Genomic DNA, 54,523 nt, shown 5'->3' on the forward strand with positions numbered 1-54,523 from the left:
CACAATAGTGAGTGCGGCGTCCTGCATCTCCGGCGGCAGCCCGGCCGCCCGCATGGCGATCCGCTCCACCCGTGCGTCGCGCAGCGCCTCGATCTTGCGCAGGTCGCGTTCGACCGCGCAGGCGGTCTCCGAGTCGGAGAAGTAGTCCAGCGGGACGCCGAAGAACTTGGCGATCCGGACGGCGTTCTCCAGGCTCGGCTTCTGGGTGCCCTTGCGCAGGTTGCCGATGTACGTGCCGCTCAGCCCGGTGCCTTCGGCGATCTCGGAGTCCCGCCAGGGCCGGCCGAGGTCCTTCGGGTAGATCACCGCTATCAGGCGCCGGAAGCGACTGGCGAAGTCCGGTGCTTCGGCGCGGGAGGATTCCGTGGGCATGTGCCGGATCATAGATGGTCCGTACCCCTGGGCGTATCCCTCGATCGCCCCGTTCTGCACGATCGTTGGGGAATTCGTGCCGAAATCGTGGGGGAGGGCCACTCCGTGCGCCCGATCGTCACTCTTGAATCCACGATAGTTGACACACCGTGGCCGGGGTCGGCAGGATCGGCATCCTGATGCTCGGGCGCCGTTGCCCCACGGGGGTGGGCAGCGGCGCTCGTTCACTCCCGCCCCGGGGCGGGCGGTGGCGTGCGCGTGCCTCCGCCCGGACGGACCTGGCGGGCCGAGGCGTGTGGTTGCTTCCACGCCGTGCGCCCGGCGCACGAACTCCCCGGGCGCGCTCCCCCCACGAAGCGGACGTCGCCACCGCGCTGCCGGGGCGTCACTTTCCGTTTCCGGAGCGGCCGTTCCGCGTCGGTACGTTTCCCGCGACCTCGCCCGGCGCCCGTCCGCCAGCACCACTCGGGCGCGCCCCGCCCGAAAGGCCGCGCAGCCGATGGCCCCCCGACTCTCCGTCGTCGTCCCGGTGTACAACGTCGAGCGGTACCTCGCCGAATGCCTGGACTCGATCGCCGCCCAGAGCTTCACCGACTTCGAATGCGTCCTGGTGGACGACGGCTCCACCGACACCAGCGCCGACATCGCCGAGCAGTACTGCGCCCGCGACCCGCGCTTCCGCCTGGTCCGCCAGCCCAACCGCGGACTCGGCGCCGCCCGCAACACCGGCGTGCGCCACCTCGCCGACGCCACCGAGTACCTCGCCTTCGTCGACAGCGACGACACCCTCCCCCCGCACGCCTACCGGCTGATGATCTCCACCCTGGACGACACCGGCTCCGACTTCGCCGCCGGCAACGCCCTCCGGCTGCGCACCACCGGCCTCGAACCCTCGCACGCCCACCGCCGGCCGTTCGCCGAGACCCGGCTGCGCACCCACGTCTCCGAACTGCCCGCCCTGGTCACCGACCGCACCGCCTGGAACAAGGTCTACCGCCGCGCCTTCTGGACCGCGGCCGGCCTCGAGTACCCCGAAGGCATGCTCTACGAGGACGCGCCCGTCAGCGTCCCGCACCACTTCCTCGCCGAGCACGTCGACGTGCTCTCCGAACCCGTCTACCACTGGCGGATCCGCGAGGACGGCGAACGGTCCATCACCCAGCGGCGCACCGACCCGCGCGGCCTGGCCGACCGGGTCCGCTCCATCGAACTCGTCCGCGGCTGGCTGCTCGACCAGGCCGACCCGGCCTTCCGCGAACACCTGCGGGCCTACGACCACAACACCCTGGTCGAGGAGATCCCGATGTTCTTCTGGACCGTCCCCGACGGCGACCGCGACTACCGGCACGCCTACCACCGCCACGTCACCCGCCTGCTCAGCGCCATCGGCCCCGACCGCCTCGCCACCCTCCCCCCGGTCCTCCGCCTCAAGTACCGCCTCACCGTCGCCGGCCGCCTCCACACCCTCTCCACCGTCCAACGCGCCCACCGCCGCGTCCGCAACACCCGCAAGGCCCTCCGCCGCACCCCGTGAACACGAGAGAGCCCCCGAGCGCTTCGCGCTCGGGGGCTCTCTCTGTGCGGTGGCCAGGGCCGGGGTCGAACCGGCGACCTTCCGCTTTTCAGGCGGACGCTCGTACCAACTGAGCTACCTGGCCGTACTGCACCGTCTCTTGCGAGACGAGCGATCCCGACGGGACTTGAACCCGCGACCTCCACCTTGACAGGGTGGCGAGCTAACCAACTGCTCCACGGGACCTCATGCGGATTGCTCCGCACAGGACCTTACTACGGTACTGCGTGCCCCCAACGGGATTCGAACCCGTGCTACCGCCTTGAAAGGGCGGCGTCCTGGGCCACTAGACGATGAGGGCTTGCGGCCCTTCCGGCCGGATCATCCGGCGTTCGGGGACGTCGAGAAGCATATGGGATGCCGGGCGGGAACACCAAAACGGTTTCCGGAGGTGGGCGCGGCGGGGGTCAGGACCAGCCGAGCTCGTGGAGTTCGTCGTCGTTGAAGCCGAAGTGGTGGGCGACCTCGTGGATCACCGTGATGCGGACCTCCTCGACGGCTTCCTCGCGGGTGTCGCAGTGCCGGAGGGTCGGGCCCATGTAGATCAGGATGCGGTCCGGCAGGACGCCGGCGTACCACTCGCCGCGCTCGGTGAGCGGAATGCCCTCGTACAGGCCGAAGAGGTCGGGCGTGGCGGGGTCGGGTTCGTCCTCGACGAAGATCGCCACGTTGTCCATCATCGCGGCCAGCTTCGGCGGAATCCGGTCCAGCGCGTCGGACACCAGCACCTCGAACTCGTCCCTGGTCATCTCCACCCGCCCATTGTCGGAGGTCCGCTGACGGGACGCCAGGTCATCCCGGCCGGTTCGCCGGGCGGGAGGCGGCGAGGCTGATGGTGGGCGGGCACCCGTGTCCCGGCGGGGCGGACGCGCGTTGGGCACCCGAGAACGATGTGGCGGTCCTGGCGGGCCGTGCGGGAGGTGGCTCGGTGATGGCGGTTGGGTCGGCGCAGCGGCGGGTGGCGGCGAGGGCGGCATTGGCGGCGATCGCCCTGCTCGGACTGAGCGGCTGCATGTCGGTGGGCGCGCAGTCGCCCGACGGGGCGGACGAGGTGAAGCCGAGCGGCGCCGCCACGGCGACCACCCTCAAGGCCGGGGTCGGCACCGGCGGCCACCAGGGCGGGTCGCGCGGAGAGCACGGCGGCACGCCGGGCGTTGACGGTGCGTCACCCGGCGCCGCGCCCTCCCCGGGCGGGCACGCGCCCGGTCCCACGCCGCCGGCCGCCGTCGTCCCGGGCACCCCGGTGCAGGTGCCGGGGTCGGTGGTCGGCACTCCCACGCCGGCCGGCACGCCTGCCGGCCCGGACACGCCGGCGGCCACCCCGACCGGCGGCGGCCCGCGTCCTCGCCGGCGCCGCAGCCGAGCAGCCCCGCGCCCTCGCACTCGGTGAAGCCCTCGCCGGCGCCCAGCGGGACGTCCGCGGAGCCGCACGAGTCGACGTCCGCGCACTGACGCCGGGAGGAGCCCGGCCCGGAGGGAGCCGGGGAGCCTTGATTCGAGGGCGCTGGCCAGGGGATTTGCCTCTGATCCGCAGGCTCCCCTATGGTGGTAGATCGTTCGTTTGATCCTATTTGGCTGGCGCTCCTCACACCTTTGAGCGCCCTTGGCGCGTTCCGGCGATCCGTGGCTGACCGCATAGAGGCGGTATTTCCAACAGACCCCCGGACTTTGGCGCGTGCCACTTCCGGAAGGTTTTGCATGTCTCTCGTTGACGACGCCCGCTTCGCCATGCCCGCGAACGGGTCCGACGCCGCCGACACCGACTCCCTCGACACCGACACGCTGGACGCGGAGCTCGCCGAGCTCACCGAAGGCGCCACCGACACCGACGCCGACGCGACCGCCGAGGCCGCCGAGGACGCCGAGCCCACCATCACCTTCGGTGACCTGGGCCTGCACGACGAGGTCGTCCGGGCGCTCGCCAAGCGCGGCGTCACCACCCCGTTCCCGATCCAGGCCGCGACCATCCCGGACGCGCTGGCCGGCAAGGACGTCCTCGGCCGCGGCCGCACCGGCTCCGGCAAGACCCTGAGCTTCGGCCTGCCGCTGCTGACCCGCCTGGCGGGCGGCGAGCGCACCAAGGCGAAGCACCCGCGCGGCCTGATCCTGGTCCCGACCCGCGAGCTGGCCATGCAGGTCGCCGACGCCCTGGAGCCGTTCGGCTCGGTGCTCGGCCTGCGCCTGAAGGTGGTCTGCGGCGGCACCTCGATGTCGAACCAGATCTACGCCCTGGAGCGCGGCGTGGATGTGCTGGTGGCCACCCCCGGCCGTCTGCGCGACCTGATCAACCGCGGCTCCGCGAAGATGGACGAGGTCGAGATCGCCGTCCTCGACGAGGCCGACCAGATGGCCGACATGGGCTTCCTGCCCGAGGTCACCGAGATCCTCGACCTGGTGCCGGCCGGCGGCCAGCGCCTGCTGTTCTCCGCCACCCTGGAGAACGAGATCGACACCCTGGTCAAGCGCTACCTGAAGAGCCCGGTCACCCACGAGGTCGACCCGTCGGCCGGCGCGGTGACCACCATGACCCACCACATCCTGGTCGTGAAGCCCAAGGACAAGGCACCGATCACCAACGCGATCGCCGCCCGCAAGGGCCGCACCATCATCTTCGTCCGCACCCAGATGGGCGCGGACCGGGTCGCCCAGCAGCTGCTGGAGGCCGGGGTGAAGGCCGACGCGCTGCACGGCGGCATGACCCAGGGCGCCCGTACCCGCGTCCTCGGCGACTTCAAGGACGGCTACCTGAACGTGGTCGTCGCCACTGACGTCGCCGCCCGCGGCATCCACGTCGACGGCATCGACCTGGTGCTGAACGTCGACCCGGCGGGTGACCACAAGGACTACCTGCACCGCTCCGGCCGCACCGCCCGGGCCGGCCGCTCCGGCACCGTCGTCACCCTGGTGCTGCCGCACCAGCGCCGCGGCGTGTTCCGCCTGATGGAGGACGCGGGCGTGGACGCCTCGCGCCACATCCTCGACCACGCCTTCGACGCCGAGGTGGCCCGGATCACCGGCGCCCGCTCGCTGGTCGAGGTCCAGGCCGAGAGCGCGTCCGGCATCGCCGGCGCCGCCGAGCGCGAGGTCGCCGAGCTCACCCGTGAGCTGGAGCGCGCCCAGCGCCGCGCCAACGAGCTGCGCGAGGAGGCCGACCGCCTGGCCGCCCGCGCCGCCCGCGAGCGTGCCGAGCTGGGAATCGAGGACGAGCCCGAGACGGACGAGGCGACCGCCGAGGCCGGTGCCGAGACCGCCGAGCAGCCGGCCGCCGAGGCCGCGCCGGCGACCGAGGAGCGCACCCCGTCCTACCGCGAGGCGCGTACCGAGCGCCCCGCCTACAACCGGGACCGTGACCGCGACGACCGCGGCGGCCGTGGTGGCTTCAACCGTGACGACCGCGGTGGCCGTTCCTTCGGTGACCGTGAGCGTGGCGGCTTCAACCGCGAGGAGCGGGGCGGCCGTTCGTTCGGTGACCGCGAGCGTGGTGGCTTCAACCGTGACGACCGCGGTGGCCGTTCCTTCGGTGACCGCGAGCGTGGCGGCTTCAACCGCGAGGAGCGGGGCGGCCGTTCGTTCGGTGACCGCGAGCGCGGTGGCTTCAACCGTGACGACCGTGGCGGCCGTTCCTTCGGCAACCGTCCGCAGGGTGGCGGCTTCAACCGTGACGACCGCGGTGGCCGTTCCTTCGGTGACCGCGAGCGTGGCGGCTTCAACCGTGACGACCGTGGCGGCCGTTCCTTCGGTGACCGCGAGCGCGGTGGCTTCAACCGTGACGACCGCGGTGGCCGTTCGTTCGGTGACCGTGACCGCGGCAACCGTCCGCAGGGTGGTGGCTTCAACCGCGACGACCGCGGTGGCCGTTCCTTCGGTGACCGTGACCGCGGTGGCTTCAACCGCGAGGACCGCGGCGGCTACAACGGTGGCGGCGACCGCAAGCCGCGTTGGAAGAACTGACGCTGCGGCAGTGACGCACTGACCGGGCCCGCTCCACTTCGGTGGGGCGGGCCCGTTCGCGCGGGCGGGTAAATCCGTTGGTGGGGGCGGGAGTCGGCGCTAGCGTGCCGGACATGAGCAACAGGCAGCGGGCACTCGCCACGCAGAACGAGGAGATCGCCGACCGGGGCGAGTACCGGTGCACCGACGGGACGGCGGTGCGGATCGCCGAGGACCTGGCCGAGGCCCGCGCCGGGACGGTGTCCTACCCGCCGGAGGCCGAGTTCGGGGCCGGGCCCGGGCCGCTCGGCGTCGCGGCCGAGGTGACCGGCGAGGGCAGCATGGAGGCCGCCCGGCGGCTGGTCGAGGACGGCGGGAAGAGCGTCGCGGTGCTGAACTTCGCATCCGCGCGCAACCCCGGCGGCGGGTACCTGCGCGGCGCCAAGGCCCAGGAGGAGGACGTCTGCCGCACCGCGCTGCTGTACCGCTGCCTGCTGGAGGCCCCCGACTACTACGAGGCGCACCGCGCCTCCACCGACCTGCACTACAGCCACCGGGTGATCTGGTCGCCCGGGGTACCGGTGATCCGGGACGGGCGCGGGGAGCTGCTGGCCCGCCCGCACCGGGTCGGCTTCCTCACCTCGCCGGCCCCCAACGCGGGCCAGCTGGCGCTGCGTTCGCCCGGCACACCGCCGGACCTGCGGCCGGTGCTGGCCGAACGGGCCGCCCGGGTGCTGGCGGTCGCCGCCCGGCACGGGGTGCGCGAACTGGTGCTGGGCGCCTGGGGCTGCGGAGTGTTCCGCAACGACCCGGCGGAGGTCGCGGACGCGTTCGCCGAGGCCCTGGACGGGTGGGGCGCGGCCTTCGACCGGGTGGTGTTCGGGGTCTGGGACCGCAGCGTCCCCTCCGCGAACCGGGCCGCCTTCGAGGCACGGTTCGCCTCCTGACGGGTGCTTACTCGCCGGTGGCCAGCGCCGAGGCGGCGGCCACCACGCCCGTGACGGCGAGGACGGCCGGCCAGGCGCCGATCTTCTTCGCCAGCGGATGCGAGCCGCCGAACGCCGCCAGGTACAGCGCGGTCAGGCCGGCCGCGGCCGGCGCACCCGCGCGGCGGTGCCAGCGCACGGCGGCCGTCGTCCCGGCCGCGGCCAGGACGGCGCCGCCCAGCTCGCGCCGCCCGCTGAACCGGGCGGTGGCGTAACCGCCGATCAGACCGGCGGCGGCGACGGCGGCAGTGGCGGGGAAGCGGGCCATGGGACGGACTCCTCGGGACGGCTGGCGGCCGGTACGGGCCGGCCGGTGGGCACCGCCCACGGTAACCCGCCCGACGGACCGGACCGGCGGCAGGGAACGGCGTCCGGCCCCGGTCACTCCGGGCGCAGCGCGCGGAGCGCGGCGAGCTCCTCCGCGGTCGCGCCGTGGTTGAGCAGGTAGGCGTCGAGAGTGCCGTGGAGCTCCACGATGCGGGCCAGCGCGGTGGTGAGGTGCGCCGCCTCGACCGGGCGGGAGAGGCGCTCCACCCCGGCCTGGTCCAGGTACGGGACGGGCCCCCGGTCCAGGCCGAGGCCCAGGTTGGAGCGGAGGAAGTCGGCGGTGACGGCGGCCTCCGGGAGACCGGCCAGGGTCTGCAGGACGGCGATGGTCAGGCCGGTGCGGTCCTTGCCGACCGCGCAGTGCACCAGCACCGGGGCGCCGGTGGCCAGCGCGCGCACGGCGGCGGCGACGGCGACGCCGCCGGTCTCCGCCATGAACGGGTAGAGGGCCGCCTGGTCCTCCGGCCAGACCCGGTCCGTGGTGGCCGGGTCCGGCAGCATCGGCAGGTGCAGGTACTGGACGTCCGGGCCGGCCGGACGGTCCGGCCAGAACTCGATCTCCGCGTTGCTGCGCAGGTCGAGGACCGTCCGGATGCCGAGTGCCGCGAGCCGCTCCGCGCCCTCGTCGGTGAGCCGGTTGAGGCTCGCCGACCGGTAGAGCAGCCCGGGGCGGTAGACGCCCGCTCCGGCGTCGCGGAGGTTGAGCACGTCGGGGATGTCGAGGAACGGCGCGGCGGCGATTTCGGTCTCGGTCATGCCGCCCACGGTAGGCGCGGCGGACGGCGGCACGCCGGGGCGTTGACCGAACCGGTATCGGCGCACCGCGCGATGTTCACGTCCGCCCGTCCGACCGTCTGTGTGTCCGATCGCCGGGAGCCGATCGCCGGTGGTCGGCAGGTCAGCGTCCGCCGGCCGCCTCCAGGAAGGAGCCGGTGATGTACGAGGCGCCGGGGGAGAGCAGGTACAGGATCGCCTCGGCGACCTCCTCGGGCTGCCCGCCGCGTCCCATCGGGAGGTGCGGGCCGATCCGGTCGACCCGGCCGGGTTCGCCGCCGAGGGCGTGGATGTCGGTGTGGATCAGCCCGGGCCGGACGGCGTTGACCCGGATGCCCTCGGCCGCGACCTCCAGCGCGAGCCCGCGGGTCATCGAGTCCAGCGCGCCCTTGGACGCCGCGTAGTCCACGTACTCGCCCGGCGAGCCGAGCCGGGACGCCGCCGAGCCGACGTTGACGATCGCCCCGCCGCGCCCGCCGTAGCGGGTGGACATCCGGCGGACCGCCGCGGCCGCGCACAGGAACGGGCCGGTGATGTTGGCCGCCCAGATCCGGGTCAGCCGGGCCTCGTCCAGCTCGTCCAGCCGGCACTGCTTCTCCAGCGTGCCGGCGTTGTTCACCAGCGCGGTCAGCGGCCCGAGTTCGCGTTCCGCGGTGTCGAACAGGCGCTCCACCTCGGCGGTGGTGCTGACGTCCGCCCGCACCGCGACGGCGGTGCCGCCCGCCGCCCGGATCCGCTCCACCACGCCGTCGGCCGAGGCCTGGTCGGCCCGGTAGTTGACGCACACCCGGTAGCCGCGCCCGGCCGCGAGCAGGGCGGTGGCCGCCCCGATGCCGCGCCCGCCGCCGGTGACCACCAGCACCTCGTCCTGCGTCATGCCGTCCGTCCCTTCGTCCACGGATCCCCGTGCCGCCGACGGTAGTCCATGGGGTGAAATGCCTTTGCCCGGGGACGAGTCGGCGGCGCAGCATCACCGGCATGGACCCTTCCGTCTCCCCGTACGGCCCGCTCCGGGCCGACCAGCCGGACCTCGACGCGTACCTGGCCGCCGACGAGGTCATCGACCACCTGCACCCCGCCGTGGTGGAGCGCGCCGCCGCGCTGCGGCAGGCCGACCCGGTGGCGACCGCCGAGACGGTGTTCGGCTTCGTCCGCGACCGGATCGACCACTCGGCGGACGTCGGCCACTGGTCCGCCGCCTACCGGGCCTCCGACGTGCTGGCCGCCGGCAACGCGATCTGCCACGGCAAGTCGCACCTGCTGGCCGCCCTGCTGCGCGCCAACGGCATCCCGGCCGGCCTGTGCTACCAGCGGCTGGAGGTGCTGCACGGCCTCAACGGCGTGCTGCTGCCCGGAAGTTCGTGGTGGGTGCGGCTGGACGGCCGGGGCAACCGGAACGGCGCGGACGGGCAGTTCGCCACCACCCCGGCCAGCGAGCAGCCCGCCTGGGCCAACGACCCGGCGCTCGGCGAGCACCACTACCCGACCGTGTACGCGGCCACGCCGCCGGTGCTGCTGGAGGGCCTGCGCCGGGCCCGGCCCGGAGGCGTCGGGTTCGACTACCTGCCGTCGGAACTCCCGGGCGCGGCATAGCGGTTGGCGGTGCGCAGGGCCGCGAGCTTCGGGGCGCGGCTCTTCGGCGAGTCCAGGCCGAAGGCCCGGGCGTCGCCCAGCTCCTCGCGGACGAAGACCTCCGTGGCCTCGATCGCGGCCCGCAGCGCGGCGTTTATCGGCACGAACAACTGGTGCACCAGCTCCCGCTGTTCGGGGTCGTACTCCCAGAGGCCGACGATCCGGCCGCGGTCCACCACCAGGTGGGTCGGCGGGTCGGCCTCGCTGCCGAAGCTCCGACCCGTCCGGGAGGCCGGGACGGAGCGGTCGGCGTCCTGCGGGTCGATCAGCCGGGCCAGGTCCCGGTGCAGCAGGTGCAGGCCGTAGACGGCCGCCACCAGGGCGTACGCGGGCTCCGCCGGAACGGTGAACCGGTCGAATTCCTCGGCCAGTTCGGCGGGCAGCAGCAGGTCGGCGCCGGGAAGCCGCACCAGGTCCAGCGGGGCCAGTGCGGCCTTCGCGGTGGCCGCGTTGAAGCCGGAGAACCAGCGGAAGTGCCGCACCGAGGCGGGCGCCGCCCAGGAGAAGTAGCGCCGGGCCAGGTCGGCGGCCTCCCCGTGCACCGCCCGGTCCCACCGCAGATAGCCGTAACGCTGCTGGTCCAGGCGGCCGTTGACCGGCACCCGGCGGATCAGCCCGCGCGCCTGCAGCAGCCCCAGGGCCAGTGGCAGCGTGGTCGACACGCCCCGCCGGCGGCCCGCCTCGCCCAGCGGACGGGCCGCCGGACCGGCCAGCGCGCGGATCCGCTGCGGCTCCAACGGCTCGGTGGCGGACAGCAGTTCGGAGACCGTCAGGCAGAGCTGCTCGACCTCGTCCCGGGTCACCCCGAGGTGGCGCACCGCCGCCGCGATCTCCGCCTCCGCGACGCCCGCGCCCGCCGCCAGGCCCAGCGCGAAGTCCTCCGCCGGCAGCACGTACGTACAGCCGCGGGCGGCGGGCAGCTCCTGCACCTCCACGGCGGCGACCGCCGCGTCCACCGTCGCCCGGCCCAGCCCCGCCCGCGCGAACAGCCCCAGGTACGGCGCCGCGCCGCCCACCGAACGCGCCCAGCCCGTCGCCGCCAGCACCTGCGCCGGGGACGCGCCCCGGTGCGCACCGCCGTCCAGCCACTGCCGGTGCGCCCACCAGGCCCGGAGCTTCGCCGCCGGGATCTCGCCGTTCGCCATGCCGTCAGTATCGGCGCGGCGGGCGGCCCGGCCGAGCACCGGCGGCGTGGCCGTGTCGGAGGGCCTGTACGCCGGGTTCTGTCACCCGCGCCGACTGCTCCGGACCGCTCGGACCGCTCGGACCGCTCCGGACTGCTCGGAACCGCTCCGGACTGCTCGGAACCGCTCCGGACCGGCCGGAATTCGTTCGCGTGTACGGGTCGTTCGGGGCGAGACTGCGGGGACCGCTCCAAGGAGGTGACCCCACCGTGCACGTCCTGCTCTCCGGCATCGTCGGCTCCACCGCGTACGGCCTGGCGCACGCCGGCTCCGACCTCGACCGGCTCGGGCTGTTCGCCGCGCCGACCGTCGCCTTCCACGGCCTGCACCGGCCCGTCGAGTCGCACGTCACCACCGCGCCGGACCGCACCCTGCACGAGGCGGCGAAGTGGTGCCGGCTGGCCCTCTCCGGCAACCCCACCGCCTCCGAACTGGTCTGGTTGCCCGAGGAGTTGTACGAGGTCCGGACGCCGCTGGGCGAGGAGCTGATCGGTCTCCGGGAGTCCTTCCTGAGCGGGCCCGCGGTGCGCGGCGCGTACCTCGGCTACGCCCGGCAGCAGTTCCGCAAGCTCAGCTCCCGCGACCGCGGCGACACCGCGGGCCTCGCCCGCGCGGCCAAGCAGGCCCGGCACCTGGTCCGGCTGGTCCGCCAGGGCGTCGCCCTGCACGAGACCGGGCGCCTGGAGATCCGGCTCGCCGACCCGGACGAGGTGCGCGCCCTCGGCGAGCGCTACGCCCGGCGGCCCGAGGACGCGATCGCGCTGCTCGCCGACGCCGAGACCCGCTTCGACCGCCCCGGCGTGCTGCCGGCCGAGCCCGACGAACGCCCGGTCGAGAGTTGGCTCCGCCGGGTCCGCGCCGCCCACCTGCCCGCCGCCTGACTGCCCGTCGACTGCCGCCCGCGTCCCCGCGACCCGCCCGGTAATCCGCTGGCCATCTCCCGCCGGGCACCAGGTAGGATCACCCCGGCAGGCGCTGTCCCACGAGGCCCACGCCTGCCGCGGGCCGCTAGCTCAATTGGCAGAGCTGCGGACTTTTAATCCGTAGGTTCAGGGTTCGAGCCCCTGGCGGCCCACCGGAACATGAAAGCCCCTCACCAGCCGCATTCGGTAGGTGAGGGGCTTTCACGCGAGGTGAGAGGGAGGGTCACTGGGGCCTTTGCTGGCCCCCTGCTGGCCCGACGGGTCTCGGAGGCGGGTTTGCGGTCGTGCGTCGCGCTGGTGGAGCGGGGTGTCTCGGACGGCGTCGGGGTGGCAGCCCTTCGGCCGCGTCATCGAACTGGAGTTCGAGCTAGCGGTGGGTTTGGTATACAGACTTTCGACCATCGGCGCGTGAGCGTCAAGGGGTGCAGCCTCAGCCAGATGCCCGTCAACTGCAGGAACGTCGCGAGGTCGCGGAGCGGCTTCGCTACCTGCGACACCAGCGAGGGCTTACTCAGGAGCGTCTGGCTGAGGCGATCGGCCGTGATCGGCAGACGGTGGGCCAGTGGGAGCGTGCGGTCACCCCGCCTACCGTCGATGACCTGTCTGCCCTGGCGCGGGCGTTGAGAGTTGAGACTTGGCGGCTGTTCTACGGCTGAGCGGGCGCGAGCCCGTTGATCTGGTTCAGCTGCGCGGCCGAGTGCTCCGCGTGGTCCCGGCGGACGTGCATCTCTTCGGCCCCCATCTCGGTCCGCCAGGTGCCGTCCGGCCGGCGCACGCCCCAGATCGGTGTGCCGTCCGTAAGCGCACGGAGTAGGTCGACGCGGTAGTAGCCGGTGGCGTCCTGGTTGCTCATGCCCGCCTCCGGGTGGCCGCGTCGAGGTGGGCGGCCCAGCAGTCGGAGGCGGCAGGGTCGACGTCGCGGCCGGTACCGGTGAGGCATCGGTCGCAGCCTCGGCACGGGACGTACGGCCTGCCTTCGCCAGCCTCGTCCGGGCGCCCGCCCGGGGTCGAACGCCTCGCTGAAGTGTTTTGCTCATGTTCGACTCCCTGCCGATCGTTCCGTGCCGGACAGTGCCCCGGCATGACGATGGTCGGCCAGTCGTCGGGACGAACACACCACGTTTCAGGGACGTTTGGGACGTTCGACTGGTACACCTTGACTCGTCCTTGCAGACCAGAGAGGCGAACCCGTGAACGAGGTCCTGCGGCAGGCTATGGCCCGTGCGAATATGACGGAGTCCCAGATCGCGCGCGCGTGCGGAGTGGACCCGAAGACGGTCAGTCGGTGGATCGGCAACGCCTCGCGCGTGCCTCACGCCCGCCACCGTGCTGCGGTGAGCCGGGCCCTCGACGAGGAGGAGACCGTGCTCTGGCCGTCCGTGCAGCAGCTCGTCAAGAGCGGCCCCGACCGTGAACTCGTCCAGCTGTACCCGTACCGGTCCGCGGCGCCCACCTCGCTGTGGCGGCAGTTGATCGCCGGGGCGGAGCGGGAGCTGACGTTCGCCGGCTACACCAACTACTTCCTGTGGCTGGAGCAAGCGCAGTTCGGTGAACTCCTCCGCAGGAAGGCCGAGCGAGGATGCAGGGTCCGTTTCATCATCGGCGACCCGTCCTCTCCCGTGACCCGCCAACGAGAGCTGGAGGAGGACGTGCCGCTCACGCTGTCGACCCGGATCGAGGTGACGTTGTCCGAGCTGGCCAAGCTGCGGGGCACGGACATCGAGGCCCGCTACGAGACCGGACACGTCTCGCTGTCGGTGTTCCGGTTCGACGACGACATGATCGTCACGCCTCTGCTGCCCGGCAGGATCGGCCATGACGCCCCGATGATGCACCTGCGGCGGGCCCAGGACGACGGTGTGTTCGACCGCTTCGCCGGCCACGTTGAAGACCTGTGGGCGAAGGGGCGCGATGTGTGGACGATCCCGACGACGGAGGTGGCCGATGCCCAGGCGTGACTACGAGGACGACCCGAACGCCCCCAAGCCCAACTCGCTGGTGCCGGCCGCCTCGGTGGTGGTCGTCGACGAGCGCGGCCGCGTTCTGCTGCAACGCCGCACCGACAACGGCATGTGGGCCCTGCCCGGCGGCAAGATGGACCTCGGTGAATCCCTGGCCGACTGCGGGATCCGCGAGACCCGCGAGGAGACCGGCCTCGACATCGAGATCGTCGGCATTGTCGGCACCTACACCAACCCCGGCCACGTCTTCGCCTACGACGACGGCGAGGTCCGCCAGGAGTTCAGCATCTGTCTGCTCGGCCGGCCGGTCGGTGGCGGCGACCTCCGCGTTTCCGATGAGTCGTTCGAGGTGGCGTGGTTCGCACCAGAGGAGACCGACGAGTTGCCGATGGTGTCGAGCATCCGCAAGCGGATCACCGACTGGCGGTCCGGCCGGATTCCCGTCGTGCGCTGACTGCCGTCCGCACCGAACGGTCAGCACCCCGACATGACGAAACCGCCCCGCCGGCCGAAGCCGAGCGGGGCTGACAGCCGATCAGGCTTGAGGGGGCGCAGTGCGTTCCAGGGTGGCCGTCAGGTGGTCGGCCGCTGCCAGCAGGCGTTCCGCCTGGGCCTCATCGTCGGCTGCCAGTTGGCCGGCGGCGAAAGCAAGCTCGGGAACGGCGCGCTCCAGCGCGGCCCGCAGCTGGGCGATGTGCTGATCCCGGGGATCCGCAGGCGTGATGTCCATGGCGCCATCCTCGCGGCACCGAGGGCCGCCACGCCGAGAACGACGAAACCGCCCCTGCCCGGCACGAAGCCGGGCGGGGCGGGGATGTTCAGCGGCCGAGGAAGTACGAGGCGAGGTACCCACCGATCGTGCCGAGCACGCTGCCCGCACCGGTGGCGATCCAGGCCTTGCGCTCCAACTGGTCGATCCTGGTTTCGTGGTCGTCGATCTTCCGATCGGTCTGGTCGGTGCGCTGCACCAGGAGCGCGAGCTGCCCCTGCGTGGTCGCGTTGCCGACGTCCACCGACCGGCGAAGTTCCGCGAGTTCCAGGGCCACAGCGACTCCGGGGTCCGGCGGGGCGGTCACTCGCGCACCGCCTGGCGCAGCGCCTTGGCGTCGGGGTCGGCGGCCAGGCGCAGCCAGCTCGGCAGCAGTCGGTTGACGGCGGGGAGCGCCATCACTCTGGTGAGGGCGGCAGCGCCGGTCAGCGCGCCGGCCACCCACGGGAGCGTCGCGGGGATCCGGGCGGCGTCCACGATCAGCGGCAGCAGGGCGGCGACGGTGATCGCGGTCTGGACGGTGGTGCGGATGGTGCGGCGGGTCGAGTCCTGCATCGTCAACTTCCCTTCGATCAGTGGGTGATGGGTGCGTTCCAGGCGGCGTCCCAGGTGCGGGCCGACGATGGCGTCCGCGGCGAGGCCCTTCTCGGCCTGGAATCGGAGCGCGACCGTGGCGCTCGCCGGGCCGTACCAGCCGTCGACGGCGATGCTCCAGCCGCGGTCCCGCATCCGCTGCTGCCACTGGCGAACGTCGTCCCCGTGCAGCATCGGCGAGGTGAGCGGAGCAGGCGGCCGGGGAACGCGGGCCGGACGGTGCCGGCGCGGAGCGCTGTGGCGGGGCGGGGGTTGCGCGGCCGGGTGTAGGCGGGGCGGCCGTAGCCGACGATGACCTCCGGTCCGCGGATCCGGCGGGCGCACACGTCCGCCGTGTTGCCCTCAATCGTCGCGACCTGGCCGCCGGGCAGCACGTCGGTGACGATGCCGACGTGATCGATGTTCCCGATGCGTCCGGACCACGGCGCGCTCATCGACCAGTCGAAGAACACGATGTCGCCGCGTCGGATCCCACCGGTGCTGTATGTCCACTGGCCAGCGTCGGCGAACGCCTGCGCATGCGCCGGGGTGTACGGCCGGTCCTCGCCGAGGCAGACCGCCTGCCACTCGCCGGCGTCCGCCGACCAGCGGGTGATCGCGGCGTCGCACCAGGCGAAGTTGCCGCTGTACTCGGCCCCGTTGCGGTCCCGGTACCAGGACTGGATGGTGTTCGGCTCACCGGTGCCGAGCCAGGCTTCGGCGGACCGGATCATGCTGTCGACGGTCACTGCGTGCTCCCCTCGAAGGTCGGGGCGCCGTACACGCCCTGCGCGTTGGGTGGCCCGAACAGCTCGGCGAGCAGCTGGCCCTCCGCGGGGTTGGTGGGGCCATTGCCGGTGTCTACGAGCAGCATCGGGATGTCGCCCGCGTCGGGCTCCGTCGGTCGGGGGTCGATCATGTAGTCCTCCAATCGGAATGCGAGCGTGCGAATTCGTCGCCAACTCGGGTGGTGTAAGGGAGATGTGTCGGTCGCGGCGGTACCGTGGTGGGCACCAACGGCCAAGGGGGGTCTACGAGATGGCGATCCGGATCAGCAGGCAGACAGCGGCGATCGCGGCGTCGGTGGTGGCGGTGCTCGGCATCGGCGGCGGGGCCTGGGCGCTGGGGACCGGCGGGGACAGCAGCAGCACCCAGCAGGTGCAGACTGCCGACGTCGTGGTCACCGGCAGCCCGAGCCCCGGTGCGAGCGAGAGCCCGAGCAGCAGCCCGTCGGCGTCCGCCAGTTCCGTCCCGAGCGACCCGCCGGCCGCGACCACCGCGCCGGCCACCACCGCGGCCCCGACACCCAGCACGACGAAGAAGGGCAGCACGATGAGCACACCCACGACGCCGACCGAGCCGGACCCGACCACCCCGCCGCCCCCGGCCGCGACCGCCGGCCAGAACAACGGCGGCACGGGCAGCGTCGACAACGGCCCCTACCCGTCGATGGCGCCGCCGCCGTCGAACGGTGCGACCGAGGACCCGTACGCCCAGCACTAGGACTGGATGCCGAAGGTGCTCAGCCCCTTGACGCCGATGTTGCCGGTGCTGCCCGGGGTGACCCGGGCTTGCCAGTGCAGGTTGAACCTGGCCTCGTGCCCGCCGGCCACGGTGCCGGTGACGGCGTCCCAGTAGTACGCGCCGGCCGCCACGTTCACCGGCCCGGCGACGACCACGTTGTTGTCGTCGATCAGCTGGATCTGTCCGGAGGTGGTGGCGTCCGAGCAGCGCACCAGAAAGTTCGCCTCCACCCGCGGGTGCTGCTTGTACCAGACCATGTGCTGGAGCGTGGTGAACGAGGTGCTGCTGGTCGTGAACGCCGGGACCTCGGTCGCGCCGAACCAGGCGTCGGTCGACAAGTACGGCCGGGCGAGGCCCTGTCCGCTGACCCTGTCGTCCGCGATGATCGTGTTCCCGGCGCGGTCCCAGACCGCGATCGGCTGGGGGGACGCTCCCGCGCCGTCCCAGATGGCCAGCGCGGCGGACCCGTCCTCGCGCCGGAACACCACACCGTACTGCGGAGTCCCGTCCGGATGGCTCGGGCCGATCGCGCCGACGTACAGCACCGTCTGGCCGCCGGCGTGATCACGGACAGCGTGCCGCCCTGAGTGATCGTCACCCCGCCGCCCGTCACCGTGTTCAGCGCCGGCCGCGTGTTGACCCGGCCCTGGAGCTCTCGGATCTGGGCCTGCATCGTGCGCAGGACGTCGCCGATGTCCTCGGGGACGTTGGGCATCAGGCGGCCTCCAGGAACAGCTGGGTCATGTCGGGGCGGCCGCGCTCGGCCGGCGTGCACCGCAGGCCGATGACGCGGTAGCGGGCGTTGTAGCCGGTCGGGTACCAGGCGTCCCGGATGCTCACGCGGATGTAGCTGCCCAGCTCGGGCTGGGAGATCGATCCGGTGAGCACGCTGATCTGAGGGATTGCCACGGGGCGGGAGAAGCGGGCCAGGTCGGCCTGGGCGTGGGCGCTGAGCGTGGCGGGGTCGGTGACGGTCGGGTAGTCGGACGAGCCGTCGAGGAGGGGCCAGCCGGCGGCGATGGCCGCGGTGTCGGTGAGGGTGGTCGACAGCAGCGGCACCGTGGCGGCGGCCTGGTTCGAGTTGCTGCTCGACCCGCGGGACTGCCAGCAGGTGGCCATCGCGGTCGCGTCGCGCGGGATCGAGTGCGCCGAGAGCAAGCCGGGCTTCTTCAGCGGTAGGTCGGTGGTGCCGATGCTGATCCTCGGGTACCCGAGGCGGAGCACCCGGTGCCGGGCGCCGGCCGCGTCCTGGTAGCGGGTGATGCGCCACTCGAAGCCGCCGTCGACGGCGGCCAGGTCGTCGAGCATGCGGCCGACGTAGGGCTGGTCGTAGCGGCTGTAGGTCCGGTCGCGCAGGACTCCGGAGGTCTGCGAGGTGTCCATTTCGATGCCGAGGTCGCCGCCGGTGCGGGTCGCGGCGTAGCCGATCAGGGCGCGGGCGATGGCCAGCTGGTCGATGCTGGTGTACGTCAGGTCGGCGTCGCGCAGTTGCAGGTGGTCGCGGTAGTAGGACTCGATCGTGGCGGCCTGGATCGGGCAGGTGTAGGTGTCCCGCTCGTCGGCGGTCGGGGTCGCGGTCCACACGATCCCGGACCAGACGACCTGCCCGCCGCGGAGGAGGTCCACGAGGGTGCGGCCCTCCTGGAGGATGTTCTGGACCGTGGCGGCCATCGTCGCGTTCGGCGCGGGGATGGTGCCGGAGAGCGAGCCGCTCTTGCCGATGTAGTCGTCGTAGGTGACGCCGCTGATCGGCAGGTACCCGAGGAGCTTGTCGGTGCGCAGTTCGTGCAGTCGAAGCGAGTACTGCGTCATGCGACCCGCTCGACCATGATGAAGCTGCCGGCTTTGAGGATGGACGCGGTCGCGTCCGAAGTGCCCTGCCCCACCTGCATCTTGAAGGTTCCGGCTGTCGCCTTGACGAGGAGAGATCCGTTGATGATGGCGGTCATCGTGGTGCCGGTGCCGATGGTGCCGAGCTGTTGGGTCTGCGCGATGGTGGAGCGGTCGGTGATGACTGTTCCGACGGTCGCGGCGCCGCTGCTCGGCTGCATGGTCGGGGTCCAGTCGAAGTCCGCGCCGGTCGGGGCGGACCATCCGATCTTGAGGTCGGCGTTTGTGGTTCCTGCACCGCCGATCAGACCGGTGACGATGTACTCGGCGTTCGCGACGACCGACCACGACATGTTGGTGGCGTCGATCATCGTCGTGCTCGGGACGGACTGGTCGGAGGGAACGCGGCCGCGCCGCCGCTGGCCGACGCCGGCGACGTTGAGGTTGCCGTCGACCGTCAGCTGGTCCGGCGTCCGCATGCTGTTGGGCGCGTCGCGGTACCACTCGGTGTCGCCGCCGATGACGATCCGGCCGGCGGAGTTGAGCACCAGGCGGTCGAGCCAGGAGGAGCCGTCCCAGCGCTGGAGGCCGCCGTTGTCCCGGTACTGCCCGGGGTATGCCCCCGACCCGTTGGCACCGACGCCGATGCCGCCGACGCCGACGGTGTAGGTCCGGCGGTCGGTCAGCAGGCCGAGGCCGGTCCAGTTCGGCGGGCTGCCGGCGCTGGCTCCGGCGGGGACGCTGATGTCCCACAGGCGCAGGTAGGCGGTGCCGGCGGCCGGGGCGGTCGGTGCGCTGCCGGTGCCGGGGGTGCCCTGGGTGTACTCGATCCGGGCGAGGGTGCTGCCGCTGCTGTCGACGAGGGTGTCCAGGGCGATCAGCCACAGGGTGTCGATCCGGGTGAGGCTGGCGTGGCCGGGGGCGATGGTGCCGGTGTCGCCGGCGGTGACGACGATCGGGTAGGCGCCCTGCGCGCTGGTGCCCTGGGCGATGCCGCGGCCGATCCCGATGGTCCAGTTCATGCCGGACATGGTCAGGTTGCACGGGTTGGGGCCGGGGATGAGGCCGCCGATGCTGGTGAGCGGGTCGGCGGCGGCCGGGGTCATGGTGCCGAGCGGGGACAGCCGGGTGTCCTGGCGGTTCTGGCCGGGGGTGGCGACATCGCGGTTGAGGAGCCACGCGGAGCGTACGGTCATGTCGGGTGGCCTCCTACCAGTAGGCGTTGCGCCAGCGCACGGTGCAGCTGGCGGCGGTGGGCGCGGCGTCCGCCGAGCGGAACGAGATGGTGGTGACGTCCTCGGCGGGCAGCACGAACGCGCCCTCGGGGATGGAGCGGGCGGTGGCGGTGCCGAGCCGGTCCTGGCCGGCGAGGGTGACCGTTCCGGCCCAGGTGTCGACGGTCAGGGTGTCGGTGGCGGCGAGGGTGATCGCGTACTCGAGGAGCAGGTCGGTGCCGGGCACGGAGATCCTCGGGTTGGTGACGGGGCCTCGGATCTCGATGATCGGGTGGCTGTCGGCGTCACCTTGGTTGGCGGCGGTGATGTCGCCGGTGCTGCCCGGCGCGCCCCAGGACAGGCCGCCCGCGGCCTCGGGGTTGCCCCAGGACAGGCCGCTCGCGGTCTCGGGGTTGCCCCAGGACAGGCCGGCCTCGCCCGAGGGCAGTGCGGTGGTGGCGGCCTGCTCCGTGACGTCGTACCGGCGCGGGTCGGAGCAGGTCCATTCGAGGCCGAGCTTCGGGTAGCCCCACGTGTACTGCTGGTCGGCGGGGATCTGCCGGGCCGTGATGCGGGCCATCATCAGCCGCCGGACCCCGGCGAGTTGGACGATCAGGGGCTGTTCGTCCTGGCGGATGCCGGTGACGGCGCGCAGGGCCGCGAGGTACTGCGGCCAGTGCGCGTCGTCGTCGGGGGTCTCGGGGATCAGCTGGGCGTCCCAGGTGAGCACGCGGGTGCGGGCGAGGAGCTGCCCGGGCCAGGCGCCGGGCTGCTGGGCTCGCAGCGCGGTGCCGTCGTCCAGGGCCGGAAGGTCGTCCCAGCCGGTCAGGACGCGGCCCGCGTACGGGGATCGCTCCCCGAGGAGCAGGCCGCGCCACTCGATCTGGCCGTCGGTGGTGATGAGTTCACCGGCCACGGCTCACCCCCTGGACTTGTACTCGCGGTACAGGGCCCGGCCGATGGCGTCGGGGGCCTGGTCGTAGGCGTGGAACTCGCCGATGTTCAGGGCGAGTCCGCCGCCGGAGGCGGCCGAGGCCGGGTTCGTTCCGGCCTGGGCGCGGGAGGTGGCGACTGTTCCGGCACCGAGGCCGGACAGGTTGGCCTGCGCGGTCGCGGCGACGGCAGCGGTCGCCGCGTAGACCTGGTCGTGGCCGTCCAGGACGCCTTCGGCGAGGGCGGCGCTGATGGACTGTCCGGAGTGCAGCGTCCAGCCCTTGCCGCTGAAGGGGCCTTCCTTCGCGGGGCTGAACGGCAGCAGGCGGCGGACGTCCGACAGCATCCCCGACATGCTGTTCTTCAGGTCGACGGCCTTGGAGAGGATGCCGTCGATCAGGGACTGGGTGATCGCCCGGCCCGAGTTCCACAGCTGCCGCCCGAAGTCCCCCAGGGCGCTGAACACTTGGCCCGGCAGCTCGACGAACGCCCGGTACACGGTGCTGGCCAGGCCGGAGAAGAGGTCCCCGGCGGCCTGGACGGCACCGGTCAGGTCGCCGTTGAGAAGCCGCACCACGACCTGGAGGGCGGGGACGACGATCTGCTGGATCTGCCGGGCCAGTTCGCCGGCGAGGATCTGCGCGAGCCGGGCCGTCAGGGTGATCAGCGGCGGCAGGAGCGGGGCCATGGCCTGGAGGCCGGAGACGATCAGCTGGGACAGCTGCACGAGCAGCGGGGCCAGCGCGATCGAGATCTCCGCGAACGACTGCCCGAGCTCCTGGAGCGGCAGCTGGGTGATCAGGTCGGCGAGTTGCGGCAGGAGCGTGGCCGCGAGCTGGGTGCTCGCGGCCAGGAACGGCTGCATCAGGCCCGGCAGTTGGGCCAGCGCCGGGGACAGCAGCTGGGACACGCCGACCGCCACGGCCTGGACGACCGGGGCGAGTTGGCCGATGTTCAAGGCCAGGGCCTGGACGATCGGGGTCAGGATCGGGCCGATCTGGGCGGCGAGCTGCCCGGCGACGACCAGCAGGGGGCTGGCCGCGATGGCGAGCTGGGACACCGCCTGCCCGGCGGCGACCAGCAGCGGACCGAGCGCGGTGATCACGGGCCGAAGCCCGTCCCCCAAGGCTGTGACCAGGGCCTCTGCCCCAGGGGCGAGCGCGGACAGGACGGGGAACACCTCGCGGAGCGCCTGGCCAAGCAGCGGCGCCGCCGTCCTGCCGATCAGGGCGAAGGTGTCGAACAGGTCCCGCAGTCCCTGCTGGACCTCCGCTGTGGCGGTGACCCTGGCAATCTCGCCGGTGACCTGCTGGAGGACACCGATGAAGTTGCCGCCGGTCGCCACCGCCGGCGCGAAGATGTTGACGAGGGTCTTGCTGACGTTGCCGAGGACTCCGGCAAGCTGGCCCGCCAGGTCCAGCGCCGTGTCGATCGCCTTCTCGAGACCGCCGGAGGCGAATCCCTTCTGCAGCCGGTCCGACCAGCGCGTGGCCGCGTCGGCAAGAGCGGAGGTGACCCGGTCGAGGGCCGGAGCCGCGGCGGCACCGATCGTGGTCAGCGCGGTGACGACCTGCCCGGGCAGGCCTCGCAGGTTGGCCAGACCCTGGGACGCGCCGGCCATCGCGCGGCCGAGGATCCCGTTCGCGGCCAGGTCGCGGGCCGCCTCGGCGACGCCGACGGCCATGCCGTTCAACGTCCCCGCGGTGGCGACCAGTTCGCGCCGGAAGATCGGCAGGACCGCGCTGGAGGTGGCGGTCAGCTCGGTGTCGAGGCCGGCGAACAGCCGGTCCTGGACGGCCTGCTGGACCTCCCGCCACGCCGGAGCCAGTTCCTGGACGGCACGGACGAACGAGCGCGCGTTCGGCGACAGCTTCGCCATCGCCTCGGCGTAGGCGTCGACACCCCCCGCACCGGCCCCGGCCTGCCTGCCGGCGTCGGCAAGCGCCACGGTGGCGTCCGTGACGGCCCGCTGGGCGTCCGCGACCTGCTTGGCCGCGTCCCGGGCGGTCTTCGCCGCCTCCTGCCGGGCGTCGGCCACGTCCCGCTCCGCGTCGGAGACGTCACGGGTCGCGGACGCCAGGTTCTCCTGCGCGGCAACGACCCGCGCGGAGCCCTCGACGCCGACCTGCGCGGCCTTGGCCTGCTCGACAGCGAGCCGACCGTTCTCCTTCCGCTGCTCCCGCAGCGCCTGGACGGCCTCGTCGTAGGCGAGTTGGGCCTTCTCCAGGTTCCGGACCGCCCCCGGGTTGGCCTGGGCGGCCGCGAGCGCGTCGGTGGCGTCGGCGACCCGCAGGACCGCGTCGCGCTCGGCAAGGCGGCCGGACGTCACCCGGTCGGCCAGGTCCTCGGCGTCGAGGGCCGCCTGCCGGCGGGCGTCGTCCAGGGCCTGCTGGGCGCGCAGGGCCTTGCCCTGCGCGTCGGAGAGCGCCCGCTCGGCGTCGGAGACGTCCCGGTCGGCGCGGACGATGCGCGCCGCGGAGTCCTCCGTGGTGCGCGCCAGGGCGTCCTTGGCGTCCGCGACGGCCCGCTGTGCGGCGGCGACCTGCTTGGCGGTGTCGACCGCCGCCCCGCCGCCCCCGGACTTGGCGGGGGCGAAGGCGGCCTTGAAGGCATCGCCGATCCCGGTGACGCCCACGCCGATCGTGGCGAACGCCTGCCCCAGCGCCATCACCGCGGGGACCGCGACCAGAGCCGCGGGGGCGATCTGGGCGAGGCCGACGGTCAGCGACGCGATCTGCGGCAGCGAGCTGACGCCGAGCGACACCAGCGCACTGCGCAGGGTCAGGACCCGGCCCAGGCCCGCGCCGAGGGTGGCGCCCAGGCGGCTGGCCGCGGAGTTGGCGCGCCGCAGCTGCTCGTCGTCGGTCCGGACGTCGATCCGCGCGGTGCGGTTCTGCGCGAGCCGGTCGAGCCGCCCCTCCAGGCGCAGGAGGGTGTCCGGGTCGACGACGGGCCGTACGTCGACGTCAATGCCGTCGGCCAGCCAGTCGTCCAGTTCGGCCCGGACCTCGGCCGCCGCGCCCGTCGCGACGTACGGCTCGATCCGGACCTTCCACGGATCGGTCAGGATCCGCAGCTGCTCCTCGGCGGTGCGGAACGCCAGCCGGTCGATCTGCGGCTTGAGGGTGACGTCCCGGGTCCGGACGGACCGGGACAGGGCCCGGTTGATCTGCCCGTCGACGCCGGCCGCGTCCAGCTTGAGCTTGACCGTCAGGTCGGCGCGGACCCGCTCCAGCTGGGCGCGGACCTCCTCCGGGAAGCCGGTGGTGTCGATCTTCGCCTGGACGGGCAGGTCCGGGCGGATCCGGGCCACTGCGGTGCGGGCCTGGGCGGCGAGACGGCTCGTGTCCAGGACCGCCCGTACCTGGGCCTCGGGTCGTGTCCGGGCGATCTCGGTGCGGATCGCCTGCGCGAACCCGGTGGTGTCCGGGGTGAGCCGGATCTTGAGCTGGGCGCGGGCCTCGATGCGGTCGAGGTAGCGCTGCAGCGCGGTCGCGAAACCCGAGGTGTCCGGCAGCACCCTGATGGCGAGCCGGTCGACCTCGCGTCCGCCGGGGGATCCACCGGCCACGGCTCACCCCCGGGTGTTCAGTTGTCGGGTGCCGCCCGGTACTTGGCGGGCAGCGGGCGGGCGTCCGGGTGCCGGGACAGGTCCAGCGGCCGGCGCGCCGGGGCGGCGGCCGCCGCTCTGGTCCCGGGGCGCGGGAGCGGCTCCGGCTCGGGCACCCGCCGGTGGGAGGCGAGCTGCACGGCGGTCCAGGTGCCCGCCTGCACCGCGTCGACGATCGACGCGAGCAGGTGGGTGCGGGTGTCCCACTGGCGGTGCACGGGCCCGCCACGCAGGGCAGCCATCAGCGCGCAGTCGTAGGGGAGGTGCTCGACCAGCTGGAGGATCCGGCGGGGGGCGAGCGTGCCGCGCGGCAGGTCGGCCAGGTCGAGGCCGTAGTACTGCTGGAGGTCCGCCCGCAGCTCCCCGCCCAGACCGCTGACCTGGATCAGCTGGACGAGCTGGAGGCTTCCCCCAGCTGGCACGCCTTGGTGTAGTGCTCGAAGACGAGCAGCAGGGCGGGGGCCGGCCAGTCGGCGATTTCGGCGGCGACCGCGTCCCGGTCGTCGGCGACGGAGGTCAGCGCGTCCCGGACGGCGGCGAGCTGCTCGGCCACCGGCATGCCGTCGGCGAGGTCCAGGGCGGCCATCTTCTCGACGGCCTCGTCGCGGTGCTCGTCGTCGAGCATGACCGGGTTGAGGAGGGTCGCGGTGCCGCCGGCGCGGAGTTCGATCGGCAGGCCGGTGTAGACGGTGGTGGCCTCGGCCATGAGGCCTGCGAGGCTGACGGGGGCAGCAGCCATGGTGTCGGTCCCTTCGGTGTCCGGTCCCGGGATGGTCCTGTGCCGCCGGACGGGACCGGTGGCCGGCGGCACAGGAGTTGAGGGCAGGTCAGGACGCGGTGCCGAGGAGCGCGGCCCACTCGCCGATCGCGCCGTCGATCAGCGTCGAGGCCAGGAACGTGCCCTTGATCGGCAGCTCGAACCAGTTCTCGGCGTCGAGCTTGACGGCGTCGGATCCGAGCAGGGACACCCGCGGGTGCCACAGCGGCACGAAGTTCGAGCCGTCGACGAGGATCACCAGCAGGGCCTTGATCTGCGGCACGGGCGCGGCGGGGATGCGGATCGACCCGTCGGACTGCATCGCGGACGGGCCCGCACCGAAGTACAGCTGCAGCGCCGTCTTGTCGGCCTGGATGCTGCTGAAGGTGATGCCGTAGGTGATGTCCGGGCTGGTCTGGCGGAGCTTGGAGTTCTGCCAGCTGCCGAGCGTGGTCGGGTCGGAGCCGTCGCGGGTGAGGCTCGGCATGCTGTCGCGGCTGGTGTGGCCGAGGTTCGACCAGCCGGCGCCGGGAGCGAGCGGGTCGGTGATGAGAGCGGGCTTCGCGGTGTCGGGGTTGCCGAGGTAGATGTACCCCGTGCCGGGGACGATCGCGGTCGTCGCGTCGAGCGACATGTGTGCCTCCTGGTCAGGGGGTAGGTGTGGGGCGGGCGGTGAGCCGGACCGTCGCCTGGAATCTGAAGGACTGCGCGTCCGGGCCCGGGGTGCCGGTGCGGAGCTCGGCCGGCGAACTGCCGCCGGCGCCGAAGTGCGACAGGTAGCCGCCGGCGTCCGACTCGGCGTGCTGGCGGACGCACGCGTCGTACAGGCCCCGCCAGGCGCGGCGGGCCAGCGCGGAGGCCTCGGTGCGGTCGGCGGCGAGCGCCTGGAGGTCGACCACGGCGGCGATCACACCGCGCGGGTCGACGGCCGCAGCGGGCAGGGCCCGGGCGACGACCAGCGGCAGGCGCGCCGCCCAGTCGTCGGGCATCAGGGTCATCACCGTGACGCCGGGCCCGAGTTCGGCAGCGAGGGCACCGCGTACGAGGGCGTCGACGTCGGGCGGGAGCGCGGTCACAGGCCTGCCTCGATGGCGTGGATGCCCTCCACCCACCGGCCGTCCGGCGCGCGGTGGCCGTAGTTGATGGCGAGGATCGCCGGGTCGGAGATGGAGACGGTGGAGTCGACGCGGTCGACGACGACCTGAAGGGAGGAGGCGAGCGCGCCGGTGCGGGTGTGCGCGGCGACGACGGCCTCCACCCGTTGGGCGCGAGTGCGGAGTTCGGCGGCGACCGCGGCGCGGACCGACGGCAGGTGCGCGAGGCGGGCGGCGAGGTTCGGGTCGAGGCTGGCCATCGTCACCTCCTGCGGATCATGGCGGTGTCGTGCCGGGTCCGGGCGGATCCGCCGTGCCGTTTGGGCTCGCCCACCACCGTCCAGTCGCGGCCCCGCCACACCGCCCGCGACCACGGCCCGGCCGGGAGCTGACGGGCGATCACCCGGTAGAGGGTCACGTCGACATAGCCCAGCTGCCCGGCCTCCTCCGACGACGACGGCTGCACCCTGCACCGGACGGTGACGGGCGGCCCCTCGGGGCCGCGGGTGCCGTCCGGCTGCACCGGGCCGGCCGGGTAGACGGTGACGGTGTCGGGCCCGCCGTCGAGCAGCGACACCGCTCACCACCAACTCGGGTCGCCGCCCACTACCGTGGTGGCGCGCGGATTGTACGGGGTGATGGTGAACGCGCCCTTGCCGCGGGTCAGCATCCGCTCCTCGTCGGGCAACAGGGTCAGGTAGCCGGACGCGGCCGCGGCGGCAAGTTGGTACTGGTAGTCGCCGTCCATCTCCATCCGCAGGCCCTCGGGGTTGCGGGCGATCCGGGCCACCATGCTGGCCTCGACGTAGTCGACGGTCTCCTGCGCGAGCGTCCCCGCCGCGACCCGGGCCAGCACGTCCGGATGGAGGCCGAACAGGTAGGCCTCGGCCTGGACGATCAGGGCCTCGATCTGCTCGTCGGTCAGCGGAGTCCCCTGCGGGCACAGCGCCTTGACCTGTGCGACGGTCGCGGTCACCGGGTCACTCCTTCCGGTCGGCGAGGGCCTCGACGGCGTCGCACCAGGCCGCCAGGTCGGCGGCCGGGTCCAGCTCGGCGGAACGATTCAGCGCCTTCTTCGACGCCGCCGCCCACGCCTTCGGGGCGAGCAGGCGGCGGATCTCCGCCTCCCACGCGTCCACGTCGCCGCGGTCGACGAACACGCCGGCCGGGCCGAGGGACTCGGTCAGGCCCGGCGTGGGGTGCGCGACCACGGGGATCCCGGACGCCATGGCCTCCACCCCGACCCGGCCCCACGACTCGTACGAGCTGGGCATCAGCACGACCCGGGTCCGGGCGTACACCCGGTCCCGCATCAGCGCCCCGGGCACCGACGGCAGCACCTCGACGTTGTCGGGCACGACCGCGGGCACCACCTGCTCGCCGTACGAGCCCTGCACCGCGAGGAAGCCGACGTCGGGCATCCGCTCGGCGAGCTCCCACAGCAGCGGGCCGCCCTTCGCCTCGCACAGGTTCACCAGGGTGACCCGGTCGCCGGCGGGAGTGGTCGCGTAGTCCTCGGCGACCACGGGCGGCCGGACCGTCAGGTCCGCGGGCGGGACCAGGCGGTGGGCGCCGTAGAAGTCGGCTGCCGCCTCGGCTGTCCAGGCGGCGTTGTACACCGCCAGGTCGCACGCGGCGGCGCCCGCGAAGGAGGGCGCGTGGGTGTTGTGGACGAGCGCGACGGTCGGGACATCCCAGGCGCGGCCGTAGGCGGCGAGCGCCGGCACGCCGTCCAGGTGCCCGACCAGGACGTCCGCGCCCTGGCCGGCGAGCGGGAAGTACGACGCCTGGAGCGGGAACACCTGGACGCCGTCGATCTCGTACCGGCCGGGCAGGCCGGCGCCGTACCGGTGGAGGTGGACCTGGACGTCGTGGCCGCGCGCGGCGAGCGCGCGGAGCATGGTGTGCAGCATCCACTCGGCGCCCGCGTTGTGGTCCGGCGGGTAGCCGTGCACCCGCGCGACGACCCGCAGCGGGCGGCCCATCAGCTGCCGCCGCCGGCGGCGACGTACTTGACGAACGCGTTCTCGTCGCCGATGACGAACCCGAAGTGGGCCTCGCACAGCAGCAGGACCAGGTTCTCCTGGAACGCGCTGTGCCAGTTGCCGTCGGCGTCCTTGTAGTTGGCCTCGGTGGACAGCTTCATGGTGATGTCCATGCCGACGCCGTAGGCGCACTGCGACCAGTCGCCGCCGATCATCCGCAGGCCGGTGTCGGAGGTGCCCGAGGCGCGGACCAGCTTGCCGGAGATGCCCCGGGAGTAGTCCAGCGGCAGGCCGAGCAGGGAGCCCGCGCCGGCCGCGCCGGGGCCGAGGGCCGAGGTCGTGTCGACGAACAGCGGGCGGCCGTTGTTGTCGACGGCGTTCAGCAGCTGCGGGCGCAGGCGCGGGTCGGCGACCCAGCCGGTGACGTCGTAGTTGTCGTCGATGACGAGCGCCTCGCCGTCGACGATGTCCTTCCAGATGCCGCCGTTGGTCTTGGTGGCGGTGCCGAGGGTGATGGAGTTCGTGGTCTCGGCGAGGTGGTCGTCGAACGGGCCGGCCGCACCGGACGGCGTCTTGCCGTGGATCGCGGCGAGGTCGAACGCCCGGGACAGGGCGACGGGCAGGTCCTGCTGGATCTGCGAGTACAGGCCGGCGGCGTTGGACCGCGCGACCTCCTCCGAGACCGGGACCAACACTGCGACCTTCTTGCCGGCCATGGTCTTGACGGTCATGGACTCGGTTCCGGTCGGCTTCGAGCCGCCCTCGTTGACCCATCCCGCGTTCGGGATGTCCATGCTGACCGGGATCGCGGTCGACGCGGTCATCGACAGCGGGATGCGGCGGGCGCGCTGCATCACCGCGCTGGTCTCCGCGACCCGGTTGAAGATGGGTGCGGTGATGGTCGGCGGCAGCAGCGTGGAGTTGACGTTGCTCAGCTTGACGGGTGCGTCAGCCATGGTGCCCTCCTCGGGCGTTGGGCCCTAGGAGAGGGCGGAGTTGATGAGCTGGGCGAACTGCTGGGCGGGGTCGCCCGGGGCAGGGGTTCCGCCGCCCTGGAGCGGGTCGGGGGAGGGCATGCGCGGGCCCGGTGCGGGCAGCAGCGCGGCGAGCGCCTTCGCGTCGGTCTCCATCGCGGCCTGGTCGGCTCCCTGGAGGCGGGCGACCAGTGCGTCCGGCAGGCCGTACTGGCGGCCCAGGCGCTCCCGCGTGGCGGCGAGCTCCGCGGCGGCGGCCCGGTCGGCTGCGGCCTGGAGGGCCTGCTGGGCGGCGGCCGGGTCCGGAGCGGCGGCAAGCTTCGCGGCCGCGGCGGCGAGTTCGGCGGCGCTGGTGCTCGCCGCCTGCTGGGCGGCCGTCAGCTGGCCGGTCAGCCCGTCGAGGTGGGCCCGCGCCCAGTCGGGCAGCTCGGCGAGCTGCTCGGCCGTCGGCGGCCCGGACGGTGTGGCGGGCGGCGGCGGGGTGTTCGGGTCGGGCGTGGGCGGGGTGGACACAGGGGCCTCCTCAGGAGCGGCGGTTGGTGGGCAGGCCGCGGCGGCGCACGGTGCGGCGGCGGGCGGCGACCGCGCGGTTGAACGCCCGGGTGGCCTCGGCGCCGCTCAGCCCGTCGGTGGCCTCGGCCCACAGGTCGCGCCAGACCTGCGACCCGTCGGGCATGTGGTCGGCGCGGGAGTACACGGGCACGATCTGGCAGTGGCACAGGTCGTGGTACTTCGTCAGGTCGTCGAGCGAGACCGGCGGGCCGCCGGCCAGGCCCGCGCTGTCGCGGCTCTTGTAGACCGCGCCGCGGCTGGCGAGCATCGCGCAGAAGGCGCACGGGCTGCTGTCGGTGACGCGGGCCCAGCCGATCACCCGGGTGTCGCGGCGGCCGGACTGCTCGGCCATGTCCCGGCCGGCGCGCAGCACCTCGCGGTCGGCGGCGCCGGCGGCGGTGACGGACGAGTCCAGCATCAGGTCGTCGAGCTCGGCGAGGAACTCCGCGTCGTCCAGGCGGCCGCGGGCGTGGTCCTCCTCGGCGGTGTTCAGGCGCCGCTCGGCGTGGACCGGGCCGGTCACCCACAGGCTGGTGCGCGCGGCCTCGTCCATGGACTCCTCGTCCAGGTCCGGCCACTCGAAGTCGTCCACCGGCACCGGCCGTTGGTCGGCCGGGGTGGCGCGGTAGCGGTCGCCGGACATGTGCGCCCAGTCGCGTCGCAGGGCGCCGACCGTGGTGCGGCGCGGGTGCGGGCCCGGGCCGATCGGCGGCAGGGTGTGCCCGGTCTCCAGCGCGCGGTGCAGGCGGGTGTAGGAGACGGCGAGTTGCTCGGACGCGCCGCGGGCCGGACGGATCCGGCCCAGCGACGCGTCCACCCACCGCCCGGCGGACGCGGCCGGCGCGCCGGGGCGCACCATCTTCTGCCAGTCCGCCATCACCCCGGCGGCCACCCGCGCGCCGAGGCGAGCCTGTGCGGTGCGGTGGGAGTCGGTCAGCGCGGCAGCCTCATCCGCCGGCACCGATGCCCACCTCCCCCGGTCCGGGGCGGTCTGGAGGCGGTCGAGCGAGGCAGCCAGGCGCGCGGACGGGTCCGTCTCCTGCCACAGCTCGGCGATGCGCTCCTGCTCGGATACCGGCAGGCCGAGCGCCTCCGGCCCGTACGCGGGCGGGAATACCTTGCTCGCGACCATCTTCTGCACGTAGTCCGCTTTCGCGGCCATCGTCGGCGTCGCCGGATCCCGCCACACGGTGGCCAGGCGCTCCAGGCCGGCCGGCAGGCGGCCCTTGGTGGCGATCCACAGCGCCAGGCGCATCACCTGCTCCCACGCCCCGCTGAAACTCCGCTGGCGGCGCTCGCAGTTCTTCACCAGCCGGGCCTCCTCCGCCCGGATCGCGTCCGCGCTGGAGGGGTTGTCCGCGCCGGCCGCGAAGTAGGAGAGCGGCACGCCCTGGAGGGAGGCGGCCAGCTTGCCGTAGGTGAGGATCGCCGTCTCGAAGTTCCGCAGCTCGGCGGCCTGGAACTGCCCGGCCTTGGCCTGCTCGTTGGCGAGCGCCCACACCTTGCCGAGGTAGGACTCCCATGCCGGGACCTGGTTGCCGTTGGCGTCCTGGAAGTCCTCCTGGCTCGCGCCGAGGACGTAGCGCTGCGGGACGGCCTGGAACTCGCTGGCGACCTGCATGTTCGTCAGGGCCCGGCAGCAGGCGTCCGCGACCGGGATCACCCGCAGCATCTCGGAGCGGCCGGCCCGGTACGAGGTCCGCGGCCGGTTGATCAGCGGGACCACCGGAATCTCCGGCATGTCCGAGTAGCTGCGGTCCACGACGGTCCAGCGGCCGTCCTGCATGCGGACCAGCTGGATCGTCAGCCCGGGCCTCGGCCAGAGCGTCGCGGCAGAGGCCTGGCTGAAGCGCTGGAACTCCGGCCGGTCGACCTGCCGCGGGTCCTGGACGAACCGGGCCGCGGCCGTCACCCGGCGGGTGGCGGGCGAGCGTTCGTGGATCATCCACTGCGGGCCCTCGACGGTGATCACCGGATCCCCGAGCGCGTCGGCGCCGACGACCACGTAGGAGCGGCCCAGGGCCAGCGCATCCAGGTGGCCCATCTGGGACTCCTCGTCCAGGCCGTTGGCCTGCCAGAAGTTCCACAGGTCGTCCGACGGCGCGTCGGAGGTGGACGCCCGGAACCCCTCGACGTCCAACCTCTCCTCGACCGTGTCGACGGCCTGCGCGGGCCAGGCGATCACCGTGGTCAGCGGCTCCCACCCGGGCGGGACGTTCAGGCCGATCGAGCGCATGTACCGGTCGGCGTCGTAGTAGCGCTGCAGCACGTCCAGGCCGCCCTGGCTGGCGGGCGCGTTGCGGTCCTGCTGGAGCCGCATCCACAGCCGGTCCAGCAACTGCTGCTCGTCCGCGGTCAGCTGGTCCGGCAGCAGGAGAGGAGTCGCCACGACGGCCTCCTCTCGGTCTCAGCGGAGCACCAGCACGGTGCGGCGGGTGACGTTCTTCGACAGGGCGTCCAGGCGGCACTGCCAGGCCAGGGTCGCGGCCACGGCGGCGTCGATCTTCCGGGCGCTGTCCGGGTGTTCCTTGCGGATCTGCAGGCCGCTGCGGGACTCGGAGCGGCGCGCGTTGAGGACGTGCCGGGTCAGCGCCGGCCCGGTGTGCGTCAGCTCCCGGTCGACCACGGCGTCGTGGAACGCGCGCAGGGCCCGGACGATCAGCGACGCCCGGCCGCCGGTCATCCACCACTCGATCGGATGGCTGCCGGTGGACTTGACCTTCAACTGGCGGCCGTACTTGGCCTCCCAGCCCCGCACGTGCGACTCCCACTTCGCCGGGTCGGCGTACATGCCGATCACCTTCCAGCGGGCGAACGCGGCGTCGACCTCGGCCAGCACCTCCGGGACCGGGACCTCCCAGTTCTTCCCGGCCGGACCCGACGGCTGTTCCCACACGCGGATCTCGAAAAGGTGCCCGTCGCTCACGCGGCAGCCAATCAGGGCGGTCGCGTCGGTGATACCTCGGTTGCGGCGGCGGGAGCCGTCGAAGCCCAGGACGATCTGCTCGCCCGGGCCGACCACGGTGTCCGGCGCCGCGCACCCGGCCCACTCGGGCTGGCTGATCCAGCTGTCGGTGGCGTGGGTGATCTGGTTCAGGAAGTCCGAGCGGAGCGTCTGCGGGTCGTTGCTGGTGTCCCAGAAGTCGCCGACCAGGCGGTTGATCGGCGACCAGCCCGGGGCGCACGGCGGGTCGTGCAGCACGCACCCGTCCTCGTGGTCCGAGGAGTCGCCGTAAGCCACCCGCAGGCCGGCCACGAGGGACTCGCGGTCGGTCGGGTCGGTCTCCGGCGGAGCTTCGCGGTGGTCGACCAGCAGGCCGTCGCCGCGAGTGCGGCCCTCCTGGATCGCCTTCCAGAACGCGAACGACTCCTCGGCCACGCTGCCCATGCCGGGGATGTAAGCGTTCGGGGACTCCAGGGTGGAGCCGCCGATCTTCGCGGCGTTCGATCGCAGGACCTGGGCCAGGCGGATGCCGCCGTTGGCGCGCATCCACTCCTCGGTCTGGTCCATGACGACGAACACCCCCGGGTTGCCCTTGCGGCTGGTGGCCGAGCTGGTCACCTGCTCGACCCGGCCCCGGGGCAGGTTCACGAACGAATCGAGCGGCTCCAGGCCCGGGTACTCGTCGCACGCCGGTCCTTCGCGGAGCATCTCCAGCAGCGGAACCCAGGTGTTACGGGTCTGGTCCTCGGACACCGCAGCGACCTGCACCAGCGGGGTGCGGACCCGTTCCCAGCCCATGCCGACCGGCTCGCCGGCCGCGTCCCAGCCGTCCGGCACGACCGGGCCCAGGGCCTCGGCGCAGGCGATCGCCGCCAGGAACGGGGACTTGCCCCAGCCTCTCGGTCGGGACAGCACCCCGCGCCGAACCGCGCGCTTGCCGGTGCCCGGGTGCAGCTCGTAGTAGCGCAGGACGAACTCGGCCTGCTCGCGGGTCGGGATGAACGGCTCGTACTCCGGCCGGTCCGGCGCCGCCAGGTAGGCCATCATCCAGTCGAGGACCTGCCAGCCCAGGGTCGGCAGTTCGCCCGGGTAGGACGGCCCCCGCCACGGCATCAGGGCCCCCCGGCTGCAGGCCCCTTGCCGTCACCGGAAGATGGCAGCACCCGCAGGTTGCCGTACCGCTCGCGCGCGGCCTGGGCCCCGGAGGAGCCGCGGCCGGCGTCGGCCTGGTCGGCCTGGGCGAACTGCATCCGCAAGCGGGCCCGGTCCTCCATCGTGGCGCCGAACTTGGCTACGCGGAGCCGGAGTTCGGGTGCCGCCGAGGCGTCGCCGGACCACACCTTCGCGTGGATCAGCGCGGTGTCGAGGAGGAACTCCCAGTCGGTCGAGCTGAAGTGCTCGGCCTGCGGCGACGCGCGCCAGGTGTCCCACCACTCGCGGGTGCGCTCCGGCCAGACGAACTCGACCAGGCCGTCCTCGCCGGCGTTGATCCGGAAGTCGGGCAGCTCGGGCGCCTCGGCCTGCTCGAAGCGCAGGATGGTCTGGGCGGCCTGGTCCTTGTTGCGGCGGGCGCGGCGGGACGGGTCCTTCGGGGCGGGGCCGGTGCCGGCCATCGGCGCTCACCTCCTCGCGGGCCAGGGGGTCGAGATCCCCAGACCCGTACACAGGGCCAGCGCCTATACGCGTAGCGAGGCGGGGGCCCGGGGGAGGGGCCTCCCCCACCCTCGGGAGGGTCAGGTCAGCCCGGGATGGCGCTCAGGGGGCCGCCGGCGGGTGGGCCGGTAGGCCCGGCGGGTGGCCGAGCCGCCCTCGCTGGACGACTTGACGCGGTGGCAGGGGGTGCAGATGGCGCGGAGGTTGCTGTCGCGGTGGTCGTCGCCGCGCTGGACGTGGTCGACCTCGCGTGCGCGGCCGCCGCAGCGGTAGCAGGTGTGCCGGTCCCGGCGGAGGATGCGCTGCCGGATGGCCGGCCAGTCGACCGGGAGCCGGTCCCGGCGGGTGCTCGTCGACCAGGCCATCGGGCGCCTCCTCGGGGTCAGGGCCGGAAGGTGGAGCGGCCCGCCGCGGGGGACGTTTGGCGGGCCGCGGTCTATGCGGCGGTGGGGAGTTGGCGGCCGGCGCGCTGCCGGGCAAGACGAGAGCCCCGCAGCTGCTCGCTTGCGGGGCTCTCGTGTGGTCTGACGATCCGCCTGTTTTCGGGCATGCGGATCTCCCAAGATCGTGCGCCCTGGTCAGGGCCTGTGTCAAGCGGCCTTGTTGGCGGCCGCGATGTCGCGGGCGGCGATGACGTCGGCGACGCGGTAGATCGGGTGGTGGGGGCTGCCGCCGCACCGGGCGAGGTGGCCTCGGCGGACCCAGCCGCGGATGACGGCCGGGGTGACGTCGGCGGCCTGGGCGGCCTGGGCGGTGGTGAGGTAGCCGGGGGGCAGGGATATGTACTGCATGGGGCCAGTCTGCACGTGCTGCTGCCGCTCACGCTGGCGAGCGTGAGCGGCAGCAGTTGACGGTCGATCAGCGGTCTCGGTTAACGGGCGGTGGCGGCCGGGGGTTCGGTGATCGGGCCCGTCCAGACGCGGACGTCCGGGGTGCGCCCGCCGGCGCGCCAGTCGCGGGCGAGTTCGGCGGCGAACTCCTCGGGGGTGCCGCGGAACGTGGCGGCGTGGATCCGCTCGCCGGGGGCCTGCTGGTATCGGTACCGGGGCATGGGGTGGTACTCCTCTGGTCGGTAGGTCGGGCGGCGGCGGTCAGTACTTGAGCTTCGGGTTGCCACCGGGGTGCCACCAGCTGTTGGCGTGGATGCCGTTGTCGAAGTAGCCGAAGCCGCGCGCGGCGATGTGGATCGCGGGAGCGGGCTGCGCCGTGGTCCAGCCGGGGGTGGCGCTCTGGGGCCAGAGCCACAGCCAGTAGCCGTACGGGGTGGTGATGCGGTGCTTGCGCAGCTCGGGGATGACCATCTTGTGGACGACGTGGTCGGCGATGTCGCCGAGCTGCCGCCAGGTGATCGTGTCGGGCGTGACGGTCCCGGAGCAGATGGGCCCGCCTCGGTGGAACGCTTCGACACTGCGGGTGACGACGAAGATCAGGGGGTCCAACAGTCCCTTGGGCATGACGTGTCTCCTCAGTGGATTGGTGTGCGACGGGAAGGGGGCGGCCGGGGCCGCGCTCCTTGATCGAGATCCCCTCTCGGGAGGGGCGGGCGAAGCGGTAAACGGGTAAACGGTGAACGGTTGACCTGCCCGTTTACCCGTTTACCGGCGGGGCCCGGTCGGTGGGGGAGGGGAGGTCCGGGGCTACTCCCCCGACGCCTGCTCCTGCTCCGGGCGTTCGGTGTAGTCCTTGGCCCGGGCCAGTCTGGGGAGTCTGCCGAGGGCCTTGGTGAGGTGGTCGTAGTGGACGCCGAGCTGTCCGTCGCCCTTGATCTTGACGACCTTCAGGGGCACGCCGGCGCTGCGGAGCACGGCGGGGAACGTCTCGGTGGTGTAGTCAAGGAACCGGCCTTCGGCCTGGAGGCGGCCCAGCAGATCGCGGGCGTGGACGCCGTTGGTCGCGTTCTGGCGGGCGTGGGAGACCGCGTACTCGACGTAGCGGAGGAGCTGCTCGCGCCACTCGCCGGACGGCGTCTCGACGGCCGGCTCGGGGGCGGGGGCGGCCGGTTCGGCGGCCGGGACGAGTGGGGTGGCGGCGATGAGGTCGGCCGGCACCGGACGGACGGTCAGGTGGATCGGGTGGTCGCCGCGGATCAGGGCGGCGGCGGCGGCCGCGACGGCGACGACCAGGACCACGCTGCCGTCCCACAGCCAGGCGGCGGCCAGCATGCCGAAGGCGGGGAGGGAGAGGAGGCCGTAGCGGGCGGCGGCGATGAGGTGGCGGCGGTGCAGCACTTGGCCGGGGTCGAGCGCGGTGACGTCGAAGTCAGCGAGCGCGGCGAGCGCGGCGTCGTGCCGGGCGCCGGTGTGCTCGGCGGCGGCGAGCGCGGTCTGGTCGGCGGGGACCAGGCCGCCGTTCTGCTCGGCGCGCCGGCGGAGCTTGGTCGCGCGGTTGTGTGCCTGCTGGGCGAGGCGGGCGTGTTCCGCGAGGGTGCGGCCGTGGGCGTCGGTGCGGGCCTTGACGATGCGTCGGGTGAGTTCCTCGGCGCTGATGGTGTGGCCGCCGGCCCAGTGGCCGATGGCGGTGGTGAGGTGTCGGGCTCCGGCGATGATCCTGGTCTGGGTGGGCGGGAGCTGGCTCTGCGGCCGGGGGCTCGCGGTGGGCTTGGGGGTGGGGGCGGTGGTGGCCATCAGCCGATCACCAGCTCGGCGAGCCAGGAGACCAGCGGGACGCCGACGGCGGCGGCCCAGCCGCCGACCGAGGAGGCGATGCCCCAGGTTGCGCCGGTGACCGCGCCGGACAGGCCGAGCAGTCGCTCGCCCCAGCCCTTGGAGTGGTACAGGAACAGGCCGACGCCGATGATCATCACGAGGACAAGCCAGCAGCCGGGGTAGGACAGGACCTCCCCGGTGGAGATCTTCACCGCTCCGGCGCCGTCCTGGCCGACGGCGGCGTGTCCGATCTGCTGGCCGGCGGAGTTGCCAGCGCCGGTGACGGTGCCGGAGAGCTGGCCGATGAAGCCGCCGGTCACCGCGGAGGCCAGGATCATCGTCACCGCGCACATCGTCCACGGCAGCCACACCGCACGGTCCTTGAGCACAGACAGGCTCCGGCCCCTGGAGAAGTACAGGATCATCGCGGTGACGGCGGCGACGGAGAACCCGAACGCAGCTCCGGCGCGGGTGACGGCGTGGGTGAGTTCGAAGTACGTCATGGCTGGTCAGATCCCCATCAGGTGGTGGGCGAGGGTGGCGGGGGCGAGCAGGAGCGTTCCGAGGCCGGCGGCGACCAGGACGACGACGACGATCCAGCGGCCGATCTGGCCGCCGACAGCGGCGTAGATGGTGAGGATGAAGGCGAGTCCGCCGAGGGCGTAGGGGCCGTGCTGAACAGCGAGCGGCAGCGCCCAGTGCGCGTAGAAGGGCGACAGGGCCGCGCCAGTCACGGTGGACGGGCGGACGACCGCCTTGACGGTGCGCCGGACCTTGGCCCAGTCGACGGTGTGGTGGTGGTCCGGGGGCAGGACCGGGATCACGGGCTGCGGCAGCTGGTGGTGGTAGGCCGGCTGAACCGGGACCGGGGCCGGGGCCTGGGTGTGCGGGAGGTAGGGCCAGGTGCCGGTGGTGGCGGTGTTCGGCGGGTAACTCGGCGGCGCGGGCGGGGTGTTCACCGGGCGTTCCTCCGGCTCCGGCTGCGGCGGGTGCCGACGACGAACGCGGCGGAGAGGCCGAAGAAGAGCGCGGCGTCCCCCAGCCACAGCAGCAGGCTGAGCAGGTCCATGTGCGTGTCTCCAGGTCAGGGGAGGTGCGCACCCCAGGTGTGCAGGGGTGCGCACCTGGGTGTTCAGGAGGAGGTGGGGCGGCCGAACGGGTAGCCGACGGCGGGGCCGGAGTCACGGTCGTGGACCGCGCCGGTGCGGGCGTCGCTGGTCGGCTCGGCGGCCGCGGTGGCCTGGCGGTGGGCGTTGGCGTAGAAGCCGTCGGCGTCGCCGGCGCCCTGGCGGTGGGCGTTGCGCTCCCACCAGCTCGTCGTGTCGCTCATCAGATCCCCTTCAACCGGCGGAGCGGGAGAGGAGACGGCGGACGGTCTCGCGCTTGATGCTGGTGCCGTGGACGCGGCGGACGGCTGCGAGGACGGCGTCGAGGTCGTTTCCGACTGTCCGGACAGCGGATCGGACGGTGTCGGTGATGGTGTCGTTCGGGGCATGCGGGGCGAGGGCGAGCACCTGCGCTGACCTGCTGTCCGGGCTGTCCGGCTGCTGTCCGGACAGGGATCGGACAGTGTCCGCGTCGGTGTCGATGCCGATCCGGGCCAGCGCCTCGACGAGCTCCTCGGCGTCGGCGTCAGGGGTCGTTGCGAGGGCGGCGCGGACAGCGGACCGGACAGTGGCGGACGCCCGGCCCGGCTGTCCGGACGGCTTGTCCGGGTCGGGCAGGGGGCGGTCGACGGTCACGGTCTCCGGGGCCGTGGTGCCGTAGGCCTCCCGGTACGCGGCGAGGTGGCCGCGCGAGCGCTCCAGCTGCCGCTCGACGACCGCGAGGGCGAGTTCGGCGCCGGCCGCGGCCTGGCGGCGGGCGACGTACTGCTGCGCGACCGGGGAGAGTTCACGGGCGGTCGCCCTGATGGCGAGCGTCCACACGCCCTTGGCGATCAGGGACACCAGGGCCCCGATCACGCCGACGGCGAGGCCGGTCTTGCCGCCGGCCCGGAAGCCGTTCGCGGCGATGGCCGCCATGGAGATGCCGAGAGCGAGGAACCCGCCGATCCGGGGGGCCGTGGCCCGTCGGGGGTCGTGGCGGGCGAGCCACTCCAGGGCCATGCAGATGATCCAGGCGGCGTCGAAGGTGGCGGCGACGCCGTACGCGACGGGCGGCAGGACGCCGCTGAGGGCGAGCAGCGAACCGATGCTGTCGGTGGACCAGGTGACGGCGAGCGCGAGGAGGACGCCGGTGCCGGCGGCGACGCCGCCGAGGACGGCGCGATCCCAGTCGCGGGGGACCGCGACGGTGTACTCCTCCTCCACCAGTTCGACCGGCGCGCCGGGGAAGGGGGCAAAGGGGGTGAGGCGGGTGCGCGTGACGTTGCGCGTGAGCAGGCTCATGGGTCGTGGGCTCCGGGGAGTGAAGCCCGGGTCGAGGAAGGGTGCCGCCTCGGCCCGGGCTGGGCGGTGGGCGGGTCAGGCGCAGATGACGCAGCGGTGGTCGGCGATCTCGCTGTCGTGGCAGCGGTCGACGCAGTTCCGGCAGTAGTCGGTCTGCTTGTAGCGGTCGTGGCCGTCCCAGCGGGTGTCGGAGGCGTCGAACGGCCGCTTGCAGCGGGCGCAGGTGCCGGTGGTGATCCGCAGCCCGTTCTTGGCCGCCCAGTCGCGGGCGTTCTTCTCTTCGAGGGCGGCGCGGTGCTCCTCGAAGTCGACGTAGCCGTAGGCCTCGTAGCTCAGGGGCCCGAAGGTGAGGACGGCGGACAGGTTGCCCTCCGCGTCGGAGGTGGTGGTGAGACTGTGCTCGGCAGCGAAGACGGCGACCGCCGAGTTGGTGCTGAGCGGCAGAAGGAAGCGGGGGTTCGACGGGGCGGCCACGTCGGGGTTGGCCTCCAGCCAGTCGGCGAACTGGCGGATGCCGTTGATCAGTTGGGCGCGGTCGGACATGGGTGTCCCCTTGAAGGTGGTGTGGTGGCCCGGGCCGAGGGCTTGGTCACTTCGGCCCGGGCGGTTGATGCAGCGGTGACCGCGGCGCGGTGCGGTGCGCTGGCACTTCCGCTGGGGAGGTGGGGCCTACTGACCGGGGGTGGGCTCGCCCTTGACGACGTAAAGGCCGGTGGGCGGCTCGTACGCGGTCTCGACGCTGGTGTAGCCGCGGCTGAGGGCCTCGTCGGCGATCGCGGCGATGCAGGCGGCGGCGCCGGGGACGTCCTTGTGCATGACGGTGATGGTGTCCATCAGGCGGCCTGCTGTGCCGGCGGGGGGACGGGCTTCGGCCGGCCGACGGTGGCGGGCGGCTTGCGGAACGTCTCGCCCGGGTTGCGCTGCGGCAGCGGGTCGGGGTCGCTGTGGAGCGACACCGCCCCGTCGTTCCACGCGGCGCGGGCCAGCGCGACCTGCTCTCCGGCCACCCGGAAGTCGTTCAGGGCGGCATCGCGCAGGATGCCGAGTCGGCCTGCGCGGAGCTGGGTGCGGCGGACGGAGTCCGGGCGGGTGGAATTGCGGACGGCCAGCAGGGCGATTCGGTGGCGGCGGTCCATCGTCCGGTAGTCGTCGGCGGCCTGCGCGAGGCGCTCCTTCGCGACCTCCAGGTCGGCCAGCAGGCTGGCGAGGTGGGGGGTGTCGGTGGCGGCGCTGGGGATCTCTGTGTGGTTGCCGAACGCGAAGTCGGTGGGCTGCTCGTGGCTGCTGGCGAGCCGGAAGTGATCGGTGATCACGTGGCTGGCGATGGCGTTGAGGATGCCCCGGGGGCGCTCGACGACCAGGCCGCCGACCAGGGAGCGCCAGAGGCGCAGGAAGGTCTCGCTGGTGAGGTCCTCGGCGAGGTGGCGGTCGGTGCGGTGCAGGTGCGCGGCGATGTACAGGGTGATCTGCCGGGAGTGGTCACGGTAGATCGCCTCGAACTGGGCGCGGGCGGGAGCGGGCCCGGTGGGCACGCTAAGGTTCTGGTGGCTCATGACGGAGGTCCGATCTCCTGAGTGGGCAAGTGGTCCCCGGTCGGCGTTGCAGTCGCCTCACCGGGGGCCCTCTTGCGCGTGTGGGCCTATTCAGTTGTCGGGGCCGGGTTGGGTTCGGGCGTTGCAGTCGCCCGGTTCTCCCGGATTGCCTTGCGTACCGCGGTCGGTGTGATTCCGAGTTCGCGGGCTACAGCACTCTTGCTGCCGAGCTGTGCGACGCCGTCAACCAGGGCCTGGGCCCTCCTCGCGGCGCTCGCCGACATCTCTGCCAGCAGATCGCGCTGTAGCCGATCTTCGGCTTCAACCCGATCGCGCCATGTGGTTTCTGGCACGACGTCAGATTACTAGAACGCTAGGGTTCTGGTCAAGCCGCCTTGGCCACCTCGGCCGCCAGGTCGAGCCAGGACGAAGCCGGGTAGGACGCCCGGCACCACCGGCAGACCACCGGCCGACCGGGCGTCGCGAGCAGCACCGCGCCGCACACTTCCCCAGCCTCGTCCGTCCAGGTGCAGGTGCCCGCCCGCAGTGGCCGCTCCTGCGGGGCGATGATCGAGCGGGCCGAGGCGTGCAAGTCGCGGATCTCCTCGGCGAAGGTGCCGGCCTGCTGCCACTCCCTGGTGATGTACGGAAGCAGGCCGCGCAGCCCGGCGGACGCCCGGCGAACCCGGCCCCGGTAGTCCCCGAACGGGGACGGCCAGTGCTGCCCGGCGTCCTCGTGCACAGCCTGGCGCCACGTCTCCAACACGGTCACCATGCCCCCCGGGCCGCGCATGTCGAGCGCCGGCTCGGCCACCGGCAGCGGCGCATCCGGGCGGGGGCAGCCCGACCCGACGGCAGTGGACACCTGCGACGACGGCCGGAGGTGAGCCTCCAACGCGTCGTACAGCGCCGGCATCAGGCTCAACTGCCCGTCCAGCCGGGTGGTGCAGCGCGCGCACAGGTACTTGCCGGTGGTCTGCTGCTCGCAGGCCAGGCAGATCGTCATGCCTCCTCCTCGTGGTCGTGGTGCTGGGCGACGTCGGCCGGCAGAGCGCCGGTCGCGATGGCGAGCGCAACAGCGTGCGGGCCGGACACTGCACCGAGTTTGAGGAAGGTGCGGTGAAGCGAGGTCTTGACGGAGTTGAGACCGCCGTAGACGTCGAGGGCGATGTCGGCGTACCGGTGGCCGCGGGCGAGGCGGGCGAGGATCTCGACCTCGCGCGGCTCCAGCGGCTGACCGTACAGCGGGATCGTCATGAGGCTCTCCAGGTGCAGGTGGTCAGGCAGCGGTCGATACGGGGGAGCTAGCCATCCAGGGGTCCAGCAAGGCCGAAGCCTCGGCGACATCGAGCGCATCGGACACCTCGCCGGCCGTAGAGCCGGGAGCGACACGGAGTCCACGATGGCGCGCCATGCCCAGCTGGCGGGCGGACGCCGGTCGACTGCGCCAGGCAGAGCCCTTCATGGTCAGGGCGCGGCCGTCGATGCGCGTCGCGCCGATCTCTGCCCACCGCATCGCTTCGTGCTGCGGTACTTCGATGTCCCGGGCCGGAGGCGTTGGGCCGGTGCCCGTCGCCCAACGGCGGATGCGGAAGCGCCCCGGCACCGCGCCGGGGATCAGGAAGTAGTAGGCGGTGCCGGCCGGGATGAACCAGGCGCCGCCGACGGTGCGCAGCCACCGGATCCGGGAGGTGTGGAACAGGTCGATGTCCTCCCAGCGAACGGCCAGGGCCCGGCCGGCCGCGGCGGGCGCCTCGGTCTCAGCGTCGACGGCCTCGATGAGGCTCTGGTCAGGGCGCATCTCGGTGACGGCGTGGCCGGTCAGGTCGACGATCGAGGCCAGCTTGTGGCGAGTGCTGGAGCCGACGACGTCGAGGACCAGGGCGTCGCCCTTGCCCGGGGCGGGGCGCAGTACGCGGCCGACCATCTGCACGTACAGCCCGGCCGACTTGGTGGGTCGGGCGATGACCGCGCACGACGCCCAGGGCGCGTCCCAGCCCTCGGTCAGGACCATGCAGTTCGTCAGCACCTGGAGGGTGCCGTCCTTGTACTGCTGCAGAACGGTCTGCCGGTCCTCGGCGGCCATGTCGCCCCACACCGCAGCGGCCGGGATGCCGCGGCCAGTGAGGACGTCGGCCATGCTGCGGGCGGTGGCCACGGTGGGGGTGAAGACGACGCCGGATCGGTCGGCGGCGTGCTCGGCGTAGGCGTCCGCGACGACCAGGGCCGCGCCGGCGTCCTCCATCGCCTGGCCGAGCTGGCCGTCCTGGAGGTCGCCCCCGCGGGTCTTCACCGCGTCGAGGTCGAGGCCGTCGACGATGACGCGCTTGCCGCGGACGTCGACCAGGTGGCCGGTCCTCATGAGGTCCAGGACGTCGAGCTGGAACGCGACCGCCTGCCAGACGTCGCCGAGGCCGCCCTCGGTGCGGGTCATCGTGGCGGTGAAGCCGGCCACCGGCACTCCATCCCAGGCACCGAAGTGGTCGAGCACGGTGAGGTAGGTGTCGGCGGCGGCGTGGTGGCACTCGTCCACGACGATCAGGCCGATGCCGGTGATCGGGGCGCGGCGCCGGAGGCTGGCCAGGGTCTGGATGCTGGCGACCACGACGTCCACGCCGCGGTGCTCGTTCTGGCCGGCCTTGACGATGCCGACCTTGAGGTGTGGGGCGACGGCCCGGATCTTCGCGGCGGCCTGCTGGATCAGCTCCTCGCGGTGGGCGATGACGAGAGCGCGGCGGCCGAAGCGGGCGATGAGGTGGGAGAGCACCACGGTCTTGCCAGCGCCGGTGGGCAGCACGACGGCGAGGCGGTTGTCCGTGCTGTTGCGCCAGCCGCTGATCAGGCGGTCGATGGCCTCGCTCTGGTACGGGCGGAGGGTCAGGGTGCCGGTCACGGGGTCGCCTTCCTGGCTCGGTGCGGGGATGTGAGGGTGGGCTGCGGGTATCTCTGCGGGAATCTACGGCGGTGGCCGGAGTGCTTCTGAGCTGCTGCTTTGCGGGCTTTGCGGGTATCTGCGGAATGTTCTTCAGGCCGTGGCGTGAAGAGCAGAGGTGGATCTGAATCACCCTGGCTACGTGCCGGGAGAAGAGGGGATGTAGTACGCGGGTGCCTGTAGAAGCGGGCCCCGGAGTTCCCCGCAGATCCCCGCATCCCCGCATCAGTGCTGGTGGGAGCAGTAATCGAGCGCTGCGGGAATCCCGCCGTCTGCGGGGATGTGATCCCCGCAGATCCCCGCAGGTACAGCTGCCGGGCCCTCATCGGGCACCGTGCACGTCGACGCGCCAGAGGTTCTGCTTGCGGTGGGTGTCGGGCACCATCGTCAGCTTGTGGGTGCCGTAGTAGCGGCCCTGACGGCTCTTCAGCCAGTGGCCGAGCTGCTTCGCGGTCGGCGGGTCGTCCCTGGTCGTCGGGACGTACTCCTTGAGCGCGCCGAGCGCTTCCCCGGTTGCGATCGCGCGGTCGCCGAACGCGTCGCGCCACGCTTCCAGGAACATCCTCCAGTCCTCGGACTCGTCGTCGAGCGCCCTGGCGTCGTCCTGGTCGGCCATCCAGCCGAGCACTCCGAGGTGGTCGAGGATGCCGGCGATGAGGCTGGCCCATTCCGAGTAGTCGCCCTTGCGGACCCGGACGGTCGGCGCGCCGGCGGCGGCCCAGGAGCGCACCAACGTAACCAGCGCGGCCACCACCGTGGACGCGTTCGCCCGGAGCCATGGCCTGAGGTCGCCGACCTTGTAGCCGTCGCGCTGGTCCGGGTCGGGGCAGTTCGGATCGAGCCGGACCCACCAGATGCGGCGCCCGTTGTCTCCGCCGGCCCGGAGGCTGTTGCCGGTGGCGACCCACAGGCGGTCGTTCGGCATGCTGACCGTCGCGGTGACGCCGAGTACCCGGTCCCGCCAGATCTCCTCGGTCAGCAGGGCGGACAGGATCGGCGACTTGATGACGTGCCCGTTGGGGAGGTTGTCGAGGGCGACGACGGGCTGGCCGGTGGTGTAGAGCTGGGCCGTGATCGCCTTGCGCAGCTCGGCGTCGTTCTCCGGCCAGGGGGTCGACGCGGTGCCGTAGCAGTACTGGAAGATGTCTTTCAGCAGGCTCTTGCCGCTGCCGGCTGCGGTCGCCGTGATGACGAACATCGGCGTGGTGCCGTCGAAGTAGGGACGGATGATCGGGGTGAGCAGTGCGCCGAGGAAGTTCGCGCGGTCGGCTGGGGTCTGCCACGGGAAGTCGGCGAGCATCTGGCCGAGGACGATGTCCTTGGCCCGGGCCAGGCTCTCCGGTGTGAGTTCGGAGGCCAGGCGGCGAACCTTCACCCGCGGGTGGAGAAACAGGCCGGTGGCCGGGTCGTAGCCCGGTGCGGTGATCAGCGAACCGTCGCGGCGGAGCACCGGGGAGGTGACCACCCCCGTGATCTTCCGCAGCGGCCAGTCGCGCCGACCGAGGATGGTGGAGCAGGTCCGCGGGTTGACGAGCGCCCGGACCGCCTTGGTGCCGCCAGTCTCTTTGTCGTCGGTGACGGTGTAGGTCTGGACGTGGTCGGCGAGGTACGCCCGGAGGTTGTCGGCACCGAGCTGCACTAGTTGCGGGTCGCCCTGGTCGTCGGTGGTCACCCAGCACGGACCGCCGGACCGCTTGTAGAGGTCGGGAAGCTGGTTGGCGGCCATCACCGCGAGCAGCCCGTCGAGGCCGTCCGCTTCGTTGGTGATGTCGACCTCGGGCAGCGCTGCGGGTCCCGGGTCCTCGGGGAGGTCGGGCTCCTGCGCCGGGTCGTACTGGATGGCGAGCGCGCCGTCGGTCGGCGGGGACGCGCGCTGGACGGGCAGGTGGGAGACCGGGGCGAGGCCGCGGTGGGGTGTGGGATCGCCGTACCCCTGGGCGCGCAGGGCCCGGGCGGCGGCCTGGTAGTCGCCGCCGTGGTTGAGCAGCGCCCAGGCGCCGAACTTCGTGTAGGGCACCTCGGGGATGAAGTCGCTGCTGGTCGTGAAGACGTACAGGCGGTCGGCGGCCGGGTCGCGGCCGGTCGTCGCCTTCGCCCCGCGGGTCCCGTCGGCCCACCCCCAGTAGGTGGTGCTGCCGGCGGTCCGGATCGGCCGGAAGATGCCGGAGAGGATCTCCTCCCAGGACGCGCGGTGCTCGAAGTCCTCGCCAGGGCGCAGCCCTCCGCCGGGGAGTGGCTTGCTGTTCTTCGGTGCGGAGGCTGCCGTCTCGGGCCGCGGCACAGCGTCGACCATCCGGCAGACCTCGCGGACAGCCTCCATGTACTCGGCGGCGATGGTGGGGATGCTGTCCGGTCCCCCGGCGATCCGCACATACGGCCGACCGGAGGGGTGTACGGTGCCGCCGGACGGCTCCACGAGTCCGTACCCCCCCTCGCCCCGCGTCTCGATGAGCACGCGCACGATCCGGCAGGCCGGCTTCTCGGCGACGCGCTGGCGCTCCTCCGGGGTGTATTCGTCCTCGCGCGCCAGGCGGACGGCGAGCTTGGTGTTCGGCGGGACCGGAGCACCGTCGAGGCGGACGCGGTAGTGGACTCCGCCGGACGGTGTCTCGGTGGCCCATCCGGTCTGGATCGCTGCCCAGACGTCGCCGAGGCCGGAGGCTTGCATGATCTCGGTGACCTCGTCGAGGACGCCTTCGCGGACGGCGAGACCCTCGAACTCGATCATCTCGACCGCGCCGGAGACCTCGCCGTAGACGACGGCGATCCCGGCGTCACGTCCGGCGCGGAACCAGGCGTCGTGTTCCTCGGGGGTGGAGCGGTTGACCTTGTACGGGGTCCACTTGAGGGCGGGGGCCTTCTCGCCGTTCGCCCGGATGGGGATGACGCACAGGCGGGCGTCGTGGAGTTCACGCGCGGCATCGCGCAAGGTGGTGGTGGGCACGGGGGAAGCTCTCTTCGTTGGAGCTGGTGAAGGTGAGCGCGGCAGCCGGGGAGGGCGCGGGCTGGTTGCCCTCGCCCCGGCGCGGGACGGCGCTACTGCTGCAGGGCGTCGGCCTGCTGAAGGATGGTCTCGGCGAGCGCCGTGACCTGCGCGGCGATACGGCCGGCGGCCGCGCGCACCTCGGCCGGGGTGGAGAGCACTGCCAGGTGCGCGGCGGCCCGGCGAGGACCGCCGCTGTCCACGCCTCCTCGGCGGCGCGGAGCTGGGCCTGCCGGATCAACTCCCGTGTAGGGGAGGTGCGCAGGGCCTCTGGCCACTGCCCGGGGATGTGCGAGGTCACGAGGTCGCGCCGGGCTCGCCCTTGAGGGCGGCGAGCCCGGTCCGGGCCTCGGTCACCTGGTGCTGCAGCAGCGCGAGCTCGGCCAGCACGTTGCTGAGGGACGACGCGGTGATGGTCATCGCGGACCCGCCAGCATCTCGTGCAACTGGGCGCGGATGCCGTCGATCATGGCGGCGGCGGCACGCAGCTCGTGGGCGAGGCGGTCGAGGCCAGCCTCGTCGTACTCCTCGCAGTCGCCGCTGGCGAAGCAGACGGACGCACACGGCGATCGGTCGGCCGGGTCCTTCAGGAACGGCGACTCCGACAGCCACGCGGAGATCAGGTCCTCCCGATCCCCGTTCGCCCTGCTGACGGTGGCGAAGCGCTCCTCGGTGGAGTGGTAGACGTCCTGGGGGTGCTCGCCGACACCGTCCTGGGCGACGTGGGGCCGGGTGCACCAGCGGGGCTCGCGGATCGTGAGGATGCCGTCGCCCCAGACCGGGGCCTCGACCACCGCGCAGCCGGGGTGTGCGGCGATCTCCGCGTCGGCGAGCACCTGGGCGGCCGCGGTCGCGTCGGAGTAGACGGCCGAGATCGGTCGCGCCGGCGGGATGCCGAGTGCGTGCATGATCTCGTTGATCTCGTCCGGGCCGAATCGGCGCTTGTCGTATTCGACGGTGTAGCCGCCGTCGGGCCGCCGGCGCGGTGCGATCGGAGGCTGGCCCTGCCGGATCGTCGGGATCAGCTTGGTGGCCGGAACTGCCGCGTCCGATTCGGGAGTCGGCGTGTACACGGCCGTCCCTCGATGCGACGTACTGGGTGCTGTGGGAGCATCGCTCATGAGATGTGCCTTCTCTTGCTAGTTCGCGCTGGTGGAGCGGGGTGTCTCGGACGGCGTCGGGGTGGCAGCCCCGGCGCCGTCGCTGCTGTCCGAACTGATTTCGAGGACTCGGAGCAGGTCGGCGGTGATGACGCGGTAGGTCCGCCCTGCCCGGATCACGCGGCAGGGAAACTGCCCGGCGCGGGCGAGGGCGTATGAGGTGCTGCGACCGAGTCCGAAGGCACGGCCGCCGCTCTCGACATCAACGGTCGGCGGCCATCTGCGCAGGTCGCGGACACTGAGGGTCTTCTGTGTCACTGGATGTCAATCTCCCTGGATGCAGTGCTGCTGGAGCGTCCCCTGAGTCTGATCTCGGCCACCTTCGCTGTCAAGCCGTGCTGTCTTGTACAAGCACAGGATGCGTGGGAACGTTGCTCCCATGACAACTGGTGCTGAACCGTCCGACTGGGCGTCCCGACTGGCAGGCATGATCGCCGATGAGGTTAAGCGACTGAGGAAGCGCAGGGGAGTGAGTGCACAGCAGCTTTCCGAGAAGTGTGAAGATTTGGGCCTGGCAATTCCCCGTTCGGTGATTGCAAATTTTGAAAGCAAGAGGCGACTGACAATTTCGGTGCCAGAATTGATTATTCTCGCCAGGGCCCTTGAAGTTCCTCCGGTTTCTCTAATCTTCCCTGTCGGTCATTCTGGTGCGATTGAAATGCTCCCTGGCGTAAATGTCGAACCTATGAGTGCGATCAGATATCTAACGGGATCGGCTGCCCCTCTCGGCGTCGATGCCGAAGAATATAAAGACCACCAGATGTTCCTTTATCGCGAACATGAAGCTAAAGTCGACCATATCCAGGTGTTGGCGCGTAGGGTCGAGGAGGCTCGTCGGCAGCTGGCAAGACTCCTTGCCGAGGCCAATGATTCTCGGGCTACCGAGAGTCGAGAGCGTGACCTTAGGGGGCAGCTGGAGAACCTTGAGAACCGAAGTTCATCCCTCGTGATCGGCTTGAGCCAAGCTGAACTCAAGGGCTACAGCGATGATGCTCCTGCTGTAATCTCGATGATTGAGGAATTTCGGGAAGCGACCAAGAAGATTTCTGAAATTCGACAGTCGATCAAATATATCGAAGAGACTAGGAGGGATGTTGACTATCCGCGATGGATTTTGGAGTCAAATCTTCTAGCCATGAGGGACCAGCGCTTCGCGCTGAACTCCATCAGGAGGCGCATCGAATTGCTCGGTGTCGATCTTCCCAATTTGCCGGATGCTGTCCTGGCGGCATTTTCGGATCTCGACTCCATGTTGCAAGATGAGGAATTCATTCGCGGCAAATTTGTCGAACCTGTCAATATTGTCGATCGGGAGGAGTGATTCATGGCTGGGGTGCGTCGCGGTGGTGGCGTGTACAAGCGCTGCGAGTGCCGGGGGGAGAGTGGAAAGCTCCTCGGCTCGGCATGTCCGCAGCTGCCTCGGAAGAACCACGGCTCGCCAGCTGTCAGGCAGGAGCTTCCGGCATCTTCCGAGGGGAAGCGGCGTACATTCCGGCGCACAGGATTCGAGAGTGTGAAAGACGCACAGACAACGCTCGATGCCGTCCGAGCCGTCCTCGCCCTGGCTGACGAGGACGATGCCGACGCACAGCGCCGCGTCGGCGATCTCCTGGCGGACGTGGCGAAGCGCCGCGCGCCGATCCCGAAGCCCGAAGAGGTTAAGCTCCGCCTGGGCGTCGGTGTCCCCCTCGACGGCGCGATGACCGTGGCCGACTGGCTCGACACCTGGTTTGCCAGCAAGAAGACTCGCACGACCACCAACAACGGCTACGAGACCCACATCCGCGTCCACCTAAAGCCGCACCTCGGACACCTGCGCCTCGACCGCCTCAACTCCGGCCACGTGCAGGCGATGTTCGACGCCATCACCGACCAGAACGAGGTCATCGCAGCGGAGAACCAAGCCCGCCGCGAACAGGTTCTCCGGACCCGGGCCAGCCGGCCGGGAGCGCCGACGGCAGAGGAGGCCGCGCAGCTCGCGGCCGAGCGCGCCAGGCTCGCCGAGATGAAGCCGTTCCGCCGGATCACCGGCCCGGCCACCCGGCAGCGAATCCGCTCCACCCTCCGAGCCGCGCTGAACGCGGCGATCGTCCGCCGGCTCATCACCCACAACCCGGCCAAGCACCTGGAGATGGCCTCTGGAAAGAGGCCGAAGGCTGTGCTGTGGACCGCCCAGCACGTCGAGCACTGGCGCAAGACGGGCGAGACGCCCTCGGCGGTGATGGTCTGGACCCTCCCGCAGTTCGGCGAGTTCCTCGACGCCGCCGAAGACCACAGGCTGTACGCCCTCTACCACCTGATGGGATTCCGCGGCCTGCGGCGCGGCGAGGCCGTCGGACAGAACGAGCGCGACGTCGACCTGGACCTCGCCGAGCTCACGGTGGCCAAGGAGATCGTGCAGGACGGCTGGACCCCGATCGAGACCGAGCCTAAGACGGACGGCAGCGCCGCGACGATCGGCCTCGACAGCGTCACCGTGCAGGTGCTGCGCGAGCACCGGGCGCGGAAGGCGGCGGAGCGCGCCGCCGTGCTGCAGGCCCGGGCCGAGTACCTGGAGGCCGGCGGCGACCCTGCAACGGCCCCGGTCTGGATCGACAGTGGGAAGGAGTTCGTCGCGCCGGACGGCGGCTGGCTACACCCCCAGCAGGTCAGCGACGAGTTCGAGAAGATCCGGGAGGCAGCGGGCTTGCCGCCGATCAACCTGCGGGACATCCGCCACGTCGCCGCCACGGTGATCCACGGCGGCGGCGGCGACGTCCACGTCATCAAGGAAGTGCTCCGCCACAGCACGATCAAGTTGGCCTCGGACACCTACACCTCGCTCCTCAAGGAGGTCGACCTGGAGGTGGCCGAGCGCGCCGCGGCGGCGGTGCCCCGGGCTCGGCGCCGGCCGCCTGCCGAGACCTCGGGCCCGGACGCCGAGGACAGCGGCGAGCGGTTCCCGGAGGCTCCAGAGGGGTAGCCTGGAGGTAGCACGGAGAGCTTCACCGGAGCCCTGACGACCAGGTCGAAACCCCAGGTCGGCAGGGCTCTTCTGCTGGCCCGCTGCTGGCCCGAACGCTCTGGAACTCGCCGACATTTGGCGACACTGGGCGGATCGGGCAGCATGTCAATACGGCTGCTGCCAGCACAGATTCACACAAATTGACACAGAGCGATATGGGACAACACGCGCGCTTGCGGACTTTTAATCCGTAGGTTCAGGGTTCGAACCCCTGGCGGCCCACCGCACGAAGGCCAGGTCGGACACCGTCCGACCTGGCCTTGCGCGTTTCTGGCCCGGACCGGCACGGTGGCGACGAGGCTCCAGCACCGGAACTGAAGCCTCGTCGCGACGAGCGCCGTTGCAGGATCAGTCCGCGGAGCCCGGGAGCCACCGGGCCGTCTGGCGGAGGGCGGTGGTCACGGCCCAGCACCACAGCAGGATGCCCAGGACGCCGACTGCGACGCCGGATGCGGTGACGAGGGTGCCGGAGACGGAACTGTGGTGCTGGGCCGTGACGGGAGTGGCGAGCCACACGCCGATCAGAATGCCCAGGCCGTTGGCGACAACGACCGGGAGCAGGACGCTCCAGGCGGCGCTGCCGACGAGAACGCGATGATTCCCGGTCAGGCTGCCGATGGGCGCCATCGTGCGGCTCCACCGGACGAATTCCGTCAGTCCGCTGACGCCGAAGGAGAGCGCAAGCACGGCGACGCCCGCGATTCCCAGCAGGACGATCCAACGGCCCTGGTCGGCAGTGAGGTTGGCGCCGACCAGCCAGCCGCCGCCGAGGGGTTCGACGCTGATGCTGCCCGGGAGGGTCCGGTAGGCGACGGCCTTGATCTCCGCGGCGGACAGGCCCTGTCCCGGGTCCGGGGCGAGGACGAGGAGTTGGGACATCTGGTCCTCGGGCGTGGCGGCCAGTGGGCCGACGCTGCTCGCCTTCGTGCTCTGCGGCTCCGCACCCATCCACGCGGCGATGGCAGCGAGACGAGGATCGGCGCCACTGCCGACGGCGGTCGGGCCGCCGTCGCCGCACTGGACCTTGAGGGCCTCCAACGCGGGGCAGTCGGCGTTGAGTTGCATGTGCGCGGGGCGGGTCCCGACGACGGCCCGGACGAGAAGCGTGTGCGCGGGCAGGGCGCCGGCGAAGCGGTCCATGGCCGCGCGGTCGGTGGTGGAGAACTGAACTTCCAGCACGCTGCTGCCGACCGACTGGTTGATCGATTTCGCGTTGTAGACCGTCGCGTTGAGGGTGGAGAACCAGACCTGCAGCTGGATCATGAGGATGATGCCGGCGACCAGTCCGGTGACGACCCGGGCGATGACTCCGGGGTGGGCGGCCATCCACCGGCCGGAGATGACGGGAGCCGGCCGGCGGAGGGCTCGGCCGATCCGGGCGAGGCCGGTACCGGCCGCAGCGGTGACCATGCCGATCGCCGCCGGCAGCGTGGCCAGGGTGCCGAGGACGCCGACGTAGTTGACGAGGGTGTGTCCGGCGCTTTCGAGGGTGAAGAAGTCGGGGCCGCGGACTGCGACGAGGATCATGACCGGGCAGGCCACGGCCGTGCGGAGCGGCGAGCGACGCTGCCCCAACGGCCGGGGACGACGGTGGCGGGCGGTCTCCGCACGATCCAGGGCCACCAGTCCGGTGAGCGAGAGGACGACACCGACACCCCAGGCGAGGAGCAGGGCGACGACATGGGTGCGCAGGTCGGCCGCGGACACGGCGTAGTCGACGACCGGGAGGGTCAGGTCCGTACTGAGCAGGGCTGCGAGCGCGCCGAGGCCGGCCAGTGAACCCAGAGTGACCGGGACGGCGGCCTCACCCAGGTTGATCAGGGCCCGGTCGCGTGGTTCGGCCCCCAGCACGGAGGTGAGCGCGGTGCGACGGTCGCGCCCCCGGGACCCGGTGCGGACCGCGGTGAACATCAGGACGAGGGCGGGCAGTAGGAGCAGACCCACGATCAGGGACTGAAACTGCCACTCCGGCTTGGCCATGAGCTTGTCGCCGGTCGGGGTGGCGATGCCGACCGGGGCGCCGTAGCCGGCGATCGGCAGCACCCCCTCGTCGTCGGGGCCGAGCGGGACGGCCGGTCGCACGTAGACCAGCTTCTCGCCCACGGTCTCCAGCCCGGTGCGCTCGATGGTGCCGGCCACGGCGCCGTAGCGATCGGTGATCCCCTCGTCCCGGCCCGCGCGGAGCAGCGCCGGAGACAGGACGGCCTGTCCGGGGGCCGGCCAGGCCGTCACGCCGGGCGGCAGAGGGGCGTCGTCGACCAGCGGCGAGATTTCGATGACCATGAACTGGCGGCCGCCGACCGAGTCGAAGCCGGCGTGCCACAGGGCTGTGGCCTGCTCCCCCGGGGCGAGGCGGAAGTGGGGTGCGCGGGCGGCGTTCCGTGTCTCGCGCTGGTCGTAGGTCACATGACCGATGGTCAGCGTGAGGCAGGCGACGATCGCGGCGAAGGCCGCGAGCAGCAGCGCGGTGAATCGGACGCGCCCCGATTCGGCGTTCAGCCCGGCGCGGTGCCCCACCCGCAGGAGTTGGACCGCAAGGCGTCGGTCAGTCACGGACCACCGCCGCGGCGGGGTGGAGGGAGCCGCCGACCAGACGGAGGACACGGTCCGCGCGGGCGGCGATGTCGTGATCGTGGGTGACCACCAGGAGGCCGCACCTGTGCTGTTCGGGCAGCGCGAACAGGATGTCGGCCACGTGATCACGGGTGTCCTCGTCGAGGGCGCCGGTGGGCTCGTCGGCCAGCAGCAGGCGAGGCGTGTTGATCAGTGCGCGGGCGACCGCGGTGCGCTGGCGCTCGCCGCCGGAGAGCCGGTCGGTCCGGACGTCCTGCGGCACACCGAGCTCGTCCAGGAGGGCCGAGGCGCGCTGGTAGGCGGTGGAACGCTCCTGCCGGCCCAGCAGGGCCGCCAGCGCCACGTTGTCCCGCGGAGTCAGCTCCGGCAGCAGTTCCCCGAACTGGAAGACCATGCCGATGGAGCGCTGCCGGTGCCGGGCCATGGCGCGGCCACGGAGCGTCCGGAGGTCCACCCCGTCGACGACGACCGTGCCGGAGGAGGGGCGCAGCAGCCCCAGAAGGCACGAGAGCAGGGTGCTCTTGCCGGAGCCGCTGGGTCCGACGACGGCGACGGACTCTCCGGCGTCGACCCTCAGGTCGAGGTCCTGCAGGAGGTGGCGATCGCCCAGGGAATAGTGCAGGCCACTCACATCGATGGCCGCGCGCTGGTCGGGATTACGTGTTGCGTGCGGGACGGACAATTCGCCACCTCTGCTCGGGGACTCGCTGCACGTGAGTGATGGACTGGATGTTCGGCAAATTTACTGGAAACTCCGGTGTCAACGTGCCGTGATGGGCGAAGATTTTCGGCCACTGGGGGGCGATATTCGGCCGGATGGTTTCCGATTCCGCAGGAATTGCATTTTTGAATCCATTTCCGGCCGGTCGGTGAAAATGGACTGTCGGTCCGCGGATCGAATGGCATGTGTCCGGTGTCGGGAAAAGCGCCGGAGCGGCGAAACGCCGGGCGGCGCGGCAGGGGATTCCTGCCGCGCCGCCCGGGTTGCATCAGTACCAGCCGCTGCAGTCGTCGGTGCCCCACTGGATGTTCACGCACGCGCGAACGGAGATGATGTCGCCGTTGACGTCCTTGGAGACCGTGGTGTTGTAGCCGCTGGAGTTGTCGAGGCGGCCGTCGTTTCCGCTGCCGCCCGAAACGGCCCAGTTGCCGTAGACGGAGTGGCTGTCGGCGTCGGTGTCCTTGACGTAGAAGGTCCGTCCGCTGTTCCAGGAGCTGGCTCCGCCCTG

Annotated in this window: 63 protein-coding genes, 5 tRNA genes and 2 pseudogenes (2 of these 70 cut by a window edge); 13 read left to right on the forward strand and 57 right to left on the reverse strand. The window is 72.3% G+C overall.

Translation table 11 applies throughout. The features are described from left to right. Positions 1–372, reverse strand: the 5' portion of a protein-coding gene (locus KCH_RS19475; protein ID WP_063750292.1) for a helix-turn-helix domain-containing protein. Its footprint begins 66 nt before the window's first position; the window shows 372 of its 438 coding nt (coding positions 1–372); the start codon lies at positions 370–372; the stop codon falls past the left edge of the window. A gap of 499 nt (positions 373–871) precedes the next feature. On the opposite strand from KCH_RS19475, the gene KCH_RS19480 reads away from it, so the two are divergent. Then, complete coding sequence (locus KCH_RS19480) at positions 872–1,906, forward strand: glycosyltransferase family 2 protein (protein WP_035864654.1); 1,035 nt, start codon at positions 872–874, stop codon at positions 1,904–1,906. 50 nt (positions 1,907–1,956) lie between these two features. Here the strand turns inward: KCH_RS19480 and KCH_RS19485 are convergent. From KCH_RS19485 to KCH_RS19500, 4 genes are all read right to left on the reverse strand, one after another. Beyond that, a tRNA-Phe gene (locus tag KCH_RS19485) sits at positions 1,957–2,030 on the reverse strand. A 27-nt stretch (positions 2,031–2,057) separates the two neighbouring features. Continuing rightward, positions 2,058–2,131, reverse strand: a tRNA-Asp gene (locus tag KCH_RS19490). 42 nt (positions 2,132–2,173) lie between these two features. Then, a tRNA-Glu gene (locus KCH_RS19495) sits at positions 2,174–2,246 on the reverse strand. A 106-nt stretch (positions 2,247–2,352) separates the two neighbouring features. Further along, positions 2,353–2,694: a metallopeptidase family protein gene (locus KCH_RS19500; protein ID WP_035872809.1), complete on the reverse strand. Its 342-nt coding sequence runs from the start codon at positions 2,692–2,694 to the stop codon at positions 2,353–2,355. Between the two features lie 949 nt (positions 2,695–3,643). On the opposite strand from KCH_RS19500, the gene KCH_RS19510 reads away from it, so the two are divergent. Continuing rightward, positions 3,644–5,896 carry a DEAD/DEAH box helicase gene (locus tag KCH_RS19510; RefSeq protein ID WP_051653231.1) on the forward strand — a complete coding sequence of 751 codons (2,253 nt, stop codon included), beginning with the start codon at positions 3,644–3,646 and terminating at the stop codon, positions 5,894–5,896. A 113-nt stretch (positions 5,897–6,009) separates the two neighbouring features. Further along, positions 6,010–6,822, forward strand: coding sequence for a TIGR02452 family protein (locus tag KCH_RS19515; protein WP_035864659.1), 813 nt, complete (start codon positions 6,010–6,012; stop codon positions 6,820–6,822). 7 nt (positions 6,823–6,829) lie between these two features. Here the strand turns inward: KCH_RS19515 and KCH_RS19520 are convergent, their stop codons facing one another. The 3 genes from KCH_RS19520 to KCH_RS19530 form a co-directional block, all read right to left on the reverse strand. Next, a complete protein-coding gene (locus KCH_RS19520) occupies positions 6,830–7,129 on the reverse strand; it encodes a hypothetical protein (protein ID WP_035864660.1) in 300 nt (99 codons plus the stop codon). Positions 7,130–7,242: 113 nt separating this feature from the next. Further along, entirely contained in the window at positions 7,243–7,944 is a 702-nt protein-coding gene (locus tag KCH_RS19525) for a tyrosine-protein phosphatase (RefSeq protein ID WP_051653232.1), read from the reverse strand. A gap of 142 nt (positions 7,945–8,086) precedes the next feature. Beyond that, positions 8,087–8,839 carry an SDR family oxidoreductase gene (locus KCH_RS19530; RefSeq protein ID WP_035864662.1) on the reverse strand — a complete coding sequence of 251 codons (753 nt, stop codon included), beginning with the start codon at positions 8,837–8,839 and terminating at the stop codon, positions 8,087–8,089. Between the two features lie 101 nt (positions 8,840–8,940). Between KCH_RS19530 and KCH_RS19535 the strand changes: the two genes are divergently transcribed. Further along, entirely contained in the window at positions 8,941–9,555 is a 615-nt protein-coding gene (locus KCH_RS19535; RefSeq protein ID WP_035864663.1) for a transglutaminase-like domain-containing protein, read from the forward strand. Here KCH_RS19535 and KCH_RS19540 read toward each other — a convergent pair. Beyond that, positions 9,522–10,739 carry a DNA glycosylase AlkZ-like family protein gene (locus KCH_RS19540; RefSeq protein WP_051653233.1) on the reverse strand — a complete coding sequence of 406 codons (1,218 nt, stop codon included), beginning with the start codon at positions 10,737–10,739 and terminating at the stop codon, positions 9,522–9,524. The two genes, KCH_RS19535 and KCH_RS19540, sit on opposite strands and share 34 nt — an antisense overlap. Positions 10,740–10,987: 248 nt before the next feature. On the opposite strand from KCH_RS19540, the gene KCH_RS19545 reads away from it, so the two are divergent. The 3 genes from KCH_RS19545 to KCH_RS46645 all read left to right on the forward strand — a co-directional run bounded on the left by KCH_RS19545 (position 10,988) and on the right by KCH_RS46645 (position 12,357). Further along, positions 10,988–11,659 carry a nucleotidyltransferase domain-containing protein gene (locus KCH_RS19545; RefSeq protein WP_035864666.1) on the forward strand — a complete coding sequence of 224 codons (672 nt, stop codon included), beginning with the start codon at positions 10,988–10,990 and terminating at the stop codon, positions 11,657–11,659. A 121-nt stretch (positions 11,660–11,780) separates the two neighbouring features. Continuing rightward, positions 11,781–11,853, forward strand: a tRNA-Lys gene (locus KCH_RS19550). 270 nt (positions 11,854–12,123) lie between these two features. Further along, positions 12,124–12,357: a helix-turn-helix domain-containing protein gene (locus KCH_RS46645; RefSeq protein ID WP_084223760.1), complete on the forward strand. Its 234-nt coding sequence runs from the start codon at positions 12,124–12,126 to the stop codon at positions 12,355–12,357. On the opposite strand, the gene KCH_RS19560 is transcribed toward KCH_RS46645, so the two are convergent. Further along, the gene (locus KCH_RS19560) at positions 12,348–12,554 is read right to left on the reverse strand and encodes a hypothetical protein (RefSeq protein WP_035864668.1); all 207 of its coding nucleotides are present in this window, start codon (positions 12,552–12,554) and stop codon (positions 12,348–12,350) included. The two genes, KCH_RS46645 and KCH_RS19560, sit on opposite strands and share 10 nt — an antisense overlap. Positions 12,555–12,891: 337 nt before the next feature. Here KCH_RS19560 and KCH_RS19565 point away from each other — a divergent pair, with 337 nt between their 5' ends. Both KCH_RS19565 and KCH_RS19570 read left to right on the forward strand, forming a co-directional pair. Next, positions 12,892–13,659 (forward strand): transcriptional regulator, encoded by a 768-nt coding sequence (locus tag KCH_RS19565; RefSeq protein ID WP_035864672.1) that lies wholly within the window; start codon positions 12,892–12,894, stop codon positions 13,657–13,659. Continuing rightward, complete coding sequence (locus KCH_RS19570) at positions 13,646–14,116, forward strand: NUDIX domain-containing protein (protein ID WP_035864674.1); 471 nt, start codon at positions 13,646–13,648, stop codon at positions 14,114–14,116. Before KCH_RS19565 ends, KCH_RS19570 begins: the two co-directional genes overlap by 14 nt. Before the next feature lie 81 nt (positions 14,117–14,197). On the opposite strand, the gene KCH_RS19575 is transcribed toward KCH_RS19570, so the two are convergent. From KCH_RS19575 to KCH_RS19600, 7 genes and pseudogenes are all read right to left on the reverse strand, one after another. Then, entirely contained in the window at positions 14,198–14,392 is a 195-nt protein-coding gene (locus tag KCH_RS19575) for a hypothetical protein (RefSeq protein ID WP_035864676.1), read from the reverse strand. Between the two features lie 88 nt (positions 14,393–14,480). Then, positions 14,481–14,708 (reverse strand): hypothetical protein, encoded by a 228-nt coding sequence (locus KCH_RS42610; RefSeq protein WP_167573916.1) that lies wholly within the window; start codon positions 14,706–14,708, stop codon positions 14,481–14,483. 26 nt (positions 14,709–14,734) lie between these two features. Further along, positions 14,735–14,986 (reverse strand): hypothetical protein, encoded by a 252-nt coding sequence (locus KCH_RS44655; RefSeq protein WP_035864678.1) that lies wholly within the window; start codon positions 14,984–14,986, stop codon positions 14,735–14,737. A 117-nt stretch (positions 14,987–15,103) separates the two neighbouring features. Continuing rightward, positions 15,104–15,199: pseudogene (locus KCH_RS47235) on the reverse strand (peptidoglycan-binding domain-containing protein); the annotation flags it as partial. 173 nt (positions 15,200–15,372) lie between these two features. After that, a pseudogene (locus KCH_RS47240) lies at positions 15,373–15,738 on the reverse strand (CHAP domain-containing protein); the annotation flags it as partial. Between the two features lie 11 nt (positions 15,739–15,749). Then, entirely contained in the window at positions 15,750–15,923 is a 174-nt protein-coding gene (locus tag KCH_RS19595; protein ID WP_157032111.1) for a hypothetical protein, read from the reverse strand. Positions 15,924–16,035: 112 nt separating this feature from the next. After that, positions 16,036–16,350 carry a hypothetical protein gene (locus KCH_RS19600; protein WP_157032112.1) on the reverse strand — a complete coding sequence of 105 codons (315 nt, stop codon included), beginning with the start codon at positions 16,348–16,350 and terminating at the stop codon, positions 16,036–16,038. On the opposite strand from KCH_RS19600, the gene KCH_RS41485 reads away from it, so the two are divergent. Next, a complete protein-coding gene (locus KCH_RS41485) occupies positions 16,337–16,507 on the forward strand; it encodes a hypothetical protein (RefSeq protein ID WP_157032113.1) in 171 nt (56 codons plus the stop codon). The genes KCH_RS19600 and KCH_RS41485 overlap by 14 nt on opposite strands. Here the strand turns inward: KCH_RS41485 and KCH_RS37530 are convergent. From KCH_RS37530 to KCH_RS19780, 37 genes are all read right to left on the reverse strand, one after another. Further along, positions 16,504–17,073 (reverse strand): hypothetical protein, encoded by a 570-nt coding sequence (locus KCH_RS37530; RefSeq protein WP_051653235.1) that lies wholly within the window; start codon positions 17,071–17,073, stop codon positions 16,504–16,506. The genes KCH_RS41485 and KCH_RS37530 overlap by 4 nt on opposite strands. Positions 17,074–17,242: 169 nt before the next feature. After that, positions 17,243–18,340, reverse strand: coding sequence for a hypothetical protein (locus KCH_RS19610; protein WP_035864683.1), 1,098 nt, complete (start codon positions 18,338–18,340; stop codon positions 17,243–17,245). Then, positions 18,337–19,554 (reverse strand): hypothetical protein, encoded by a 1,218-nt coding sequence (locus KCH_RS37535; RefSeq protein WP_051653236.1) that lies wholly within the window; start codon positions 19,552–19,554, stop codon positions 18,337–18,339. The genes KCH_RS19610 and KCH_RS37535 overlap by 4 nt, the downstream gene beginning before the upstream one ends. 13 nt (positions 19,555–19,567) lie before the next feature. Next, positions 19,568–20,488, reverse strand: a complete 921-nt coding sequence (locus KCH_RS19620) for a phage tail family protein (RefSeq protein ID WP_035864684.1) — start codon at positions 20,486–20,488, stop codon at positions 19,568–19,570. A gap of 3 nt (positions 20,489–20,491) precedes the next feature. Beyond that, the gene (locus KCH_RS19625; protein WP_035864694.1) at positions 20,492–24,076 is read right to left on the reverse strand and encodes a phage tail protein; all 3,585 of its coding nucleotides are present in this window, start codon (positions 24,074–24,076) and stop codon (positions 20,492–20,494) included. A gap of 17 nt (positions 24,077–24,093) precedes the next feature. Beyond that, on the reverse strand, positions 24,094–24,537 hold the full coding sequence (locus KCH_RS41490) for a hypothetical protein (protein ID WP_051653237.1): 444 nt from the start codon (positions 24,535–24,537) through the stop codon (positions 24,094–24,096). After that, positions 24,501–24,854: a phage tail assembly protein gene (locus tag KCH_RS37545; protein WP_157032114.1), complete on the reverse strand. Its 354-nt coding sequence runs from the start codon at positions 24,852–24,854 to the stop codon at positions 24,501–24,503. Before KCH_RS37545 ends, KCH_RS41490 begins: the two co-directional genes overlap by 37 nt. Before the next feature lie 88 nt (positions 24,855–24,942). Continuing rightward, entirely contained in the window at positions 24,943–25,506 is a 564-nt protein-coding gene (locus KCH_RS19640) for a phage tail tube protein (protein WP_035864697.1), read from the reverse strand. Positions 25,507–25,519: 13 nt separating this feature from the next. Next, positions 25,520–25,948, reverse strand: a complete 429-nt coding sequence (locus KCH_RS19645; protein WP_035864698.1) for a hypothetical protein — start codon at positions 25,946–25,948, stop codon at positions 25,520–25,522. Next, positions 25,945–26,226, reverse strand: a complete 282-nt coding sequence (locus KCH_RS19650) for a DUF5403 family protein (RefSeq protein ID WP_035864699.1) — start codon at positions 26,224–26,226, stop codon at positions 25,945–25,947. The genes KCH_RS19645 and KCH_RS19650 overlap by 4 nt, the downstream gene beginning before the upstream one ends. 2 nt (positions 26,227–26,228) lie before the next feature. Next, positions 26,229–26,543, reverse strand: coding sequence for a hypothetical protein (locus tag KCH_RS19655; RefSeq protein WP_035864700.1), 315 nt, complete (start codon positions 26,541–26,543; stop codon positions 26,229–26,231). 3 nt (positions 26,544–26,546) lie between these two features. Continuing rightward, the gene (locus tag KCH_RS19660) at positions 26,547–26,942 is read right to left on the reverse strand and encodes a Gp19/Gp15/Gp42 family protein (protein ID WP_051653239.1); all 396 of its coding nucleotides are present in this window, start codon (positions 26,940–26,942) and stop codon (positions 26,547–26,549) included. A 4-nt stretch (positions 26,943–26,946) separates the two neighbouring features. Continuing rightward, a complete protein-coding gene (locus KCH_RS19665; RefSeq protein WP_035864701.1) occupies positions 26,947–27,951 on the reverse strand; it encodes a glycosyltransferase family 4 protein in 1,005 nt (334 codons plus the stop codon). Beyond that, on the reverse strand, positions 27,951–28,907 hold the full coding sequence (locus tag KCH_RS19670; protein ID WP_035864703.1) for a phage major capsid protein: 957 nt from the start codon (positions 28,905–28,907) through the stop codon (positions 27,951–27,953). Before KCH_RS19670 ends, KCH_RS19665 begins: the two co-directional genes overlap by 1 nt. 24 nt (positions 28,908–28,931) lie before the next feature. Continuing rightward, positions 28,932–29,438, reverse strand: a complete 507-nt coding sequence (locus KCH_RS37550; RefSeq protein ID WP_051653240.1) for a hypothetical protein — start codon at positions 29,436–29,438, stop codon at positions 28,932–28,934. A gap of 10 nt (positions 29,439–29,448) precedes the next feature. After that, positions 29,449–31,866, reverse strand: coding sequence for a VG15 protein (locus tag KCH_RS39850; RefSeq protein ID WP_051653241.1), 2,418 nt, complete (start codon positions 31,864–31,866; stop codon positions 29,449–29,451). An 18-nt stretch (positions 31,867–31,884) separates the two neighbouring features. Further along, positions 31,885–33,534 (reverse strand): hypothetical protein, encoded by a 1,650-nt coding sequence (locus tag KCH_RS19690; protein WP_035864706.1) that lies wholly within the window; start codon positions 33,532–33,534, stop codon positions 31,885–31,887. Next, positions 33,534–34,034 carry a phage terminase small subunit gene (locus KCH_RS19695; RefSeq protein WP_035864708.1) on the reverse strand — a complete coding sequence of 167 codons (501 nt, stop codon included), beginning with the start codon at positions 34,032–34,034 and terminating at the stop codon, positions 33,534–33,536. Before KCH_RS19695 ends, KCH_RS19690 begins: the two co-directional genes overlap by 1 nt. Before the next feature lie 120 nt (positions 34,035–34,154). Beyond that, positions 34,155–34,439 (reverse strand): HNH endonuclease, encoded by a 285-nt coding sequence (locus KCH_RS19700; protein ID WP_035864711.1) that lies wholly within the window; start codon positions 34,437–34,439, stop codon positions 34,155–34,157. Positions 34,440–34,664: 225 nt separating this feature from the next. Next, entirely contained in the window at positions 34,665–34,865 is a 201-nt protein-coding gene (locus tag KCH_RS19705) for a hypothetical protein (RefSeq protein ID WP_035864713.1), read from the reverse strand. A gap of 80 nt (positions 34,866–34,945) precedes the next feature. Beyond that, positions 34,946–35,125 (reverse strand): hypothetical protein, encoded by a 180-nt coding sequence (locus KCH_RS19710; protein ID WP_035864715.1) that lies wholly within the window; start codon positions 35,123–35,125, stop codon positions 34,946–34,948. A 40-nt stretch (positions 35,126–35,165) separates the two neighbouring features. Further along, the gene (locus tag KCH_RS19715; RefSeq protein WP_035864718.1) at positions 35,166–35,528 is read right to left on the reverse strand and encodes a hypothetical protein; all 363 of its coding nucleotides are present in this window, start codon (positions 35,526–35,528) and stop codon (positions 35,166–35,168) included. A gap of 183 nt (positions 35,529–35,711) precedes the next feature. Beyond that, the gene (locus KCH_RS19720) at positions 35,712–36,698 is read right to left on the reverse strand and encodes a hypothetical protein (RefSeq protein ID WP_035864724.1); all 987 of its coding nucleotides are present in this window, start codon (positions 36,696–36,698) and stop codon (positions 35,712–35,714) included. After that, positions 36,698–37,222, reverse strand: a complete 525-nt coding sequence (locus tag KCH_RS19725) for a hypothetical protein (RefSeq protein WP_035864725.1) — start codon at positions 37,220–37,222, stop codon at positions 36,698–36,700. The genes KCH_RS19720 and KCH_RS19725 overlap by 1 nt, the downstream gene beginning before the upstream one ends. 6 nt (positions 37,223–37,228) lie before the next feature. Then, positions 37,229–37,678, reverse strand: coding sequence for a hypothetical protein (locus tag KCH_RS19730; RefSeq protein WP_035864726.1), 450 nt, complete (start codon positions 37,676–37,678; stop codon positions 37,229–37,231). A gap of 173 nt (positions 37,679–37,851) precedes the next feature. Next, entirely contained in the window at positions 37,852–38,049 is a 198-nt protein-coding gene (locus KCH_RS19735) for a hypothetical protein (RefSeq protein ID WP_035864729.1), read from the reverse strand. Between the two features lie 10 nt (positions 38,050–38,059). Further along, positions 38,060–39,109: a hypothetical protein gene (locus KCH_RS19740; RefSeq protein ID WP_035864731.1), complete on the reverse strand. Its 1,050-nt coding sequence runs from the start codon at positions 39,107–39,109 to the stop codon at positions 38,060–38,062. Between the two features lie 75 nt (positions 39,110–39,184). After that, positions 39,185–39,652 (reverse strand): hypothetical protein, encoded by a 468-nt coding sequence (locus KCH_RS19745; protein WP_035864733.1) that lies wholly within the window; start codon positions 39,650–39,652, stop codon positions 39,185–39,187. Between the two features lie 126 nt (positions 39,653–39,778). Continuing rightward, positions 39,779–39,943: a hypothetical protein gene (locus KCH_RS41495; RefSeq protein WP_157032115.1), complete on the reverse strand. Its 165-nt coding sequence runs from the start codon at positions 39,941–39,943 to the stop codon at positions 39,779–39,781. After that, complete coding sequence (locus tag KCH_RS19750; RefSeq protein ID WP_035864734.1) at positions 39,943–40,641, reverse strand: RNA polymerase sigma factor; 699 nt, start codon at positions 40,639–40,641, stop codon at positions 39,943–39,945. The genes KCH_RS41495 and KCH_RS19750 overlap by 1 nt, the downstream gene beginning before the upstream one ends. A 385-nt stretch (positions 40,642–41,026) precedes the next feature. Further along, complete coding sequence (locus KCH_RS19755; protein WP_051653242.1) at positions 41,027–41,647, reverse strand: hypothetical protein; 621 nt, start codon at positions 41,645–41,647, stop codon at positions 41,027–41,029. Next, the gene (locus tag KCH_RS19760) at positions 41,644–41,898 is read right to left on the reverse strand and encodes a helix-turn-helix domain-containing protein (protein ID WP_035864735.1); all 255 of its coding nucleotides are present in this window, start codon (positions 41,896–41,898) and stop codon (positions 41,644–41,646) included. Before KCH_RS19760 ends, KCH_RS19755 begins: the two co-directional genes overlap by 4 nt. Before the next feature lie 22 nt (positions 41,899–41,920). Beyond that, positions 41,921–43,534, reverse strand: a complete 1,614-nt coding sequence (locus KCH_RS19765) for a DEAD/DEAH box helicase (protein ID WP_035864736.1) — start codon at positions 43,532–43,534, stop codon at positions 41,921–41,923. Between the two features lie 361 nt (positions 43,535–43,895). Next, positions 43,896–46,517 carry a bifunctional DNA primase/polymerase gene (locus KCH_RS37560; RefSeq protein WP_051653243.1) on the reverse strand — a complete coding sequence of 874 codons (2,622 nt, stop codon included), beginning with the start codon at positions 46,515–46,517 and terminating at the stop codon, positions 43,896–43,898. A gap of 92 nt (positions 46,518–46,609) precedes the next feature. Continuing rightward, on the reverse strand, positions 46,610–46,759 hold the full coding sequence (locus KCH_RS41500) for a hypothetical protein (protein WP_157032118.1): 150 nt from the start codon (positions 46,757–46,759) through the stop codon (positions 46,610–46,612). A 94-nt stretch (positions 46,760–46,853) separates the two neighbouring features. Further along, on the reverse strand, positions 46,854–46,976 hold the full coding sequence (locus KCH_RS46105; RefSeq protein WP_279635888.1) for a hypothetical protein: 123 nt from the start codon (positions 46,974–46,976) through the stop codon (positions 46,854–46,856). Continuing rightward, a complete protein-coding gene (locus KCH_RS19780; RefSeq protein ID WP_035864738.1) occupies positions 46,973–47,629 on the reverse strand; it encodes a DUF6907 domain-containing protein in 657 nt (218 codons plus the stop codon). Before KCH_RS19780 ends, KCH_RS46105 begins: the two co-directional genes overlap by 4 nt. A gap of 514 nt (positions 47,630–48,143) precedes the next feature. Between KCH_RS19780 and KCH_RS41505 the strand changes: the two genes are divergently transcribed. The 3 genes from KCH_RS41505 (at position 48,144) to KCH_RS41510 (ending at position 50,942) form a co-directional block, all read left to right on the forward strand. Next, positions 48,144–49,037, forward strand: a complete 894-nt coding sequence (locus tag KCH_RS41505) for a helix-turn-helix domain-containing protein (RefSeq protein WP_208865970.1) — start codon at positions 48,144–48,146, stop codon at positions 49,035–49,037. Positions 49,038–49,040: 3 nt separating this feature from the next. Then, complete coding sequence (locus tag KCH_RS19795; protein WP_084223766.1) at positions 49,041–50,678, forward strand: site-specific integrase; 1,638 nt, start codon at positions 49,041–49,043, stop codon at positions 50,676–50,678. Between the two features lie 191 nt (positions 50,679–50,869). Continuing rightward, positions 50,870–50,942: transfer RNA gene (locus tag KCH_RS41510), tRNA-Lys, on the forward strand. 126 nt (positions 50,943–51,068) lie between these two features. On the opposite strand, the gene KCH_RS19800 is transcribed toward KCH_RS41510, so the two are convergent. The 3 genes from KCH_RS19800 to KCH_RS19810 form a co-directional block, all read right to left on the reverse strand. Beyond that, positions 51,069–53,273, reverse strand: coding sequence for a hypothetical protein (locus tag KCH_RS19800; protein WP_035872893.1), 2,205 nt, complete (start codon positions 53,271–53,273; stop codon positions 51,069–51,071). After that, complete coding sequence (locus KCH_RS19805; RefSeq protein WP_035864742.1) at positions 53,266–53,976, reverse strand: ABC transporter ATP-binding protein; 711 nt, start codon at positions 53,974–53,976, stop codon at positions 53,266–53,268. The genes KCH_RS19800 and KCH_RS19805 overlap by 8 nt, the downstream gene beginning before the upstream one ends. Before the next feature lie 307 nt (positions 53,977–54,283). Further along, positions 54,284–54,523, reverse strand: the 3' portion of a protein-coding gene (locus KCH_RS19810) for a hypothetical protein (RefSeq protein ID WP_035864744.1). 99 nt of this gene lie beyond the right edge of the window; 240 of the gene's 339 nt are visible here — the last part of the coding sequence; its start codon lies off the right edge, out of view — the gene reads right to left on this strand; it ends in the stop codon at positions 54,284–54,286.

Source organism: Kitasatospora cheerisanensis KCTC 2395 (assembly GCF_000696185.1).
GTDB lineage: Bacteria > Actinomycetota > Actinomycetes > Streptomycetales > Streptomycetaceae > Kitasatospora > Kitasatospora cheerisanensis.

Coding starts and splice junctions, on each gene's coding strand:
- KCH_RS19480 (WP_035864654.1), top strand. CDS start 872: ATGGCCCCCCGACTCTCCGTCGTCGTCCCGGTGTACAACGTCGAGCGG.
- KCH_RS19500 (WP_035872809.1), bottom strand. CDS start 2,694: ATGACCAGGGACGAGTTCGAGGTGCTGGTGTCCGACGCGCTGGACCGG.
- KCH_RS19510 (WP_051653231.1), top strand. CDS start 3,644: ATGTCTCTCGTTGACGACGCCCGCTTCGCCATGCCCGCGAACGGGTCC.
- KCH_RS19515 (WP_035864659.1), top strand. CDS start 6,010: ATGAGCAACAGGCAGCGGGCACTCGCCACGCAGAACGAGGAGATCGCC.
- KCH_RS19520 (WP_035864660.1), bottom strand. CDS start 7,129: ATGGCCCGCTTCCCCGCCACTGCCGCCGTCGCCGCCGCCGGTCTGATC.
- KCH_RS19525 (WP_051653232.1), bottom strand. CDS start 7,944: ATGACCGAGACCGAAATCGCCGCCGCGCCGTTCCTCGACATCCCCGAC.
- KCH_RS19530 (WP_035864662.1), bottom strand. CDS start 8,839: ATGACGCAGGACGAGGTGCTGGTGGTCACCGGCGGCGGGCGCGGCATC.
- KCH_RS19535 (WP_035864663.1), top strand. CDS start 8,941: ATGGACCCTTCCGTCTCCCCGTACGGCCCGCTCCGGGCCGACCAGCCG.
- KCH_RS19540 (WP_051653233.1), bottom strand. CDS start 10,739: ATGGCGAACGGCGAGATCCCGGCGGCGAAGCTCCGGGCCTGGTGGGCG.
- KCH_RS19560 (WP_035864668.1), bottom strand. CDS start 12,554: ATGAGCAACCAGGACGCCACCGGCTACTACCGCGTCGACCTACTCCGT.
- KCH_RS19570 (WP_035864674.1), top strand. CDS start 13,646: ATGCCCAGGCGTGACTACGAGGACGACCCGAACGCCCCCAAGCCCAAC.
- KCH_RS19575 (WP_035864676.1), bottom strand. CDS start 14,392: ATGGACATCACGCCTGCGGATCCCCGGGATCAGCACATCGCCCAGCTG.
- KCH_RS44655 (WP_035864678.1), bottom strand. CDS start 14,986: ATGCAGGACTCGACCCGCCGCACCATCCGCACCACCGTCCAGACCGCG.
- KCH_RS19595 (WP_157032111.1), bottom strand. CDS start 15,923: ATGATCGACCCCCGACCGACGGAGCCCGACGCGGGCGACATCCCGATG.
- KCH_RS41485 (WP_157032113.1), top strand. CDS start 16,337: ATGAGCACACCCACGACGCCGACCGAGCCGGACCCGACCACCCCGCCG.
- KCH_RS19610 (WP_035864683.1), bottom strand. CDS start 18,340: ATGACGCAGTACTCGCTTCGACTGCACGAACTGCGCACCGACAAGCTC.
- KCH_RS37535 (WP_051653236.1), bottom strand. CDS start 19,554: ATGACCGTACGCTCCGCGTGGCTCCTCAACCGCGATGTCGCCACCCCC.
- KCH_RS37545 (WP_157032114.1), bottom strand. CDS start 24,854: ATGGCTGCTGCCCCCGTCAGCCTCGCAGGCCTCATGGCCGAGGCCACC.
- KCH_RS19640 (WP_035864697.1), bottom strand. CDS start 25,506: ATGTCGCTCGACGCGACGACCGCGATCGTCCCCGGCACGGGGTACATC.
- KCH_RS19650 (WP_035864699.1), bottom strand. CDS start 26,226: ATGGCCAGCCTCGACCCGAACCTCGCCGCCCGCCTCGCGCACCTGCCG.
- KCH_RS19665 (WP_035864701.1), bottom strand. CDS start 27,951: ATGGGCCGCCCGCTGCGGGTCGTCGCGCGGGTGCACGGCTACCCGCCG.
- KCH_RS19670 (WP_035864703.1), bottom strand. CDS start 28,907: ATGGCTGACGCACCCGTCAAGCTGAGCAACGTCAACTCCACGCTGCTG.
- KCH_RS19690 (WP_035864706.1), bottom strand. CDS start 33,534: ATGCCGTGGCGGGGGCCGTCCTACCCGGGCGAACTGCCGACCCTGGGC.
- KCH_RS19695 (WP_035864708.1), bottom strand. CDS start 34,034: ATGGCCGGCACCGGCCCCGCCCCGAAGGACCCGTCCCGCCGCGCCCGC.
- KCH_RS19700 (WP_035864711.1), bottom strand. CDS start 34,439: ATGGCCTGGTCGACGAGCACCCGCCGGGACCGGCTCCCGGTCGACTGG.
- KCH_RS19705 (WP_035864713.1), bottom strand. CDS start 34,865: ATGCAGTACATATCCCTGCCCCCCGGCTACCTCACCACCGCCCAGGCC.
- KCH_RS19710 (WP_035864715.1), bottom strand. CDS start 35,125: ATGCCCCGGTACCGATACCAGCAGGCCCCCGGCGAGCGGATCCACGCC.
- KCH_RS19715 (WP_035864718.1), bottom strand. CDS start 35,528: ATGCCCAAGGGACTGTTGGACCCCCTGATCTTCGTCGTCACCCGCAGT.
- KCH_RS19720 (WP_035864724.1), bottom strand. CDS start 36,698: ATGGCCACCACCGCCCCCACCCCCAAGCCCACCGCGAGCCCCCGGCCG.
- KCH_RS19725 (WP_035864725.1), bottom strand. CDS start 37,222: ATGACGTACTTCGAACTCACCCACGCCGTCACCCGCGCCGGAGCTGCG.
- KCH_RS19735 (WP_035864729.1), bottom strand. CDS start 38,049: ATGAGCGACACGACGAGCTGGTGGGAGCGCAACGCCCACCGCCAGGGC.
- KCH_RS19740 (WP_035864731.1), bottom strand. CDS start 39,109: ATGAGCCTGCTCACGCGCAACGTCACGCGCACCCGCCTCACCCCCTTT.
- KCH_RS19745 (WP_035864733.1), bottom strand. CDS start 39,652: ATGTCCGACCGCGCCCAACTGATCAACGGCATCCGCCAGTTCGCCGAC.
- KCH_RS41495 (WP_157032115.1), bottom strand. CDS start 39,943: ATGGACACCATCACCGTCATGCACAAGGACGTCCCCGGCGCCGCCGCC.
- KCH_RS19755 (WP_051653242.1), bottom strand. CDS start 41,647: ATGACGATCTGCCTGGCCTGCGAGCAGCAGACCACCGGCAAGTACCTG.
- KCH_RS19760 (WP_035864735.1), bottom strand. CDS start 41,898: ATGACGATCCCGCTGTACGGTCAGCCGCTGGAGCCGCGCGAGGTCGAG.
- KCH_RS46105 (WP_279635888.1), bottom strand. CDS start 46,976: ATGACCATCACCGCGTCGTCCCTCAGCAACGTGCTGGCCGAGCTCGCG.
- KCH_RS41505 (WP_208865970.1), top strand. CDS start 48,144: ATGATCGCCGATGAGGTTAAGCGACTGAGGAAGCGCAGGGGAGTGAGT.
- KCH_RS19795 (WP_084223766.1), top strand. CDS start 49,041: ATGGCTGGGGTGCGTCGCGGTGGTGGCGTGTACAAGCGCTGCGAGTGC.